Origin of the sequence: Botryobacter ruber (assembly GCF_003347595.2) — a bacterium.
Taxonomy (GTDB): Bacteria; Bacteroidota; Bacteroidia; order Cytophagales; family Hymenobacteraceae; genus Pontibacter; species Pontibacter ruber_A.
On sequence record NZ_QCZK02000053.1, the window covers coordinates 115,344 to 173,014 of the forward strand.

Annotated in this window: 52 protein-coding genes (2 of these 52 cut by a window edge); 22 read left to right on the forward strand and 30 right to left on the reverse strand. The window is 49.2% G+C overall.

From position 1 onward, the window contains the following. From DCW36_RS17790 to DCW36_RS17800, 3 genes are all read right to left on the reverse strand, one after another. Positions 1–1,126 carry the 5' portion of an MATE family efflux transporter gene (locus DCW36_RS17790; RefSeq protein WP_114781443.1) on the reverse strand. Its footprint begins 53 nt before the window's first position, so only the first 1,126 of its 1,179 coding nucleotides appear in the window; the start codon lies at positions 1,124–1,126; its stop codon lies off the left edge, out of view. Between the two features lie 155 nt (positions 1,127–1,281). Continuing rightward, entirely contained in the window at positions 1,282–2,400 is a 1,119-nt protein-coding gene (locus tag DCW36_RS17795; protein ID WP_114781444.1) for a DegT/DnrJ/EryC1/StrS family aminotransferase, read from the reverse strand. A gap of 9 nt (positions 2,401–2,409) precedes the next feature. After that, the gene (locus DCW36_RS17800; protein WP_114781445.1) at positions 2,410–2,820 is read right to left on the reverse strand and encodes a sugar 3,4-ketoisomerase; all 411 of its coding nucleotides are present in this window, start codon (positions 2,818–2,820) and stop codon (positions 2,410–2,412) included. 163 nt (positions 2,821–2,983) lie between these two features. Between DCW36_RS17800 and DCW36_RS17805 the strand changes: the two genes are divergently transcribed. Together DCW36_RS17805 and corA are read left to right on the forward strand one after the other, a co-directional pair. Then, positions 2,984–3,586 (forward strand): IMPACT family protein, encoded by a 603-nt coding sequence (locus DCW36_RS17805; protein WP_114781446.1) that lies wholly within the window; start codon positions 2,984–2,986, stop codon positions 3,584–3,586. Positions 3,587–3,627: 41 nt separating this feature from the next. Beyond that, positions 3,628–4,749, forward strand: a complete 1,122-nt coding sequence (gene corA / locus DCW36_RS17810) for a magnesium/cobalt transporter CorA (protein ID WP_114781447.1) — start codon at positions 3,628–3,630, stop codon at positions 4,747–4,749. A gap of 97 nt (positions 4,750–4,846) precedes the next feature. On the opposite strand, the gene DCW36_RS17815 is transcribed toward corA, so the two are convergent. Beyond that, positions 4,847–7,564 carry a hypothetical protein gene (locus tag DCW36_RS17815; protein ID WP_114781448.1) on the reverse strand — a complete coding sequence of 906 codons (2,718 nt, stop codon included), beginning with the start codon at positions 7,562–7,564 and terminating at the stop codon, positions 4,847–4,849. A gap of 189 nt (positions 7,565–7,753) precedes the next feature. On the opposite strand from DCW36_RS17815, the gene DCW36_RS17820 reads away from it, so the two are divergent. The 5 genes from DCW36_RS17820 (at position 7,754) to DCW36_RS17840 (ending at position 11,685) form a co-directional block, all read left to right on the forward strand. Next, positions 7,754–8,638, forward strand: a complete 885-nt coding sequence (locus DCW36_RS17820; RefSeq protein ID WP_114781449.1) for a universal stress protein — start codon at positions 7,754–7,756, stop codon at positions 8,636–8,638. Positions 8,639–9,054: 416 nt separating this feature from the next. Then, a complete protein-coding gene (locus DCW36_RS17825; RefSeq protein ID WP_114781450.1) occupies positions 9,055–9,702 on the forward strand; it encodes a hypothetical protein in 648 nt (215 codons plus the stop codon). A gap of 185 nt (positions 9,703–9,887) precedes the next feature. Next, the gene (gene dtd, locus DCW36_RS17830) at positions 9,888–10,340 is read left to right on the forward strand and encodes a D-aminoacyl-tRNA deacylase (RefSeq protein WP_114781451.1); all 453 of its coding nucleotides are present in this window, start codon (positions 9,888–9,890) and stop codon (positions 10,338–10,340) included. A gap of 149 nt (positions 10,341–10,489) precedes the next feature. Further along, complete coding sequence (locus tag DCW36_RS17835; protein ID WP_164891170.1) at positions 10,490–11,341, forward strand: TonB-dependent receptor; 852 nt, start codon at positions 10,490–10,492, stop codon at positions 11,339–11,341. Positions 11,342–11,358: 17 nt separating this feature from the next. After that, positions 11,359–11,685, forward strand: a complete 327-nt coding sequence (locus tag DCW36_RS17840; protein ID WP_114781453.1) for a nucleotide pyrophosphohydrolase — start codon at positions 11,359–11,361, stop codon at positions 11,683–11,685. 98 nt (positions 11,686–11,783) lie between these two features. Here DCW36_RS17840 and DCW36_RS17845 read toward each other — a convergent pair whose 3' ends face one another. Together DCW36_RS17845 and gcvT are read right to left on the reverse strand one after the other, a co-directional pair. Beyond that, on the reverse strand, positions 11,784–12,509 hold the full coding sequence (locus tag DCW36_RS17845) for a 2-phosphosulfolactate phosphatase (protein WP_114781454.1): 726 nt from the start codon (positions 12,507–12,509) through the stop codon (positions 11,784–11,786). 61 nt (positions 12,510–12,570) lie between these two features. Then, positions 12,571–13,659 (reverse strand): glycine cleavage system aminomethyltransferase GcvT, encoded by a 1,089-nt coding sequence (gcvT, locus tag DCW36_RS17850; protein WP_114781455.1) that lies wholly within the window; start codon positions 13,657–13,659, stop codon positions 12,571–12,573. 356 nt (positions 13,660–14,015) lie between these two features. On the opposite strand from gcvT, the gene DCW36_RS17855 reads away from it, so the two are divergent. Then, a complete protein-coding gene (locus DCW36_RS17855; RefSeq protein WP_114781456.1) occupies positions 14,016–15,479 on the forward strand; it encodes a sensor histidine kinase in 1,464 nt (487 codons plus the stop codon). Positions 15,480–15,528: 49 nt separating this feature from the next. After that, the gene (locus tag DCW36_RS17860; RefSeq protein WP_114781457.1) at positions 15,529–15,963 is read left to right on the forward strand and encodes a response regulator; all 435 of its coding nucleotides are present in this window, start codon (positions 15,529–15,531) and stop codon (positions 15,961–15,963) included. A gap of 40 nt (positions 15,964–16,003) precedes the next feature. Here the strand turns inward: DCW36_RS17860 and DCW36_RS17865 are convergent, their stop codons facing one another. The 9 genes from DCW36_RS17865 to DCW36_RS17905 all read right to left on the reverse strand — a co-directional run bounded on the left by DCW36_RS17865 (position 16,004) and on the right by DCW36_RS17905 (position 25,316). After that, the gene (locus tag DCW36_RS17865; protein ID WP_114781458.1) at positions 16,004–16,591 is read right to left on the reverse strand and encodes a ribonuclease HII; all 588 of its coding nucleotides are present in this window, start codon (positions 16,589–16,591) and stop codon (positions 16,004–16,006) included. A 186-nt stretch (positions 16,592–16,777) separates the two neighbouring features. Then, positions 16,778–17,858, reverse strand: a protein-coding gene (prfB, locus tag DCW36_RS17870; protein ID WP_114781459.1) for a peptide chain release factor 2 whose coding sequence is annotated in 2 segments (ribosomal slippage) — positions 16,778–17,797 and positions 17,799–17,858 — 1,080 coding nt in all. Because the reading frame shifts where the segments join, the coding sequence is not laid out codon by codon here. 91 nt (positions 17,859–17,949) lie between these two features. Beyond that, complete coding sequence (locus tag DCW36_RS17875; protein ID WP_114781460.1) at positions 17,950–19,023, reverse strand: branched-chain amino acid aminotransferase; 1,074 nt, start codon at positions 19,021–19,023, stop codon at positions 17,950–17,952. A 29-nt stretch (positions 19,024–19,052) separates the two neighbouring features. After that, entirely contained in the window at positions 19,053–19,601 is a 549-nt protein-coding gene (locus DCW36_RS17880; RefSeq protein ID WP_114781461.1) for a cob(I)yrinic acid a,c-diamide adenosyltransferase, read from the reverse strand. Beyond that, a complete protein-coding gene (locus tag DCW36_RS17885; RefSeq protein WP_114781462.1) occupies positions 19,576–20,328 on the reverse strand; it encodes an ABC transporter ATP-binding protein in 753 nt (250 codons plus the stop codon). Before DCW36_RS17885 ends, DCW36_RS17880 begins: the two co-directional genes overlap by 26 nt. A 7-nt stretch (positions 20,329–20,335) precedes the next feature. Further along, positions 20,336–23,377, reverse strand: a complete 3,042-nt coding sequence (locus DCW36_RS17890; RefSeq protein ID WP_114781463.1) for a tetratricopeptide repeat protein — start codon at positions 23,375–23,377, stop codon at positions 20,336–20,338. Positions 23,378–23,391: 14 nt separating this feature from the next. Further along, a complete protein-coding gene (gene gatC / locus DCW36_RS17895; RefSeq protein ID WP_114781464.1) occupies positions 23,392–23,679 on the reverse strand; it encodes an Asp-tRNA(Asn)/Glu-tRNA(Gln) amidotransferase subunit GatC in 288 nt (95 codons plus the stop codon). Then, complete coding sequence (locus tag DCW36_RS17900) at positions 23,621–24,430, reverse strand: lysophospholipid acyltransferase family protein (protein WP_240676230.1); 810 nt, start codon at positions 24,428–24,430, stop codon at positions 23,621–23,623. Before DCW36_RS17900 ends, gatC begins: the two co-directional genes overlap by 59 nt. A gap of 322 nt (positions 24,431–24,752) precedes the next feature. Continuing rightward, on the reverse strand, positions 24,753–25,316 hold the full coding sequence (locus DCW36_RS17905) for an NUDIX domain-containing protein (RefSeq protein WP_114781466.1): 564 nt from the start codon (positions 25,314–25,316) through the stop codon (positions 24,753–24,755). 430 nt (positions 25,317–25,746) lie between these two features. On the opposite strand from DCW36_RS17905, the gene DCW36_RS17910 reads away from it, so the two are divergent. The 4 genes from DCW36_RS17910 (at position 25,747) to meaB (ending at position 30,429) form a co-directional block, all read left to right on the forward strand. Then, positions 25,747–27,579, forward strand: a complete 1,833-nt coding sequence (locus DCW36_RS17910; protein WP_114781467.1) for a M61 family metallopeptidase — start codon at positions 25,747–25,749, stop codon at positions 27,577–27,579. 178 nt (positions 27,580–27,757) lie between these two features. Then, the gene (locus tag DCW36_RS17915) at positions 27,758–27,973 is read left to right on the forward strand and encodes a hypothetical protein (RefSeq protein ID WP_114781468.1); all 216 of its coding nucleotides are present in this window, start codon (positions 27,758–27,760) and stop codon (positions 27,971–27,973) included. Between the two features lie 147 nt (positions 27,974–28,120). Continuing rightward, positions 28,121–29,299, forward strand: coding sequence for a WD40 repeat domain-containing protein (locus tag DCW36_RS17920; RefSeq protein WP_114781469.1), 1,179 nt, complete (start codon positions 28,121–28,123; stop codon positions 29,297–29,299). 149 nt (positions 29,300–29,448) lie between these two features. Next, complete coding sequence (gene meaB, locus DCW36_RS17925) at positions 29,449–30,429, forward strand: methylmalonyl Co-A mutase-associated GTPase MeaB (RefSeq protein WP_114781496.1); 981 nt, start codon at positions 29,449–29,451, stop codon at positions 30,427–30,429. A gap of 185 nt (positions 30,430–30,614) precedes the next feature. On the opposite strand, the gene DCW36_RS17930 is transcribed toward meaB, so the two are convergent. From DCW36_RS17930 to pyrR, 3 genes are all read right to left on the reverse strand, one after another. Then, entirely contained in the window at positions 30,615–30,929 is a 315-nt protein-coding gene (locus tag DCW36_RS17930; RefSeq protein WP_114781470.1) for a hypothetical protein, read from the reverse strand. Positions 30,930–31,168: 239 nt separating this feature from the next. After that, positions 31,169–32,092 carry an aspartate carbamoyltransferase catalytic subunit gene (locus DCW36_RS17935; RefSeq protein WP_114781471.1) on the reverse strand — a complete coding sequence of 308 codons (924 nt, stop codon included), beginning with the start codon at positions 32,090–32,092 and terminating at the stop codon, positions 31,169–31,171. Between the two features lie 7 nt (positions 32,093–32,099). Next, positions 32,100–32,648, reverse strand: coding sequence for a bifunctional pyr operon transcriptional regulator/uracil phosphoribosyltransferase PyrR (pyrR, locus tag DCW36_RS17940; protein ID WP_114781472.1), 549 nt, complete (start codon positions 32,646–32,648; stop codon positions 32,100–32,102). A gap of 160 nt (positions 32,649–32,808) precedes the next feature. Between pyrR and DCW36_RS17945 the strand changes: the two genes are divergently transcribed. After that, on the forward strand, positions 32,809–33,150 hold the full coding sequence (locus tag DCW36_RS17945; protein ID WP_125185331.1) for a hypothetical protein: 342 nt from the start codon (positions 32,809–32,811) through the stop codon (positions 33,148–33,150). A 60-nt stretch (positions 33,151–33,210) separates the two neighbouring features. On the opposite strand, the gene DCW36_RS17950 is transcribed toward DCW36_RS17945, so the two are convergent. After that, the gene (locus tag DCW36_RS17950) at positions 33,211–33,495 is read right to left on the reverse strand and encodes a hypothetical protein (RefSeq protein ID WP_125185332.1); all 285 of its coding nucleotides are present in this window, start codon (positions 33,493–33,495) and stop codon (positions 33,211–33,213) included. A 166-nt stretch (positions 33,496–33,661) separates the two neighbouring features. Next, positions 33,662–35,173 carry a hypothetical protein gene (locus DCW36_RS17955; protein WP_125185333.1) on the reverse strand — a complete coding sequence of 504 codons (1,512 nt, stop codon included), beginning with the start codon at positions 35,171–35,173 and terminating at the stop codon, positions 33,662–33,664. A 335-nt stretch (positions 35,174–35,508) separates the two neighbouring features. Here DCW36_RS17955 and DCW36_RS17960 point away from each other — a divergent pair, with 335 nt between their 5' ends. Beyond that, positions 35,509–36,816, forward strand: a complete 1,308-nt coding sequence (locus tag DCW36_RS17960; protein WP_114781474.1) for a DUF4861 domain-containing protein — start codon at positions 35,509–35,511, stop codon at positions 36,814–36,816. Between the two features lie 269 nt (positions 36,817–37,085). On the opposite strand, the gene dnaG is transcribed toward DCW36_RS17960, so the two are convergent. Beyond that, complete coding sequence (gene dnaG / locus DCW36_RS17965; protein ID WP_114781475.1) at positions 37,086–39,005, reverse strand: DNA primase; 1,920 nt, start codon at positions 39,003–39,005, stop codon at positions 37,086–37,088. Positions 39,006–39,351: 346 nt separating this feature from the next. On the opposite strand from dnaG, the gene DCW36_RS17970 reads away from it, so the two are divergent. From DCW36_RS17970 to DCW36_RS17990, 5 genes are all read left to right on the forward strand, one after another. Beyond that, positions 39,352–40,455: an Mrp/NBP35 family ATP-binding protein gene (locus DCW36_RS17970; RefSeq protein ID WP_114781476.1), complete on the forward strand. Its 1,104-nt coding sequence runs from the start codon at positions 39,352–39,354 to the stop codon at positions 40,453–40,455. Positions 40,456–40,460: 5 nt separating this feature from the next. Beyond that, positions 40,461–40,727 carry a NifU family protein gene (locus tag DCW36_RS17975; protein ID WP_114781477.1) on the forward strand — a complete coding sequence of 89 codons (267 nt, stop codon included), beginning with the start codon at positions 40,461–40,463 and terminating at the stop codon, positions 40,725–40,727. Positions 40,728–41,008: 281 nt separating this feature from the next. Further along, complete coding sequence (gene fahA / locus DCW36_RS17980) at positions 41,009–42,292, forward strand: fumarylacetoacetase (protein WP_114781478.1); 1,284 nt, start codon at positions 41,009–41,011, stop codon at positions 42,290–42,292. 110 nt (positions 42,293–42,402) lie between these two features. Next, entirely contained in the window at positions 42,403–43,308 is a 906-nt protein-coding gene (locus tag DCW36_RS17985; protein WP_114781479.1) for a flavin reductase family protein, read from the forward strand. A 15-nt stretch (positions 43,309–43,323) separates the two neighbouring features. Then, positions 43,324–44,667: a DUF2254 domain-containing protein gene (locus tag DCW36_RS17990; protein WP_114781480.1), complete on the forward strand. Its 1,344-nt coding sequence runs from the start codon at positions 43,324–43,326 to the stop codon at positions 44,665–44,667. Between the two features lie 252 nt (positions 44,668–44,919). Here the strand turns inward: DCW36_RS17990 and DCW36_RS17995 are convergent, their stop codons facing one another. Continuing rightward, entirely contained in the window at positions 44,920–46,317 is a 1,398-nt protein-coding gene (locus tag DCW36_RS17995) for an undecaprenyl-phosphate glucose phosphotransferase (RefSeq protein WP_114781481.1), read from the reverse strand. A gap of 679 nt (positions 46,318–46,996) precedes the next feature. Next, positions 46,997–47,737, reverse strand: a complete 741-nt coding sequence (locus tag DCW36_RS18000) for a DUF4184 family protein (RefSeq protein ID WP_114781482.1) — start codon at positions 47,735–47,737, stop codon at positions 46,997–46,999. 477 nt (positions 47,738–48,214) lie between these two features. Between DCW36_RS18000 and gmd the strand changes: the two genes are divergently transcribed. Both gmd and fcl read left to right on the forward strand, forming a co-directional pair. Further along, positions 48,215–49,327, forward strand: a complete 1,113-nt coding sequence (gmd, locus tag DCW36_RS18005) for a GDP-mannose 4,6-dehydratase (protein WP_114781483.1) — start codon at positions 48,215–48,217, stop codon at positions 49,325–49,327. Positions 49,328–49,696: 369 nt separating this feature from the next. Further along, positions 49,697–50,623 (forward strand): GDP-L-fucose synthase, encoded by a 927-nt coding sequence (gene fcl / locus DCW36_RS18010; protein WP_114781484.1) that lies wholly within the window; start codon positions 49,697–49,699, stop codon positions 50,621–50,623. 365 nt (positions 50,624–50,988) lie between these two features. Here the strand turns inward: fcl and DCW36_RS18015 are convergent, their stop codons facing one another. The 7 genes from DCW36_RS18015 to DCW36_RS18045 form a co-directional block, all read right to left on the reverse strand. After that, a complete protein-coding gene (locus DCW36_RS18015) occupies positions 50,989–51,711 on the reverse strand; it encodes a porin family protein (RefSeq protein WP_114781485.1) in 723 nt (240 codons plus the stop codon). A gap of 172 nt (positions 51,712–51,883) precedes the next feature. Continuing rightward, positions 51,884–52,615, reverse strand: a complete 732-nt coding sequence (locus DCW36_RS18020) for a WecB/TagA/CpsF family glycosyltransferase (RefSeq protein WP_114781486.1) — start codon at positions 52,613–52,615, stop codon at positions 51,884–51,886. 105 nt (positions 52,616–52,720) lie between these two features. Beyond that, positions 52,721–53,890: a glycosyltransferase family 4 protein gene (locus DCW36_RS18025; RefSeq protein ID WP_114781487.1), complete on the reverse strand. Its 1,170-nt coding sequence runs from the start codon at positions 53,888–53,890 to the stop codon at positions 52,721–52,723. 61 nt (positions 53,891–53,951) lie between these two features. Then, positions 53,952–54,848, reverse strand: coding sequence for a glycosyltransferase (locus tag DCW36_RS18030; protein WP_114781488.1), 897 nt, complete (start codon positions 54,846–54,848; stop codon positions 53,952–53,954). Between the two features lie 6 nt (positions 54,849–54,854). Next, entirely contained in the window at positions 54,855–56,075 is a 1,221-nt protein-coding gene (locus DCW36_RS18035; RefSeq protein WP_114781489.1) for a glycosyltransferase family 4 protein, read from the reverse strand. Between the two features lies 1 nt (position 56,076). After that, positions 56,077–56,928, reverse strand: coding sequence for a glycosyltransferase family 2 protein (locus DCW36_RS18040; protein ID WP_114781490.1), 852 nt, complete (start codon positions 56,926–56,928; stop codon positions 56,077–56,079). A gap of 2 nt (positions 56,929–56,930) precedes the next feature. Beyond that, a protein-coding gene (locus DCW36_RS18045; protein WP_125185334.1) for a hypothetical protein crosses the window boundary here: on the reverse strand, positions 56,931–57,671 show its 3' portion. Its footprint extends 123 nt past the window's final position; 741 of the gene's 864 nt are visible here — the last part of the coding sequence; its start codon lies beyond the right edge, outside the window — the gene reads right to left on this strand; the stop codon is at positions 56,931–56,933.

Below are 57,671 nucleotides of genomic sequence, written 5' to 3' on the forward strand. Positions count from 1 at the left end.
CCGCATACCGCAGCGCATGTGCGATGGTGATGCCCTCCAGCCCGAACGGCTCTGTGAGCAGGAACACCAGCCCGATGTAAAAGACAGCAGACGTAATCTGCCAGCCAATGTAGAGCTTCACGTTCGCCTTCACCACGATCAGGTTGGTAAGCACAATGCTCCACATTCGGAAGAAATCGCCCAGCAGCTGGTAGTCGAACAGGTATTGCGCTACCACAAAGTCTTTGTTAAAAAGCAGCAGCAGCACCCACTCCCGCAGCAGGTACACCAGCAACAAAGCGACTGCCAGCCCGGGAAAAACGAGGTAAAACGTATTCCGGACGTACTTTTGCAGGCTCTCCTCTTCGTTTACGAGCGCCGCGATGCGGGGGAAGTAGAGCATCCCCAGAACGGCGTTGTACACCAGGCTGTAGTTTTCCGACACCTTTACAACGGCCTGCCACAAACCCGTGTCGTAGAGGCCGAAGCGGGAAATAATAAAGTCGCGGATAAAAAAGTTCGTCAGCTTCAGGCACACCACCGCACTTAAGGCCATCAGGATGTACTTGCCAATATCTTTATAGATTGCCCTGGGAATGGAAAGACTTTTAAAAGCAGGAATCATCCCCTGGTACAGGAGCACAGGCACCAGGAAGAAAAAAGCAAGCGACTGCCCTGCCAGCACAAACAGCAGCACCGCTCCTACCGACAGTTTTCCGCCCAGGAAAAAAACAGCAGCCAGACCACCCAGGCTGCTCACACCAGTGCCCGCCACATGCCACTTCAGCACCCGCCGCGAGAGCAGCACCGCCAGCAGGAAGAGTGTGTAGGTCAGCAACGTGCTTACCAGGGCAAAGCCCGCCACCCACCACCAGGTATTTCCTGCTCCAATGGTTTCGAAAAACACTTCCAGGTAATATCCCGGGAAACCCAGGATGATGCCTATGGCCACCAGGATGCACAGCAGGTTAAGCACCATGCCCGCCCAGAAATACTGCCTGTAAGCCAAAGCCCGGGGATCTTCGGTGGCCAGGAACCGGATCGTACCGATGTTGATGCCCCCATCGGGCACGGTGGTTATAATGGCAATCAGGTTCTGGAAATGAGAATAAAGCGTGATGCCGTTTGGCCCGTAAAAGGCCGCCATAAGTTTATTGACAGCCAGGCTGGACACAGCACGTACCGCAATGGAGCAGAAAGACCACAAAGAAGATTTTAGACGTCGGAGCATTCGCAAAGCGGAATCAGCCTGTAAAGTACAGAAAAAAGTACCGTTCGGCGCAAATCTGCCAGGGCTGTGCCTTAAATACTTTCAAAAAACTGCTTCACCGCCTGTACCACCCTGGCCTGCTCCTCCTCCCGCAGCCCCGGGAAGAGCGGCAGACTCAAACTGGTGGCGGCAAGCTCTTCGGCAACCGGAAAATCGCCCTGCCTGAAGTTTAGAAACCGGTAAGCTGCCTGCAGGTGTACCGGTACCGGGTAATGGATGGCCGTCTGCACCCCCTGCTCCGTTAACCACTGTTGCAACTGGTCGCGGTAACTTGTCCGGATGCAGAAGATGTGGTAACAGTGGCTGCAGTCTTTTGCCGTTACCGGAAGCAGCAAATCGCCGGTACCTTGCAGCTTCTGCAGGTATACGCCAGCCAACCGCTGCCTTTCGGCATTCAGCTGCTCCAGCCACCACAGCTTTACCCGCAGCACCGCTGCCTGCAGCTCATCCAGCCGTGAATTCACACCCACCACCTCGCTCTGGTACTTGTGCCGCTCGCCGTAGTTGCGGTACATCCGCACAAAAGCAGCCAGTTCTTCGTCAGCCGTCACGACCGCTCCCCCATCGCCCAGGGCGCCCAGGTTTTTGGTAGGATAAAAGCTGAAGGCGTTGCAATGGCCAAAGGTACCGGCTTGCTTTCCTTTGTACGCTGCGCCATGTGCCTGCGCGGCGTCTTCTATCACAAACAGCTGCTGCGCTTTTGCCAGGTCCAGCAGCGGCTCCATCTCGCAAGCCTGCCCGTACAGGTGCACCGGGAGCAGTGCTTTTGTGCTGGAAGTGATGACCTTTCGCGCGCCTTCTGCCGTCATGTTATAAGTTAACGCATCGGGTTCGGCCAGCACCGGCGTTGCCCCGGCCTGCAGCACGGCATTTACCGTAGCCCGGTAGCCATTGGAAGGCACAATCACTTCGTCGCCGGGGCCAATTCCCAGGGCTTTCAGGCAGATCACCAGCGCATCGTAGCCGTTACCCACTCCCATCACAGTTTCTGCACCTCCTAAAAACTGCCCGAACTCCTGCTCAAACTGCTGCACTTCCGGCCCGAGTATGTAATGGGCCTTACGGGCAGTCTCCACCAGGGTCTGCTCCACCTGCTGCTGCATCCCCGCCGGGAAATCGCGAAACTGAAAAAATGGTACTGGCTGGTTCATCTCCTTCTTCTATTGGCGGACTTCCTGCAGAAAAACGTCGTAGTCGCGGATATAATCTTCCTCTACATAATCCGTGGAAGCCAGGCTGAGCAAAACCGCCCCTTCAGAAATATGGATACGCGTCCAGTGCAGGGGGGGCAGGTACAGGCCTTTATCCGGAGCATCCAGTACAAACACAGCAGCCTCGCCCGCTCCCGACTCCACCTCTACCCGGATAGTGCCGTTCAGGGCTACCAGCACCTGCTCTGTCTGTTTATGGGCATGCCTCCCCCGCACCACGCCTGCCGGTGTATTATAAGTCCAGAAAACCCGTTTGACCTGGAAAGGTATCTTTTCAGCCTGCTGGGTGGTGGAAATGTAGCCTTCTTCGGGCAGGCCGATACTATCGAAATAAAGCAGGTGTGGTACGTTTTGCGGCATCTTTAGTAGTTGAACAGGGGCAGTACCGGCATCCGGATCAGCAGTAGCAGGTACTCCCGCAAGTTAAACAAGTTAAATTTATACAAACTGAATTCGGGCAAAACATTGCCCGGACCGGCTAAAATTACTAAACTTTGCAGCGAAAGCCGCTACTTTCTTTACCATGCACGACACCTACCGCACCATAGCCGCCCCCTCAGAAGGACTTTACAAGGAAAAAGGGAGCAAGTTTATCGCCTTAGCCTTCCCTGTTACGTCCGAAGAAGAGATAAAAGAAATTTATGCCGACCTCAAAAAAAAGTACTACGATGCCCGTCACCATTGCTACGCCTACACGCTGGGTGCCGACAAAAGCCGCTACCGCGCCAACGACGACGGCGAGCCCAACCACTCCGCCGGCGACCCGATACTGGGCCAGATACGGTCGGCGGATCTGAGTAATGTGCTGGTAGTGGTGGTGCGCTATTTTGGTGGCACAAAGCTGGGCGTGAGCGGCCTGATTACGGCCTATAAAACAGCCACAGCCGAAGCCCTGGCCAACGCCACGGTGGTAGAAAAACACGAAACAGCCCTCTTGGAAGTATACTTTGAATATCCGCAGATGAACGATGTGATGAGCCTGGTAAAAGAGTACGGGCTGGACGTGCGGGAGCAGCAGTTTGAACTGGACTGCCGCCTGACACTGGAGGTGCGCCGGATGCTGCAGGAGGAAGTTACCGCACGGCTAGGCGATATAACGGGTGTAACCGTTTCGGTAAAAGAGTAGTTAGCACATTAATTAACAATAAGCACAACCAAACCAATTCTATGTCCAAACGCAAGCACAGGCGGTCGAGGCACAAAATATTAGACCGGCAGGCAGGTAGCAAGCCAGGTTTGTTGTTTGTCCCGTCAGAAGCTATTACGCCACGTTTCTTCCTGATGTCTTTCAACGACAAGATGTTTGTGGAACAGGAACTGACTACTTACGAACAGCTGGTAAAACTGGTGCGGGAGCAACCCGAGGCCATGCACTGGATCGACATAAGAGGCTATGGCAACCTGAACCTGCTGGAGCAACTGGTGCAGGATTTCGATATACATCCGCTGCAGATGGAGGATGTGATAAACGATTACCAGCGCCCGAAGGTGGAGGAGTACCAGGATGGCCTGTTTATCATTACCCGCATGCTGCGCTGGTCAGAAACAGAACGTACGCTGGTAGATGTGCAGCTCTCGCTCTTTACCAACTCTAATTTTGTTATTACGCTGCAAAGCGATTACGAAGACTGCCTGGACCCGCTGCGGGAGCGCATCCGGGTGGGAAGGGGCATTATCCGGCAGCGCCCCCCGGTGTACATGGCTTATGCAATGATGGATGTGGTGCTGGATTACTACTTCCCGGTCATAGCCCAGATCGGCAACTACATCGATGAGCTGGAGCAGAAAGTACTCGAGGTATCGTCTAAACAAACCTTGCGGAACATCCTTCACCTGAAGAATGAGCTGATCAAAATGCGTCGCATTGCCTGGCCGGAGCGCGACAAACTGATGGAGCTCCTCCGGATGGAAGAGGTACCCGAAAACCTGAAAGCCTATTTCCGCGATGCCTACGACCACACCATCCAGCTGATTGACCTCATCGACAGCCACAAAGACATGACCACCAGCTTGGTAGACCTGTACATGTCTACAGTGAGCAACCGCATGAACGAGATCATGAAAGTACTCACCATTATCTCCAGCATTTTTATCCCGCTGAGTTTTATTGCCGGTTTGTACGGCATGAACTTCGCCCGCGAAAACCCGGAAACAGGCGAGGTGTATCGTTACAGCATGCCCGAGCTCTATCAGCCCTATGCCTATCCCATCCTGATGGGTCTGATGGCGGTGCTGATGGCTTTCCAGATCTACTTTTTTTACCGGAAAGGCTGGCTTAAGAACTTATAGAGGAGCAGCGGGAATGGTGGCAGCTGCAGTACGTTTTATGAATACTTTTTTGCTGAGGTGAGGCTGTGGTGGCAGGTGCAGCAAATAAAAACGAGCATCATCGCCCTGATTTAAAGCTTAGCTGCTTCAGCTCCCGCCTGTCTACCTTGTAAAGGGTGTAGCTGTTGGAGGCATCGTTGTAGTAGATGGTAACAGGCTGGCTACTCTCCAGGATGGTGTTGTGGATCAGGTTGGCGTTGGCGTTGTAGAGATAGGTTTTCTGAGGACCCGTTTCGGTGATGGCATATATTTTTTTGTCGCCGCCAAAATGGAAGTACTGCACCAGTTTAGCCGCCGACGTTACATAGCGCTTCTCAAACAGCTCGTTCAGGTCCTGGTCGAAGAGGGTAACACGCCCCTGGTCCTGCCGCACGATTACAAACGACTTCCCGTTCTGGTCGGGCACCAACTCAAAGAAAGCGCTTTTGCTGGGCCGCAGGAGCTGCTCGCGGCGCAGCACCCGCCCCTGCAGGTTAAATACCACCACATCGCCGTAACGGGTCACGGTTGTTATTTCCGTTTTTCGTAAGTCGGCCCCCGTCCGGGCGAAGGCACCGGAAGCTACCGGCACGCGCAGGCTGAACGGGAAACCGGGATAAGCCTCTCCCCGCCTGTTCAGGGCATAGATGTAGCCATTTTCCAGCACCACCAGGATCACATCGCGGTTCCCGATGCGCAGGTGCTGGGGCGGTGCCGCCAGCCTGTAGTCCATGCGGCGGGGTTGCCAGCCTTCAATGGCCTCGCCCCGGATGCTGTACATGTACAGGTTGCCCAGGTTATCGTCCACCAGCAAACGGTAGTTGCCGTCTTTCTCGTAATCAAACACCGACAGGCGTTGTATGTGCAGCGAATCGCTCAGGTTAAACGGAAAATTCTCGAGGCGCTTGCCCTGGTTATCAATGGCATGAATCCGGTTGGTGGTAGCAAAAATGTAACGCAGCTTGTTGTCCGGCCCAAACTCCAGCTGTTGCACCGGTCCCTGCACCGGGCTCCCAACCGAATCTACCCAGCCCCTGTTCCCGTTGGCCAGGATGTTATGCAGCACATGCGCCGAATCCTGTACCACTACCTCGCGGCTTCTGTCGATGGCGTTTTGCACCGGGAACGGCATGGTCGTAAGCCTGCTGTTAAAAGAAATAACGGCATCTTCGGTAAATTCTTCTTCCCCCAGCACATCAATGGTGGGCTCTTTACGGATGAGCAGGCTCGTGTAATACTGCTTTTCGGCTTTCGAGAATTGCAGGGTAATATGGTTGAAGCGCTTGATAAGCGAAGCCTGCTGCAGTAGCTTTTCCCGGCTTTCTTCGGTCATGTAACGGTTCAGGATGTACCAGGCATTTACAGTATTGATGAACAGGCTGAAGTTGCCCTCCTGCAGCGTCTCTTCCAGCAGCACCTTCTGCAAGGCCGATTTTCCCCACACGTTTTCAGCGGCCATATCGTCCAGCACGCCTCGCAAGGTAGACTGCTCGGCAGCAATCAGCAGGTACTCATCTACCTGCGCCACGTAGCATTGCTCAAAACCGACAAAAATTTTCCCGAAGAGTTGTGCCGGAAGGTCCGGGATCTTTACCTGCTCTATGGTGTAGCTGCCATATTTTTCGGTAAAGGAAGTCTGCTTTTTGGCTTTGTTTACCTGCTCGCTCAGCTTCTTCAGCAGGGCTGTGGTGGCGGCCATATTACCTGTATGCGCCAGGATGATTTTATCGGGACTGGCGTTGATGTTGTAGGATTCCAGGTAGGCCAGCGCCACCTCCTGGGTAAACGTATTGGCAAGGCTGTCGAGGGTGCCGGCATAAATGGAACCGGCTGCCCGGGGCTGCTCCCGGAGCCGTGCCACCTGTTCCGCCCCGAAGTGCAGCAGCACCGCCGTCCGGTTGGGCAGGTATTCCCGTACCTCCAGCGGCCTGGGCTTCTGGGGCCTTAAACGCATATGAAACGAATCTTTGAGCTCCTCCGGTTTTGAGAAACCATTCAGAAACAACCTGTTTTCTTCCAGCTTCAGCCCCAGCATCCCGTTCTGGCTGAAGCTGGCCAGGTGCCGCACTTCCGGCATGAGTTCTTCGCGCAGAAACAGGCCCAGCAATTGCGGCAGCGTCCTGTAATTGATAAAAACATTGGCATACACATCCGGCTGCCGCAGGTAATTGGAACTTTTAAAATCGGCCGCAACAGAAGTCAGGTTGCCGCTGTTTATCCGACGCACAATTCCTTCGATCAGCGTTGGCGAGGAGCTGAGGATGATGTGGTTGTGGTAGGAGAAAAAGGTAAAGCCGGTGCCGATGACTGTGTTTTTCACATCGGTCAGCGTTTGGCCCTGGTACTCCCGCAGGTCTTCCTGGAAAGTGCCGCTCCTGACAATGTTTTCGGTGAGCGTGCGCAGGAAGCGGTGTTCGCCAACAGAATTTACAGGCAGGTAAAACACAAACTGCACCTCCGACTTCCCCACCACATGCACCGAGGTCAGGATATCTTTTTTATCGAGGAAACGCTCCAGCCGCTGGTTTCCGGGGGAGATGCTGTCGAGCCAAGCCAGGTTTTCCTGCAGGCGCAGCGCAAAAGGCAGCACCGAAAAATTGTCCCACAGTTGGGTTTCTTTCAGGTGCTCCACCAGTTGGGCATGGTTGTTTGTTTCCAGCACAAACACCGCATCTTCAGGCACCAGCGTCCACAGATCAATCTTTTCCCTGGAGTCACGCCACAGGCTAAAGCTGTAGTATGCCAGCGAAACCAGCACAACAAAACCAATAAAATAGAAGATAATCCGTTTTGTCATTCCAAGCGTTTAGAGGTCACAAAATTAACCGAAAAAATGAAACATGCCGGGTGTGACTGCTTTGTTATAACGTTTATCCGAAATTTTATAAGGCAGGAAACACAACTGGAAAGGCGCGAGATAAATTCGGATTTTGAGCTACACAAATTAGCGCGGCTCCGTATACAAAGGCCAAAAAAGACTGGTGCTATGCTTAAAATTTTACTTCCTGTTGATTTCTCCGAATGTTCCGACGCCGCCGTTACGTATGCCCTTACGCTGGCGGCCGCAGAACCGGGTGCTCACCTTTTGCTGCTGCACTGTTTCCAGGACTACCTCACGGAGGGCAACTCTCTCGAACCCGAAACAAGCCTTTCGTCTACGGAAGTGGTAACCGAACAAGTGTTGCACCGCAACGAAACAGAGGCACAGCAGCAACTCGACGAACTTTACAACAGTATACTGCTCAAAACAAGGGCAGCCGGGCAAAAGCTGGTACTGGAGCGGGCCTTTATGTATGGCCTGCCCGAAGAAGTAATTCCGGCCCAGCTTAAAGGCTATAACCCCACACTGGTAGTGATGGGCACCAAAGGCGAACCCAACCTGGCCCGCTCCCTGTTCGGCACTATCGTTACCCATGTACTCAAAGAAATTACGGTTCCGGTTCTTACTGTTCCACGAATGTACCAGGGAGCCGCCTTCCGGAATGTGCTCTATGCAACCGACTTCGACAAAACAGACACCGAGGCAATAGAAACACTGGCAGAACTGCTGCAGCCTTTCAACGCGTCTATTATCTGCATCCACATCTCAGACGGCACCATTCCCGCCGACTCCGAAAAGCTTGCTGCCTTACGGAAAAAACTTCAGCACGCGGGCTATGCTTCCAACATCCAGTTCAGGCTACTGGAGGGGGACGATGTTGCCGAAGCCCTGCTGGAACTGGTGAACCGGGAAAACATCAACCTGGTGGCGCTAACAACCCGCGAACGCAACCTGCTGGACAGCATCCTGCACCCGAGTCTGGCCAACAAACTGGTGCTTGAAGCCAACGTGCCGCTGCTCATCTTTCACAGTAAACAAAAACCTGCCTAAGCTTTTCGGGAAAGAAGTAAGTTGATCGCAGAAAATTATTTTCCGTCAGGTTTCCGCTTCCGCAGCGGGCAGTGCTCCTTTTTCGTTCTGCTGCACCAGCCACCACAGCCGCTGCTGCCCGGCTTTTTTGCTCAACATGCTGAAAATGTTTTCTGCACCTGCCACCACAGCCTCAGTTGCTGCGCAGTCTTTCCGGCAGCGCTTCTTCGAACTGTTACCGGTACAGTTTCGGGAAACTTATAAGTTCTGTTTGCTATTTGTTGGAATTACATAATTGCTGATATTTGCGCCGCAGTTATACGTTTTCCTTCGCAGCTACTATAGGCGTGTTCCCCTAAAAAAGGCAACAACTTTTATAGGTATTGTTCTCGTATGTAAGAGGTATAATCTCGGCCTCATTCTCTAGCGTTGTTACCATGTTTTACTTTTTTTACAACAGCCTCCCTGGCAAGTACATGCTGCGTGTACGGCTTGTCGCGCTGTTGTTTTTTTTCAGCACCGTTTCCGGGGCCTGCAGTACCGGCACAACAGAACATGGCGACATCCCGGTAGAGGATGAAATGCGGAACAGCCGGCCCGATACAGCTGCCGCAAAACGCAAGGCGCTGGCACCCGCTAACCGAACCATCGACCTGCTGGGCAACCCCTTCCTGGCCGATTACAGGCAGAGCAGGAGCCTGAATGCCTATTTTGCACGCATCAACGCTGATTTTACCCTGGAGGCAGAGCCAATAGAAAATACTCACCGCGCCTCCGTTACCGATACGATTTATATTATCCGGTTCGGCGATTCGATGATCGAACTCTACGCCCCCACCCAGACCGGCGACCTGCTCCTGCAGGTGGCCGATATCCACAGCAACGGCATCGTGCTCCGCAACAACATGAAAGTGGGCATGAGCCAGCCTGAACTGATGAACAAGCTGAAAAACTTCGATGTGCGGATCATGCAAACCAATTCGGAAGTGGTCGCTACATCCATGGAAGGCGCCCCTGCCTCGCTGCGCTTTTACCTGAAAAACGGCAAAGTAAAGCGCATCCGCTACGAAGGCTACGTGGATTAATGTGCTGATTTTTTAATGTGTTAATGTGCTAATGGGTTAATGTAATAAGGCGTATGACTGCTCCTGCTAATAGCTGGTTTAGCAGCTAAAAATCATTTTTTCGCACATTCCTGTCACAGGCTTACTACATTTGCAGTTTAGCAAATTATCACATTAACACATTAAAAAATCAGCACATTAAACATATGCGCCTAGTCATCCAACGGGTAACCGAAGCTTCCGTAACGATTGAGAAAAAAGTAAAAGGAAAGATAGACCACGGGCTGCTGCTCCTGGCCGGCTTCACCCCCGACGATACCGACGAAGACTTGAAATGGATGGCAGCCAAAGCGGTGCAGCTCCGCATTTTTAACGACGAGGCTGGCAAAATGAACCTGAGCGTGCAGGATGTGCAGGGCGACCTGCTGGTCATCAGCCAGTTTACCTTGTTTGCCAGCACCAAAAAAGGAAACCGCCCCTCCTACACCGATGCAGCTCCGCCTGCTATTGCCGTTCCGCTCTACGAAAAGTTTGTCCTGTTACTGGAACAGGCGCTGGGCAAGCCCGTGCAAACCGGCGAGTTCGGAGCCGACATGCAGGTTTCGCTGCTCAACGACGGTCCTGTTACCATCGTGATCGACTCCAAAAACAAAGCGTAAGCAAGTGCAAAAATTTCAGAAGAAAAGGCCAAATAAATAGCAGCATTTCTATATCTTTAGCAGCAGGTTATCCTCTCCTTTTTTACTTTATGAAGCAAAAAACCAAGCGCTTACAGCTGTATTTTTTAGTCTGCTTTAGCATCTTTCTGATGGCTGCCCCCGGTAGCGCAGCGGCCCAAACCGATACCACCCAAACGCCGGGTGTACAAAGGCAGCGCTGGCTCGTAGAGACAAAAGACGGCTCCACGTTTCAGGGCCTTTTCCTGGGCCAGGACGAATCCGGTATTCGCCTGCTGACAGAAAGTGTTGGGGAAATAAAAATTCCGGCCAACAATGTAAAAAGCTTCCGGATCCTGGATAATTCTAACTTTAAAGGAGGTGTTTACTGGTTTGAGAACCCCAATGCCACGCGCTACCTTTTTTCGCCATCAGCCTACAGCCTGCGGAAAGGGGAAGCTTATTACCAGAACACCTACCTGGTGCTGAACTCCTTTAACTATGGCTTAACCGATAACTTCACGATAGGCGGCGGATTTGAGCTTATCTCTACTTTTTCAGGCGAACCGATTTTCTTTCTGACGCCAAAATACAGCTTTCCTGTGAGTGAAAAAGTTCGTGCAGGAGCTGGTATATTTTATGTAAACTCGACCATTTCGGATGACTTTGCTGGTTTTGGAATTGGCTACGGCGTTGTGACGTATGGCAGCCCGGATAATAACGCGACACTTGGGCTAGGCTATGGCTATGTAGATGGTTCTTTTTCTAAAAAGCCCGTACTCACGCTTAGCGGAATGGCGCGTGTGAGTCGTAAAGTGGGACTTGTAACCGAGAACTGGCTGGTGCCTGAAGATGATTATTACGGCATCTACTCCTATGGTCTCCGGTTTATGGGAGAAAAAATAACGGTAGACCTGGCCTTCCTGAACAACCCGGATATTGCCGACGAAGTTCTTTTTATCGGTGTGCCTTATGTAGATTTTGTAATTAAATTTGGCAAATAACGCTACCTTTCGCACGCATGACCATTGAAGAAGCACAGGCCATAGTAGACTCCTGGATAAAAGAAAACGGCGTCCGTTATTTTAACGAGCTCACCAACATGGCCATTTTAACGGAAGAAGTGGGCGAAGTGGCCCGTATTATCTCGCGGCAGTACGGCGAGCAATCGTTTAAGGAAAGCGACAAGGGCAAACAACTGGCCGATGAACTGGCCGATGTGCTTTTTGTTGTGATCTGCCTGGCCAACCAGACCGGCGTAAACCTGACGGAGGCGCTGCAAAAAAACCTGGACAAGAAAACCGCCCGCGACAGCAAGCGGCACAAACAAAACGAAAAGCTGCAGTAACAGGCTCAGCAATATAAAAAAGTCTGCTGCACTTGCACCACCCGCCCCTGCAAAGAGGAGCAGAAGCTGTGGTGGCAGGTGCAGCAGACTTTTTTACGTTATACCAGCGTCGGGTTTGCTTTCAGGTCTACCAGTTTATCCTTTTTCCAGACAGGCAACACCTCAAACACATCGTGCTGCAGGCAAAACTCGATGTCGCGCTGTATGCCGAGGCGCTGCAGGCGGCGTACGTGCGAAGACTGCTGCAGGTAAGTTACTAAGTCTGCTTTGGCGGTCTGGTATAAATGAAGGGCAGCCAATGTGGCATCATTTTCAAAGGTAAACTGCTCCTGCAGCCGCTCGGTCAGTGCGCCGGCATACAGGGTATCTTCCAGGTTAAACATGCCTTTCCAGCCGGCACATACCACGATCACATCCAGGCCAAGCTCCTGCAGGTGCTGCGCTACCGTCTCCAGGTTCAGGAAAGCACCTATCACAATCTCTTCTGCCGCTTCGGATAAGCGGATGGCGCGGGTGCCGTTGGTGGTGGTAATGGCAATGGTTCGTCCTTTGAGTTCGGGCACCATGTAGCTAAAAGGCGAATTCCCCAGGTCGAAACCTTCTGCTTTAATGCCGTCGCGCTCGGCTGCCGTCAGGCATCCTTTTTCTGAAAACGCCAGGCATTCGTCGAGTTGCATCACCGGGTAAATATCGGCTGCGCCATGTGCAAAAGCCGTCACCATGGTCGAAGTGGCCCGCAGTATGTCCACCGCCACAACAGCTTTTCCTTTCAGGTCATACAAACGTAACAGCTCCGGGCTGAAACAAACATCTATAGAAGGCATTTTCTGGAGTTAAGAGTTATGAGTTAAGAGTTATGAGTTATGAACGCTGTACAACCAATACCTATTGTTTTACAAACGGTGGCTTTACCACCTGTGCTTTCACGTCTTTGTTGCGCACGCGTACATAAATTTCGGTACCCGGTTTGCTGAATTCCTGCTTCACGTAACCCATCCCGATGCCCTTGCCTAACACCGGCGACATGGTACCGGAAGTTACTTCGCCTATCGCTTCACCGGCGGCATCTACCAGTTCGTAGTGCGCTCTTGGAATGGCCCGGTCTACCATCTCAAAGCCCACCAGCTTCCGGCTGACACCTGCTGCTTTCTGTGCTTTCAGGTTTTCGGAATTGGTAAACTCTTTGTCAAATTTGGTTATCCAGCCCAGGCCGGCTTCCAGGGGAGAGGTGGTGTCGTTGATGTCGTTGCCGTAGAGGCAGAAGCCCATTTCCAGGCGCAACGTATCGCGGGCTCCCAGGCCGATCGGCTTAATGCCAAAGGCTTTACCTGCTTCCATGATGGCTTCAAAAATAGGACGGGCATCCTCGTTCTTCACATAAATTTCGAAACCGCCGGCTCCGGTATAGCCTGTTGCAGAAATTATTACATGCTCCACACCGGCAAACGTACCTGTCTGAAAAGTATAATACGGCATGGCCGCCAGATCAACAGGTGTGAGAGATTGCAATGCTTCGGCTGCTTTGGGTCCCTGCACGGCAAAAAGCGAGGTCTGGTCGGAAATGTTTTCCAGCTCTACTCCTTTGGTGTTGTATTTATTTACCCACGCCCAGTCTTTGTCGATGTTAGAGGCATTGACCACCAGCATGTACTCCTCCTGATTGAAGCGGTACACCAGCAGGTCGTCTACGATGCCTCCCTCCTCGTTCGGGAAGCAGGAATACTGCACTTTGCCATCGGTCAGTTTGGAGGCATCGTTGGAGGTAATCCGCTGAATCAGGTCCAGCGCCTGCGGCCCCCGTAGCATAAACTCGCCCATGTGGGATACATCAAAAATGCCTACGCCGTTTCGCACCGCATTGTGTTCTTCTATATCGGATGAATACCGCACGGGCATGTTGTAGCCTGCAAAAGGCACCATTTTAGCGCCAAGTGCCTCGTGCACATCGTTTAACGCAATTTTCTTTAGTTCCATTGTTCAGTCGCCGGGTCAGGTGGCGGCGTGGCAAAATTAAGGAATTAAAACCGCTTCCGGAATTTTATTCCCAAAACCTGCTCGCCTGCCGTCCCTCCCCCAGCCTTCCTTCCGGCACCTTTCACAGCCGAAACGGAAAGCGACAACTTTTTTCCAACCAAAAAATCTCATTTGCGTATACGGTGGAGTTACGCTATATCCGGATAAAAATGACTTGTAGAACGATCGCTTTTCCCACACCAGATGTACCCGATTACAAAGCAAAAGCAGCCTTATACTGGCTTTTTTCAGGCTTTTCCTGTTTATTCGCTTAGAAACACTTTCAGCACCCTACACGCCCCAGGTACCTCTTATTAATGAAATTATCTGTTAAGCTATTTGCCGGGTTTGTTCTCATCTCGGTTCTTTTTACTGCTGTTGCGCTGGTTAACTTTAAACTCTCGGAAGATGTGATTGACAATACCAAGTGGGTATCGCAGTCGCAGGTAACGGTGCGGAGCTCGGCTTCGCTGCAGCGGAACATTATTGACATGGAGACCGGCTTACGCGGGTACCTGCTCAACCAGAACGAAACGTTCCTGGAGCCTTACAGAACCGCAAAAGAGCAGCTGCCCGGGCTGTTCAAGGAAATTAAGAGTTATGCCACCAATGTTCCGGAACAATCTAAAAAGCTGGATGCCATTGTACGGATGCAGCAGGACTGGCAGTACAAGTACGCCGAACCGCTTATTACGCTCCGCCGCCTCGACACGCTCGACAATGTACAAACCCAGTACGACCTGATGGTAGACAGCATGATTATGGGCGAAAAAATATTGATGGACTCGATCCGGGTGGCTTTCAGCGATTTCAATTCCTACGAATACAAACTGCGGGCAGAGCGGCACAACCGCCTGATCGAAAGTATAGACAATACGCGCCGTGTTTCCACCGTTCTTACTATCATCTCCGTCATTCTAGGCTTAGGCTGGGCCTATTACATCACGCGGCTTATCACCAACCGGATTGTAAAAATGGTATCGCTGGCCGACAGGATCTCGCGGGGGGAATACAAAACCCAGATCATCGATACCTCCCACGATGAACTTAGCCAGCTTTCGCGGTCGCTTAACCGGATGTCGGCCACCATCGACGAGACCTTTACGGAACTGGACAAGAAAAACAAGGAGCTCGACCAGTTTGCGTATGTGGTTTCGCACGACTTAAAGGCCCCGCTTCGCGGCATCGAAGTGGCTTCGCGCTGGGTAGAGGAAGACATGGGGAAAGAGCTGCCGCCAAACATACAGGAGTACCTGATGATGATGCGCGTGCGCGTGCACCGCATGGAAAACCTGATAAACGGTATTTTAGCCGTTGCCCGTATAGGCAGGACAGCCCAGATCGAGGAGCCTGTTGATGTAAACCAGCTGCTTTCCGAGATTTCGGATATGGTTGCCCCGCCTCCCGGATTTAAAATAGAAGTGCAGGACAACATGCCGGTTCTCAACACCGTTAAGGTAGAGCTGCAACAGGTTTTTTCAAACTTAATCAGCAATGCCATTAAGTACCATGACAAGAACGAGGGCCTGATTACCGTCACCCACCACGAAACAGAGCAATTTCATGTGTTCGCTGTTTCCGATGATGGTCCGGGCATTGATCCTGCTTATCATGAGCGCATTTTTGTTATCTTTCAGACGCTCCAGGAGCGTGATGCTGTAGAGAGTACAGGTGTGGGATTAGCCATCGTAAAAAAAATTATTGAGCGGCAGGGCGGCTCCATTTGGGTTAATTCCAAGCTAAACGAAGGTTCGACGTTTACCTTTACCTGGCCAAAATAATAGCATAAACGAATATTTTTCTTAATTTTGTCTAAACTGACTTTTTTATATGAGTAAAGATTTAGTTAATATCCTCCTTGTTGAGGATGACTATCTGGATATAATGAATGTGGAGCGGGAACTGAAGAAGATAGGCATTGCCTACCCTATTCATGTGGCCCGCAATGGTAGAGAAGCACTTAACATGTTACGGGGCGACGGGGTGCCCAAAATTTCGCCTGCACCCAGCGTCATTCTGCTGGATATCAACATGCCTAAAATGAACGGGCTGGAATTCCTGGCGGAGCTGCGGCATGAACCGGAGTTCAGTCATATTCCGGTGTTCATCATGACCACCTCCAACGAAGAAACCGATCGTTTTGAAGCACAGCGCCTGAATGTAGCCGGCTATATTGTAAAACCACTGTCATTCGACAGTTTTGAGAAAAGTCACTCTTCCCTCGATAGCTTCAGCCTTTTCCTTGATCTGATAAAACTAAAGTAGCACCTGCCCCTTCCCGAAGGGCCAGGTGCTGCAGGTACAGCTACTGCTCTTTGGGCAACAACGTGAACGAATGCCGGTGAAATTCCGAAGCACCGTGTACTGCAATGGCAGTGCGGTGCTGCTTAGTAGGATATCCTGCATTCTTCTCCCATCCATAATACCGGTACTGCTGCCCTAACCTGCACATCAGTTCGTCGCGGTGCGTCTTGGCCAGCACCGATGCCGCCGCAATCGTCAGGTACTTGCTGTCGCCTTTTACGATGCAGGCATGCGGCGTTTCCTTAAAGCTTTTAAACCGGTTCCCGTCGATTATCAGATATTCCGGTTGCAGCTGCAAGCCCTCCAGCGCCCGGTGCATGGCCAGAAAGGTTGCCTGCAGAATGTTTATCTCATCAATTTCCGCCGGACTCGCTTCGCCCACAGCCCAGGCCACGGCATCGCGGCAAATCTCCTCCCGCAACATCTCCCGCTGCTTTATGCTCAGCGCCTTCGAATCTGTTAAAACAGCGTGTTTGTAATCAGGCGGCAGAATGACAGCCGCAGCCACCACCGGACCAGCCAGGCATCCTCTGCCTGCTTCGTCCACACCGGCTTCCAGGAGGAGCCCGCTATAGTTTGGTAAAAGCATGATTATTCTGGTTGAATAGCTGAAAGTATAGCCATTGGAGCAGCAGTGGCTGTTGTGGCAGGAGCAGACAAATTGTCTGAATCACGGATTTACAGGATTTCACGGATTTCACGGATAATTTTTCAAAACCCTGAAAAAAATCTGTGAAATCCATTAATCCATTAAATCCGTGATTCAGACAAATTCCTACGCCTCCTGCATCAGGTAGGCTTTAATGTATTCATCCAGGTCGCCGTCGAGCACGCTTTGTACGTCGGTGCGTTCTACGCCGGTTCTTACGTCTTTGATGAGTTTGTAAGGGTGCAGCACGTAGTTGCGGATCTGGGAACCGAAGTCGATGCGCTTTTTGGTGCTTTCGATGCGGTCGCGTTCGGCGTTTCGTTTTTCTACTTCTATCTGGTAGAGCCTGGACTTGAGCATCCGGATGGCGTGCTCCTTGTTCATGAGCTGCGAACGTTCTATCTGGCACTCAATCACAATACCCGAAGGTTTGTGCTTCAGGCGCACCGCCGTCTCCACTTTGTTCACGTTCTGGCCACCGGCTCCTCCTGAGCGGAAAGTATCCCATTCGATGTCGCTTGGATTAACCTCGATATTGATGGTATCATCTACTACCGGGTAGGCAAAAATGGAGGCGAAGGAGGTATGGCGACGGCCACCGGAGTCGAAAGGCGAGATACGCACGAGGCGGTGCACACCAATTTCAGACTTGAGATAGCCGTAGGCAAAATCGCCGGTAATTTCGAGCGTGGCGGATTTAATACCCGCTCCATCGCCGGGCTGGTAGTTAAGCTGCTTTACACCAAAATTGTGCGACTCGGCCCACATGATGTACATGCGCATGAGGATTTCGGCCCAGTCCTGGCTCTCGGTACCGCCTGCACCCGGGTTTATCTCGATGATGGCGCTTAGCTGGTCTTCTTCGCCGCTCAGCATGCGCTTAAACTCCAGCTGCTCTACGGCCTCCTCTGCCTTCCTGTACTCTTCTTTGATATCCTCCTCGCTTACTTCACCCTCTTTGTAAAAATCGAATAATACCTCGAAGTCGGCCATGGCTTTGGCGGCTTCGTCGTAGGCATCGGTCCACATTTTTACGGACTGGATTTCCTTCAGCACTTTTTCAGCTGCTTTCGGGTCGTCCCAGAAGTCGGGAGCAGTGGTTTGTAGCTCGGTTTCTGTTACCTGTTGTTTCTTTGTATCGTAGTCAAAGGAACCTCCTCAAGGCTTCAACACGTGCCTTTAAATCTTTTACTTGTTCGGTTGTCATATTTCTTTTTTGTTGCTGATGCTTATAAAAAAGGCAAATGCTGAAGCATAAACACAGGCTTATACTTCAGCATTTGCGAATGTGTTATTTACTACAGCGTCAGCCTGTACACCCAGTTATGGGGATCAGGCGCCTGGGCCGTTCTGATTTTGTCGAGTTCTGCACCAATGGCATTGGAGATAGTACGCTCCTGTACAGGAGGCAGCTCCATATCTTCACCATTGTAGTGAATGAGTGCGATCTGCGAAATGATGGCAGCCGTACCGGTACCAAACGCTTCCTGCAGTTTGCCTGCCTTGTAGGCCTGCGCCACTTCTTCTACCGACACCTTGCGCTCCTCTACTTTGAAGCCCAGGTCACGGGCTACCTGCAGCACACTGTCGCGGGTAATGCCGTGCAGGATGCTGGTGCTCAGGCTTGGCGTCACCAGCACGTTGTCGATCACAAACATCACGTTCATGGTACCTGATTCCTCCACGTACTTGTGCTCTTTGGCATCGGTCCAGATAAGTTGGTCGTAGCCCTGCTGCTGCATGCGGCGGGTTGGATACAACGCAGCGGCATAGTTACCTGCCGCCTTGGCAAATCCGGCGCCACCTTCTGCCGAGCGCACATAGGTCGTCTCCACGGCTACTTTTACAGGCACATCGTAGTAGGCGCCTACCGGGCCCGTGATAATCAAAAATTTATAGGTTAAGGATGGTCTAACGCCGATAAAGTCGTCGGTGGCAAACATCAGCGGACGGATGTAGAGCGAACGTCCTTTGCCGATCGGCACCCAATCCGCATCCACGCGCAGCAGTTGCTCCAGGCCCTGCATAAACAGTTCCTCCGGCAGTTCCGGCATACACAGGCGCTCGGCCGAAGCATTCAGGCGGCGCAGGTTTGCCAGCGGACGGAACAGCAGAATATCGCCGCTTTCTTCGCGATACGCCTTCATGCCTTCGAAAATGGCCTGGCCGTAATGCAGCGACGAGGTAGCCGGGCTCAGCTCCATGGTACCATAAGGTACCACCTGCGGCTCCTGCCAGGCACCATCTTTATAATCGACCACAAACATGTGGTCAGAAAAAGTTTTCCCGAACTGAAGGTGATCAAAGTCTACCTCCGAAATACGTGATTGCGCAGCACGTGTAACTGGGATATTTAACATGTGTACTGACATGGTTACTCTATTATTGCTGTTTTGGGTGTTTACATTCTTGGCTTCCAGGCTACTTCCTCTGCCTGTAACTCATACGTCATTTTACGGCAAAGGGCAAACAGGTAGTCTGAGAGGCGGTTAAGGTACTTTATTATCAGCTCATCTACAAACGATTCTTCCTGAAGTCGTATCACGAGCCGCTCGGCACGGCGGCAAACACACCGCGCCACATGGCAAAACGACACCGACTGGTGCCCGCCCGGCAGCACAAAAGCCCGCAACGGAGGTACTTCTGCGGTCATTTTATCGATTTCCTGTTCCAGCAGCACCACATCCTCCTCGTGCAGATCCGGAATTTTCATTTTCGATTTTTCGGGATCAGACGCCAGCGAAGAGCCAATGGTAAACAGCCGGTCCTGTATCTCTTTCAGGAAATCCGCCCGCACCTTGTTTACCTCCTGGTCGCGCACCAGCCCTACATACGCGTTCAGCTCATCCACAGTACCATACGACTCAATCCGCAAATGAGATTTCGCAACGCGGGTGCCGCCAATCAGCGATGTAGTGCCTTTATCACCTGTTTTGGTGTATATCTTCATCCGTTTGATGTTCTGCCTTTAATTTTGCCGCTGTATTAATATCCTCGTTCAGCACGTCCGACTCTACCAGCCCATCGCGCAAACGCACGATGCGGTGCGCGTATTTGGCGATATCCTCTTCGTGCGTTACCATAATGATGGTATTTCCTTTGGCGTGCAGGTTCTCGAACAGCTCCATAATCTCGTAAGAGGTTTTGGTATCGAGGTTACCGGTAGGCTCATCGGCCAGGATAATGCTTGGGTTGTTGATGAGCGCACGGGCAATGGCTACCCGCTGCCGCTGCCCCCCCGACAGCTCGTTGGGCTTGTGCCTGCCGCGGTTTGCCAGCCCCACACTCTCCAGCGCCAGCTGCGCCTTTTCTTCCCGCACCGACTTTTTATAACCGGCATAAATCAGTGGCAGCGCCACATTTTCAAGCGAACTCTGCCGCGGCAACAGGTTGAAGGTCTGGAACACAAAGCCAATTTCCTTGTTTCGCACCTCCGCCAGCTCATTGTCGGTCATGTTGCTCACATCTTTCCCGTTCAGGATATAGGTGCCGCCCGAAGGCGTATCGAGGCAACCGATAATGTTCATGAGCGTGGATTTGCCCGAGCCGGATGGTCCCATAAATGCCACATACTCCCCCCTACTGATGGTGATGGACACCGACTTGAGCGCATGAATAGTCTCGCTACCCATGTGGTACACTCTGGAGATGTCGTGCATTTGGATGATGGTACCCATACTTTACTTATAAGTTCCAGGCTTCGTTACCGGACAGCAACTCCTCGCGGTGCTGCTCAAATTTCTCTTTAAATGTACTGTATTCTGCCGCAGGAAGCAAATCCTGTAGCTTCTCGAGTGCCAGGTCCGCATAACTGTCCAGTCCCTGATCTAAACTTTCGAGGGCATAGGCTTTGTGCAACGGCACAGAGAACGGGTTGTACGTGATGCCATCGAGCAGGATGTTGTAAGCCTCGAGCGAATCGGGGTGGTATTTTTTGAAAAAAGCTGCCGCAGCCGCTACCACTTCCTCGTCGTAGAGCAACATGGCCACCGCCTGCTTGTACCGCTCGGCAGCTTCCCGTTCACGTCCTTTTACCTCGGCTATCCTGGCCCGGAAGTACAGGTTCTGGCGCTTGTCGCGCGGCACCAGGTATACATTATCCATCCGGTTGAGCAACACGTCGTAATTCTTGGTATACAGCCACAGCTTCAGTTGCCGCAGGTTCAGTTCTGACCGGAGCTCGCTTTCCGGCTGTAACACCTGTACGGTTTCCTTGAGCGCTTCGTTTGTCTGACGCCATTTCTCCTGCTGCATCAGGTATTCGGTCCGGGCTACGAGGGCATTGCGCCGTAGTTCGCGTTCGCCTACAGCTCTTACCAGGGCGTTTACCTCCTCCAGTGTCAGCCGTGGCAGATAGGCCAGCAGGTATTGCACCTTGTCTGCATCGCTTGCCCGTGTAATTACGGTCTCCAGGTCCTGTTGCAGCAGGTTAGAAAATGACTCCGCTACAGTAATGGCAGACTCCAGCTCAGTAAAAGCCACTTCCTCCAAAGCCTTTTCTGCTGCTTCGGGCTGGTGAGCCAGGGCCAGCGCATAGCCTTCTGCCAGGAAAGCGGGTGTATAGCCCCGGTCTTTGGCCTGCTTGAAATACCAGGCTGCCGCCACATAATTCTTCTCCTCCAGCATCCAGATACCCAAGGCGTTGTAATAGTAGCCGCTCCGCTGTTCCGCCTGCAGAGCCAGGTTCTCGACCACGCTTCTTGCTTCTTTCGGCCTGCCGTTGTAATGGTGCACCAGCCCTTTCAGGTAAAGCAGGTCTTCAAAAAACACCCTGTTCTCCCGGTCCGCCAGGTAACGGTTGATGTGTTTCAGGCTGGAGGTGTCGGAACCGGCCAGGGTGCTGATGGCCGTGTTATAAAAGAACGTAAAATCTTCTACCTGCTCCAGCGAGTCGGGTGCTATGTCTTCCTTCCCTTCTGCCGGATACCCCAGCAACTGCCGCAGCACGGCGGCGTTGCTGCGCAGCGTTTTATATTTCCCTACCCGGCCTTCGTTCAATACTTCTTCTGCCATTTCGGGCATTGCCTGCAGGGTATAAAAAGCCAGCCTGTTGCTCCGGACAAACGCCTCGTCGGAGCTGTATTTCTGCGCCAGGTTAAAGTAGTATTCCACGCTGTCTGTTACACTGGTCTGGTTGTAGAGCAGGGCCATGTTGTTGTAGAGTTCACCACTTTCCGGGAAGGCCTCAATCCCCTGCCGCAACACGTACATTTTTTCAAAGAAATACTGCTTTTCGTCGTAGAGGTTCGCCAGTCGCACATAGAGCTTCGGGTGCGGGCGCTTTGCCACGGCATCTTTCATGCGCAGTACTTCGTTGTTCACCTGCTCGCTTTGCCTGTACAGGCCGGCCAGGCTGTAATTCGCCTTCACATTATTCACATCATACAGGTCGCTCTCCTTGTAAAAGCTTTCAGCCAGCAGGTCGTTTCCGGAAGCGCGGTACAGGTCGCCGACATAGTTGTAGTAGCCGGCGTAGGCATAAAAATAGGTCCTGTACTGCGTGCGCATCACCAGCACGGCCAGCAGCATGGCGCCCATCGTAAAAAGGGCATAAAGCGGCAGGCGCTTCGGCTCATACACTACCTTATACACCTGCAGCCGCTGATCAATCAAACGGCCGAAGTTGTACATTACGTAAATAAAGAAGATCACGCCGAAAGCCAGGTGCGTGTACACGATCAGGTCGTGGTAGAGCACGGTCAGAGAGTCGTTGGCGGTGGCAAAAGCGTAGCCGATGCTCAGAAAGGCGATGGTGGCAAACACCAGGTACAGGATAGCACCGGCAGGCTTAAAGGAAAAAGCTTTGCCATAAAACGCTTCCCGCTGGCGCATTCCCCAGAAACCGGCTACCGTAGAAAGCAGCAGGATGATATACCCGTTGATGAGGAGCAGATCCTGTTTAATATAGCCCACATGCCGCAGGTACATCAGCAACAGGTTCAGCAGGTACAGGATGCTGATGAGCATGAACTGCCACAGGCTGAATCTTTTTTCGGGCGTCCTGGCCTGTGTATTTATCCAGAGCAGCGCATTCACGTTTTCGTACGACACCCACAGCAGGAACAGGAAAGTAGCAACCAGTGTAGCCAGGGAGCTGTAGTTGACCAGGTGCAGCGCCGTGAGCTGCACCGGCAAATCGGAGCGCCAGAACACAATGCCGCCTACCAGTCCGAAAACCAGCAGCAGCACCAGCAGGCGCCACACCAGTTTTGTGCGCGGGTAAAAAGCCTGTAAAACATAGCTCGAAATGCCCAGTACCGCTACCGTCCCAATCACCGTCGTCTGCCCCATTTCCGTTCCGAAAATACCCAGCAGATCGAGGTTAAACGAAACCAGCAGCATCATTAACAACAGCAAGCCCACAAAAAAAGGCACCTGCTTCATGGTACTGATGGCGGCCGTGTAAAAAACCAGGCAGAGGGCCAGTAAAGTCAGGAACAGGAATGCGGCGGGCAGGTTGATGTTTGGGAGCGCCACGTCGTACTGTTCGGTAACAATATAGCCGTCGGCATAGAGCGTAAAGGGCTCCAGCATCCGGTTTACTTCCTGCACCGGCACCTGCACGACCTGCAACTGCGAGAGTTTATCCCAGGCAAACGTAAAGTCGTGCCCGGTTATGTAATGAAACACACCCAGCAGCAGGGCCACCACACCCACGCCCAGTAAAAAAAGATAGGGATACCTGATGTCGGTATCCCAGCTTTCCCAAAATTTTATGTTACGCATACGTTTCCTGCAGCCTATTCCAGCACTTTTGGTACCCTGAAATAGTCGGAGTCTTTTTTAGGAGCATTCTGTAAGCCCTGCTCATGGGAGATGGTGTTCCGGGACACATCTTCCCGCATCACGTTCACCTCTTCCGACATATGGATAAGCGGCTCTACATTCTTGGTGTCCAGCTCATTCAGCTTGTCCATCCAGTCCAGGATCTTGTTCATATCCTGGAGCATTTCCTCCGCTTTAGCCTCGTTAAATTCCAGCCTTGCTAAGTGTGCTATTTTCTGTATAGTCTGAATATCCGTTGACATATGTCTTGCTGTTATGTTTGGTTATTTCCTGTTGAATAATATGATATACTTTTTCTTTTAAGAGCGGCAGGTCCTGCAGCGTCATGCCCGCTGTTGGAATGGGCTCGTGCACTACGATCTTGAGCGGGTGCCAGCGTACAATGAATTTCCCGTCCACGTCGGGCAGGAAACGGTGGTTGTAAGGCATGGTTACCGGCACCACCGGAAGCTGCTTCTCAATAGCCAGTTTAAACGGTCCGTCCTTAAACGCAAGCAACTGCTCGCCTGCCGTGGGCGGAATGGTACCCTCCGGAAAAATGACCAGGTTACGGCCTTCTTCCAGCGACTTTACCGACTTTATATAGCTCTTGGCGCTGCTGACAGCACTCTTCCGATCAACGGAAATGTACAGTTTTTCGTATACCTTGCCCCAGAGCGGCACCTTGCACAGCGAGCTTTTGCCCACAAAGTTAAGATATCCCGGGATCGTGTGCAGCACCAGCGGAATATCCAGGTACGAGCTGTGGTTGGGTGTAAAGATATACTGTTCCTCTTTCGAAAACTGCATCCGCCACTCCACTTTAAGGGGTGCCAGGAACATGCGCAGCGCCGAACTGGACCAGAACCGGTTGATGCTGTGCACGTACCGGTACCATTCCTTTTTCCGGATGAAGAACAGCTGCAAGGGGTATGTAACCACAAAAGGCATCACAAACCAGGTAACGCACCAGGTGGTGTAAATGCGGTGAGATAAATATTTTATGGCTTTCATACGCTCAAATTTACTTAATAATACCGTAGTTAAAAATTATGGTCCCCGGAAGGAGACTTTCTGCCGCGCTTTTACCGGTTGACCTTACCAAACTGCCGTTCCGGCCAGACCTGTGCCTGGTTGTGTTTCTGTAACATTAAATGTTCCGGAAACCTGAATAGGTTCCCTCCAGGTCGGATAAGTAAAAAAATGTTTTTAGTTAAAATCAGATCGTTGTGAATGGTGGAAAGTAAAATGTAGCGATTGCGCATGCTGACAGTAGAGTGAACCTGTTGCCTCGTCAGCAGGGACCGATGCTGTGTACATGCTGGTAAATTAACCTTTACCGGTTTTCTTCCTGCTGCAGAAGCAGCGCTGCTTTCAGGATACCGGCCACGCTGATGGCGTCGGTTATCTCGTTGTTCATGGCCATGCGCACGGCTTCGGCAAAAGGGACCCGCTTGATCTGCAGATCTTCTGTTTCTTCAAAAGCCGTTTCGCCCGCAGTAAGTTCCTGCGCCAGGAATACGAATCCTTCTTCGTTGGTCACGGAGTTGGACGTGTGCAGGCGGGCAATGTTCCGCCAGCGGGCAGCTGTAAAGCCTGTCTCCTCCTGCAACTCCCGCTTCGCCGATTCCAGGATATCGTGTTCAATCAGTCCGCCGCCCATCGGAATTTCCCAGCAATATTCGTTTAAGGCATAGCGGTACTGGCCGATCAGGTAGGTGTAGCCTTCGTCGTCTATCGGGATTATGCCAATGGCTTTGTTTTTCATGCTGACAACACCATAGATGCCGTTGCCGCCTTTCGGGTTGAGTACCTGGTCTTCGCGCACGCTAATCCAGGGGTTTTCATAGATTTCCCGGCTGGAGAGGGTGGTCCAGGGGTTGTGGTTTTCGTCTATCATCGCTTTTCTTGTTTCTCGCGCAAATATCGGGGTTTGATTTAAATTGTTGGAAGGTTAACTTGTTAAATTGTTCAGGAGAGGCAGTGGTGACTGGTGCAGTAAGATTTGTCTGAACCTTTGATTAACGGTGATTATTTTGATTTACCTGATTTTTGGGTTATCAGGAGTAGAATAATCGACTTCGCCTGGAACTTCGTTTCTATTCTGTTGTACCTGTCACCACAGCCTCTGGTCGGGGTTTATGGAGTTGGAGCAGGCAAGCATCTTTCCAATCCTGAAAATTCTCTAATTCTGTAAATCCTGATTCAGACAGAAAATCACAAAAATCATTTAAATCACCGTTAATCAAAGGTTCAGACTTAGTAGCTGTTTGTGCGTGTAAACAGCAACCGCTATCTTAGCTACCAAAACCGCCCTTACCACACACATCATGCATCTAAAATTTTCCACCTTCCTCGGCTTCGTGCTGCTGTGGCTGGTGCAGCCGCTGCTGGCGCAGCAAAAGGTAAGTTACCAGCTCTCTTTTCCAAATGCGGTGCACCACGAGGCACAGGTGAGCGTTACCTTCTCGGGCATAAGTTCCGATACGCTGGCGGTGCTGATGAGCCGCAGTTCGCCGGGGCGCTACGCGCTGCACGAGTTTGCAAAAAACATTTACAGCGTCGGTGCCACCGACAGCCAGGGAAAGCAGCTCCAGGTAAGCCGGCCAAACCCGTACCAGTGGAATATAACAGGGCATACAGGAACTGTAACCGTTGCCTATACCCTCTTCGGCGACCATGCCGACGGCACGTATTCGGGCATCGACGAAACGCACGCGCACCTGAACATGCCCTCCACGCTGCTCTGGGCACGTGGCTTTGAGAAAGCACCTGCTTACGTGACTTTTGATGTTCCACAAGGAAGCAACTGGAAAGTGGCCACCCAGCTGAAGCATGAGACCGGCAACACATACTTCTCACCTGATTTCCAGTACCTGATGGACAGCCCGGCCGAACTGAGCAATTTCGACCTGGCCGAGTGGACTGTAAAGGAGAACGGAAAAAGCAAAACAATTCAGGCTGCGATCCACCACCAGGGGAGCCAAGCGGCTTTTAATGCGTATGTGGCAAAGGCCAAAAAGATTGTAGCCGAGCAGCGGGCTGTTTTCGGAGAGCTGCCCGACTTCGATTTTGACCGCTACACCTTTATCGGCTGCTATATGCCGCAGGCGGTTGGCGATGGCATGGAACACCGCAACTCCACCATCCTGACCAATACCAGCTCGTTGGCCAGCGCCATGGGCCGCCTGCTGAACACCTTATCACACGAGTTTTTTCACGCCTGGAATGTGGAACGTATTCGTCCTGCCAGCCTGGAGCCGTTTAACTTCATGGAAGCGAACATGTCGGAGGCGCTGTGGCTGGCGGAAGGGTTCACGAGTTACTACGGCGATCTGGCGATGCACCGCAGCGGCATCTTCAGCACGCAGCGCTACACCAACGACCTGGCCGGCGACCTGAACTACGTGCTCCTCTCGCCCGGCACCCGCTACCACAGCCCGGTGGAAATGAGCATGCAGGCACCTTTTGTAGACGCCGCCCGCTCCGTTGACCCCGACAACCGCCACAACACCTTTATCTCCTACTACACCTACGGCAGCATGATCGGCCTGGCGCTGGACCTGAGCCTCCGCCGCGACTACAAAACCACGCTCGATGCCTACATGCAGGCGCTCTGGCGCAACTACGGCAAACCCGAAAAACCCTACACCCTCGCAGACCTGGAACAAACGCTGGCGGAAACCTCCGGCAACAAAGCCTGGGCAGCCGCCTTCTTCCGGAAGTACATCCACGGCAGCGAACTTCCTGATTACGCCACCTTGCTGGCGCAGGCCGGCATGCAGCTCCGCAAGGCCAGTGCCGGCACGCCCACCCTCGGCAGTGCCTACCTCGACTTCAGCAGCGCAGGAGCCGAAATAGCGTCTGGCACACTGGTTACCTCTGCACTCTACAAAGCAGGGCTGGAACGCGGAGATTTAATTACGGAAGTGGACGGTGTAAAAGTCACAAGCGAGGTAGTCCTTGATAAGGTGCTTTCCAGGCACAAACCAGGCGATACCGTTCCGGTAACTTTTCAGCGGTTGGGAGAAACACGAACAACTAATCTGACGCTGGATGAGGTGCCTACGCTGGAACTGGTACTTTATGAGGCTATCGGGAAGCCGGTAACGCCGGCTATCAAAGCTTTCCGGCAGGCATGGCTGGGGTCGAAGGTGCAGTAAGGGTTGCAAAAAAGGTTACTGCTGCTGTCACCATTCCTGCTGCTCCTTATTTTCAACTACAAAAATTGAACAAGGGTGATTTTCAGCAGCACGTACTCCATGTTCAAAATTCCGTATAGAAGATTTTTCTGAAAAAGATTTAGAATATCAATTCTAAAAAACCAAAACGACAGCAACTATGAAAAATAAACGAAACTCCGTACTCGCTGCCTTATTCCTGGGCACATCGCTTTTCCTGGCTTCCTGCACCGGGGAGAATACGGAAATGCCACCGGAAAGTACCCACGGCAACACCCAGGAAACCGGCGTGGAAGGCACCGGCGACTTACCTGGAACTGGCGCTGAAGATACCACCATCACAGGAACTCAAGCCGGTACACCGGAAGAACAATAGCGATATCCTAAACAAAGACCAGGGCAGGCTTCGGCTTGCCTTTGTCTTTTTATCGAACAAATCTGTGCTGGCTGCATAAAAAGTCAGCCCTGTTGGCACTTGGCACCAGGTTTGCAACGTTCGCTAATAAATACATCTTTTTAGCGTATGAACAGGATACAGACCTTAGCACTTGCCGTTGTTGCCATCTTGGTTACCTTGCCAGCCCTGGCTCAGAAAGAAACAGCCAACTGGTTTTTCGGGAATAATGCCGCTGTCTCTTTTGCTTCCGATTCTGGTGTTGTGGTTACCAAAGCCCGCCTGACAACCGAAGAAGGCAGCGCCTCCCTTTCCGATAAAGACGGCAACCTGCTTTTCTATAACAACGGCATCACCGTCTGGAACCGCGACCACCGCGTGATGCCCAACGGCAACCGGCTGATGGGACACAAATCGTCTACACAGTCGGCACTCATACTTCCCAAACCCGGCAACGACAGCATTTATTATATTTTCACAACCGATGTGCAGGCGCAGTCCAATGGCCTGCGGTATTCCATCGTTAACCTGAACAAGCAGGGCGGCAAAGGCGATGTGGTTTCCAGGAACAACATCATGCTGATGCCCGCTACCGAAAAACTGACGGCCGTGCGCCACAGCAACAACCGCGACTACTGGGTAATTGCCCACCGCTGGAACAGCGACGCCTACCATGCCTACCTGGTATCTTCTGACGGGGTGAGTATTGAACCCATCATCAGCAATGTGGGAGCCGTGCATGGCGGAAGCAACAAAAAAGCAATTGGCTACCTGAAGCCTTCTCCCGATGGCACCCGACTGGCTGCCGCCCTCTGGAACGACACCAGCAGCGTGGAGCTCCTGAACTTTAACCGTGGCAGCGGACAACTATCCAATCCCATTGCCCTGGAAGGACTGGAAGAAGCCTACGGCGTAGCTTTCTCCCCTGATGGCAGCAAACTGTATGTCACTGCCAACGGCAAAGGCGGCGGTAACGCCCAGATTGTGCAGTATGATCTGCGGGCAGGCAGCGCAGCCGGCATTGCCGCATCTGCTACGGTTGTGGGTAGATCGGTAAGCCGAAAGCTGGGCGCTTTACAATTGGCCCCGGACGGAAAAATTTACGTAGCCCGGAAAAACGAATCTTACCTGGGCGTAATACAGGTGCCCAACCAGCGGGGCGAGGCTGCCGGTTACGTGGACAAGGGGCTGTACCTGGGCGGACAGAAAAGCGATATGGGTTTGCCTAATTTTCCGCAGGGCTTAGAGCACAGTTCCATCCAAAGCCCGCAGCGCTACCTGACAGGTCCTGCCTCTTCTGAAAAATAGAAGCTAAAAAATAAGCGAAAAGCCAGTCCCGCCAGACTGGCTTTTCTGTTTTTCAGTTTCTACACTCATATTTAATCTACTGCCGGGTAGGCAAAACGGGCAGAACGTTTAAATTTGTGAAAGTACTCTCATTAAAAAACGCGGCACCCTTGGCAAAACGATTAACTGTTGAAACGTATGTGGCAGGCATTTTGGCCGGTGACCGGGTGGTGCTGAGTCGTGCCATTACGTTGGTGGAAAGCAAACTGCCTGCTGACCAGGAACTGGCACAGGCGGTAATTGAACAGGTGCTGCCGCATGCCGGTAACTCTGTGCGAATAGGCATAACCGGTGTGCCTGGTGTGGGCAAAAGCACGTTTATCGAAGCGTTCGGACAGTACCTGCTGCAGGAACAGGGAAAGAAGCTGGCGGTACTGGCTATCGACCCAACCAGCCAGCGCTCGGGCGGCAGCATCCTGGGCGACAAAACGCGCATGGAAGCGCTTTCCATGCACCCGCAGGCTTTTATCCGGCCTTCGCCTGCCGGTAAATCGCTGGGAGGCGTTGCCCGTAGTACGCGCGAAACGATTATACTCTGCGAGGCAGCGGGTTTCGATACAATAATTGTAGAAACCGTAGGCGTAGGCCAGTCTGAAACGGCTGTGCATGCGATGGTTGATTTTTTCCTGCTCCTGATGCTGGCAGGCGCCGGCGACGAACTGCAGGGGATCAAACGGGGCATTATGGAAATGGCAGATGCGTTAGCCATCACCAAAGCCGACGGAACGAATCTGACCAGCGCCCAGGCTGCCCGTGCCGCCTACCAGCAGGCGCTGTACCTCTACCCTGCCCCAGCCTCAGGCTGGAAGCCTCCGGTTACCGTTTGCTCTGCCCTTGCTCCCACCGGTCTCGACACCATCTGGCAGCACATTTCCGATTACCTGCAGCTCACCCAACCCAGTGGCTATTTTCAGCAGAAGCGCCGCGACCAGAACCTGCAGTGGCTCTCCGAAACCATCCTGCAGGCGCTGGAAGAAAAGTTTTACGCACGGCAGGCCGTACAGCAGGCGCTTCCGGAACTAAGCCAGCAGGTAAAAGAAGGTAAAAAGTCTGCTTTTGCCGCCGCCGCCGAACTGCTCCGACTCGGGTAACGCTTATTTTGCTCTTCCATCATCTCCTACCATACTTGGCGACGAAGTTCCTGTATTGTACAGGAGCAGAGGGAGTGGTGACTGCAGCAGAAAAAGATAAAGCCCCCTCTGAAGCTACCCAAAATCAAAAGCCCGCCTTCCTGATGAAGCGGGCTTTTGATTTTTAGCTACAAGGGTGAAGTTTATTACTTGCTTTTGGTGTTTGCAGCAAGTTGTTGGTTGAATTTGGCGATCTGCTTGTCAGTAAGAATAGTGGCTAATTCTTCGCTGTATTTTTCCTGCACTTCCTTCGTGAGAGCGGTTTCTTTCTGATACTCGCGTGCCAGCTCGCGAAGCCGGATATACTGCATCTCGTTCAGCTCCAGTTGCTGGATTGTGTTGCGGTTAACTTCTTTCGAAAGTAACGAAGCAGCAATTGGGTTTGTGCCTGCTGCTGTTGCAAAACTGGTTTGAGCCCCTACTGACAAAACCAGGGCGATCATAAGTAAAGACTTTTTCATGATATTTTTCTTTTAGTTTCTATTCATGAAAAAGTGTTGCAACCAGAGTGCCAGTCAACAAAAACCGCGATTTTTATCTATAAATCAAGGTTTAATTATATTGCCATCTAAAAATATACTCTATTTGGGAATCAAGTTTACTATTTTGGGAAAAGTAATAAACTTACCGGAAATCATCCAGCAGCCAACACAATACTCCCCAAGCGCCCACGCTAATTATCTTAAACAGGTGCTTCTGCTTACGCTTTAGAAGCCAGCAGGTACAGCACGGCCATCCGGATGGCGACGCCGTTTTCTACCTGGTTCAGGATAATGGAATGCTGCGAATCGGCGGCATCGGAGGTAATTTCGACGCCACGGTTTATCGGGCCCGGGTGCATGATGGTGATTTCCTTGTTTAGGCTGTCGAGCAGTTTTTTGTCGATGCCGTAGTAGAGCGAGTACTCCCGCAGCGAAGGGAAATATTTCATTTGCTGGCGCTCCAGCTGTATGCGCAGCACGTTGGCCACATCGCACCACTCCAGCGCCTTCCGCACGTCCAGCTCCACCTTCACGCCCAGCGATTTAATATACTTGGGCAGCAGTGTGGCGGGTCCGCACACCATTACCTCCGCCCCCAGCTTCTGCAGCGCAAAAATGTTGGACAGGGCCACGCGCGAGTGCAGGATGTCGCCGATAATCACTACTTTCTTGCCGGCCACTTCACCGTATCTTTCACGGATGGAAAAAGTATCGAGCAGCGCCTGTGTGGGGTGCTCGTGGGTGCCGTCGCCGGCGTTTACGATGTTGGCTTTGATGTGGCGCGACAGGTAGTGCGGTGCTCCGGGACTGGAGTGGCGCATCACCACCATGTCCACTTTCATGGCCAGGATGTTGTTAACGGTGTCGAGCAGGGTTTCGCCTTTTTTAACGGAACTGCCGCTCGACGAGAAGTTGATCACATCGGCGGAAAGCCTTTTTTCGGCCAGCTCAAAGGAGAGACGCGTGCGGGTGGAGTTCTCGAAAAAAACGTTGGCGATAGTGATATCACGCAGCGAAGGCACTTTTTTAATGGGGCGGTTCAGAACATCCTTAAAATTATCAGCCGTCTCAAAAATGAGCTGAATATCTTGTGCGGTGATGTCTTTAATACCCAGCAGATGCCGGACGCTTAGCTCTTGCATGCGAATGTTATTCTTCGTTTTTGGTAATAAGCCAGATATTATCTTCCTGCGTTTCAGGGCCATGCCATTCCACAAGCACCCTTTGCGACTGCAGCGAGTTCACGCTGCGGCCCACGTAGGTAGGCTCGATGGGCAGGTGGCGGCTGTACAGGCGGTCTATAAGCACCAGCAGTTCCACGTTTGCCGGTCGTCCGTAGGCGATCATGGCATCGAGGGCAGCCCTTACGGAGCGTCCGGTATAGAGCACATCGTCCACCAGGATCACGCGTTTGCCTTCGACCAGGAAATCGATGCGCGTTTCGTTGGCGGTTAAGGGTGTTTCTCTTCTGCGGAAATCGTCGCGGTGAAAGGTGGTGTCGAGGTAACCGATTGGCACGGTTGTACCCAGTATGTCAGCCAGTTTGCTTTGGATACGCTGGGCAACAGGTCTGCCGCGTGGCTGTAAGCCGATGATGACAGAATCAGAAAAATCACCATGGTTCTCGATGAGCTGGTGGCAAAGGCGCATCACCATGATATCGAGCAACTGGTGGTTTACGATGAGTCGTTTCTGCATAGCTGGAAGTATAGCTGCAAATATAGAGACTTCAGCTAAAGAAGCGAAAAAAATTAGTTATTCGTTGGAGAGATTAGGAGTTAGAGAGTTTGGGAGTTTGGGAGTTTAAGAGGTAGAAAGGTAGAGAGGTAGAGAGGTAGAGAGGTAGAATTTGTAGGGGTTGAAAATCTTCAACCCTTTAACAGCAGCACAGAAAATTAGAGCATTGGGCATTGTGATCTGTAGAGACGCGATGGGCGCGTCTCCCGCACGAACCACAAAAAACCAATCCTGTTATTCCTTAAATCTTCTTAATCTTGTTCAGACAATTTGCTCAGACAACCCTAATCCTGAAAATCCTAAAATTCTGTTAATCCTGATTCAGACAAACTTCAAATCACAAAAATCATTTCATCCTATCATCAACGGTTCAGACAAAAGCAGCAGCGGAAATGGTGGCAGCCGCAGCAGAATTTTTGGGATGGAATATGGCGGATTGGTGGTGGGTAACGGACTTAACTAAAAATGCTTAAGGCTTTTTTAGGTGTGGATACCCACTGGTTTTCACTTGTTAAATTGGGACTTAAATTATAGATGCATTTTTGTAAGGAAAAAACAGAAAAGTTAAAAGAAGTAGTATTACTAATATTGAATAGTAAATAATATCTCTAACTTTATCCATTCCACTGATAGTCAACCAATAATAAACTCCACTTATCACAATTGAAACTCCAATATTTATAGGCACTGTTAGAACAAAAATTAAAGATGCTCCGCCCCCTTCAACGGGTAAAATATAACTCATGATCAATGTTAAAAATCCAACGAAGATCAAAACACCAATTTTAACTTTGTCTTTCTTAGTCATAAATAATGGCCACTCGCAGATAGCAGTAATAACTATCTAACATACACCTACCTGCGCTATGTACTAATCCAAACATACAATATATTGCCGTTTCCTACAAATAACCGTAGCGGCATTAGCAGCAATACCACGTATTGCTCCTGACAAACCGAAAGCTGTATAAAAATCAGAAAGTAATTCTGTTAATAAAGAAAGTGCTGCGGCTTTCGGCATAGCCTCGGCGAAGGCGCTGAAAACCGAACGCCAGAAAACTGCCCTGGTACCAGGGGATGATCCCCAACTGATCGGTTGAGGAAATTTTTTCTGTCTTGTCAGTAGTAAGCAACTCGAGCTCAACGCGCTCATCGTTGTACTTGTCCTTATCCATTACATGGTAAATGATGTTGTCTTCTTCAGGGTAGACGATCACCACATTTCCACCGGAGGTGTAGCTTGTTTCGATGCTCTTGGTGATGGTGGGCGTGATAATATCTTTCAGCACAAACAGGTTATCCCAGAGCAATACGCCGTTTTTATCGAAGCCCAAGGTTACGGCATGCGTGTGCTTGTATTCCTCCTGGTCGCGCGCGGCACTTAACGCCGGCGACAGGTAGGTATAGGGATTATGGCGCAGGGAGTTAAACGAACTGCCGGAGCCTCTCCGTTGCGTCACATAGGCTTCGGCGGTCAGGATGTAGCCTTCGGGCGTGGTAACCAGGTCGTGCAGCAGGAGTTTGTGGCGGTACGAAGGCTGCTTCCCGGACTGGATGCGCTCGGCTTCTCTTCGCCTGACACGTTCTTCGCGGCGTGGCGACATGTACTTGAACGAATTGCGGAGCTGCAGAAAGTTATAAAACTCACCGTTTGCCTCCTGGTGCGACACAACAGGCGCTGTAAAGAAGCCCTGCGAGAGCTGCAGGCTGCCAGCCCCGTAAACACCAATCAGCATGCGGGTGGTTGTATCGCCGGGCGTTACTTCGGCATTTAAGAGGTTCTTATCGTCGTGCTGCAAAATAAAATGATTGCTGATCAGGTTTCCGTCAGCATCAAAGCTTTTTACCTGCAGCCGCGAAATACGGTTGTTCGCCTCCGTCAGCACGACATCCACGCGCTGGTGGTCGGGGTTGGTGCGGATATCGGAAAAGGTAGACTCGTAGCCGTAGATGGCAGGCAGTGGTTTAGCTTCGCCGTTTTCGGGGTTCACAAACAGCAGCAGCGGATTCCGGTCGTTTTTAGCGACACCTACCAGGAAATACCTTCCCTGCAGCACATGAAACTCGGTAATTCCCCGGATAGCTTCCAGTTCGTGCGTTGTTATTGTTGTTTCGCCGGTGGCATTGTTAATGCGCATAAACTTATACTTCTGCGGATCGATGTTCCCGAAGGCCAGGTAAGTGGCGCCGCCATCCAGGTACGAATGCATAAAGAAATCCTGCGCTTCCAGGTCATAATCTTTGTGCCACACTTCTTCCAGCTTGCTGTTGTACTTCTGAACAGCAAAGTCGGCTTTATTTCCCCAGATATTAGACTTTTTGGTATAGAGCAGCAGGCTGCTGTCGGGCAGCGCAATTACTTCCACATCGGTTGTATTTATTTCGAGCGGGAGTTCGAGCCGGTAAGGTTGCTGCGGCTCCTGGGCCTGCACCAGCGTAACAGCCAGAGAAAATAAACAAAGCAAAAGAAAACGTAGATCAGCCATAATATTCATCCCACTAAAATAACAAAACGATTTGCCTGAAGAAGAAGTGCAAATAAATTTAATTTTCCCGGAATTAATTTCACTACAGACAAGCTATTATTTTTCTACGAATAAAATTTCATTAAGATAGAAAAAGCAACCAGCATTCCAAAAGATATTCCTGAAAATCAAGTGTTCCTCCCTCCCCGCCTGATGGCACCGCAACAGGAACTTCCGGAAATAAGGAGCTGCCGTATCGGATTACCTGCAGGGTTGGTACTGCTGCTATACAATAATTTTTCTATATTTCGGGTGAAAGTAAACGCATCTTATTTTTCTAAACATATTTTAGCAGCATGATAAAAAAAAGTATTTCTTTTCTTTCCCTGGCCTGTATAGGCGGTTCCCTCCTCTCCTGCCAGACCACCAAGGTTAAGCAGGAACCGGGCCAGGAACTCGTTCTGACAAACAAGGCAGCCATCGAACTGACCGACAAAGCCATTGCCGTAAAGCGCAGCTCCCTCTCCGGCATTCCGGATAGCGCTGCTTTCCCGCTTCTGCTCACGCAGGCAGGCGACACCGTGGCTTCGCAACTCGATGACCTGGACGGCGACAACCAGTGGGATGAGCTGTTTTTTGTAACCAACCTGCCGGCCAACGGGAATCAAACCCTGAAACTGACGTGGGTAACGACGCAGCCAGACTACACCAAACGCACCAGCGTTCGCTTCGGGAAGCGTGCCGGCAAAAAGCTGCCAGTACAACCCCAGACTAGCGAAACCATGCTAGCCAACCAGGTGCACCGCGCTTTGGGCTACCAGCCCTACCAGACCGACGGCCCTAGCTGGGAAAACGATAAAGTGGGCTTCCGGCACTACCTCGACGGCCGCAACGCCAAAGACCTGTTCGGCAAAAAAGTAGCGTATATGTCGCCTGACAGCGTGGGCATCAGCAAAACAGGCGCTGTGGAAGACAATTACCATGTCATGAAAGACTGGGGCCGCGATATTATGGCGGTGGGAAGTTCGGCAGGCATCGGCGGCATCGAAATGATGATTGACGGCAAATTTCCGCGCCTGGGCATCACCAACAACGACACCCTGAATAACGTTGAGAAAACCACCTTCCGGATTGTGACCGAAGGACCGGTGCGTTCTAAAATACAGATCGGCTACCACAACTGGAAACCCGCCGACACCAACCGCAGCTATACCCTGCAGGAAAGCCCCACCATCTGGCCCGGCATGTACGCTTACCAGAACAACGTAACCGTTACCGAAGGCCTGCGCGGCGACGAAACGCTGCTGGTGGGCATGAACAACCTCGACCCGACTTTTCCGCTGGAAGAAATGCCGGTAGACGATAACTGGATGGTAGTTTTCACGCACGACCGCGAAACCTACAACCAGGAATGGATGCTGCCCCTGGCCCTGATCGTGCCTAAAAGCGCCTACCAGGGCTATACCGAAGCGCCTAAAACCGGTCCGCTGGCACAGGCGTATTTTGCAAAGTTAAAAGTAGAGCAGAACAAGCCGGTTACCTACTATGCCGTAGGCACCTGGGAAGTCAGCGACGAACGTTTCAAAGATCTGAACTACTTTAAAGATTATGTGCGTAACCTGGCCCGCCAGCTTTCGGCAGAGGTAGAGGTGCAGGTGAAGTAGTTTTCTGATTAAAACCCAATTTGATTTGCCCCGTTTTCCTGCGCCAACCGCAGGAAAACGGGGCTTTTTGCTACAGCAGGTTCACACCGGTCGGAAAGCAGCAGCAGAGGCTGTGGTGGCAGGTGCAGCAGAAATTTTTTACTACTTATCGACTTGTGAGAAGATGAAAGCTGAAAGCTTTCATGATAAAAAGCTCCAAGTTAGAAACTTGAAGCAGTTTTTTTTCTGCTGCAGCTGCCACCACAGCCTCTGCTGCTGCATTTTTATCCTCAACGGCTCACCACAATACCCAGCAGCTCCGCTATCTGTACTTCAAACATTTTGAGGGTGCGGATGGTCGTCAGCTGGTTTATTTGCTCGTTCGGGTCGGTAACGAGGCGGAGTTTTTCCATTTCGTCTTTGATGAGCAGCTGCACGTTGCGCCACTTCAGGCGGAGTACGGCGCGCTCGGCACCGTAGGAAAGCAGATCCGTTTCGTGCGGTACAAAAATCTGGTGCGTGGCCCAGTTGTGGCTCAGCTCGTGCGGGTCGGAAAGCAGGTTGGTCGCTTCCGTCCGTATCTGCTGGTCCGGGTAGTTGATAAAATCGTCGGCCGAAGGAACGGTTCCGTCGCAAAGTTTCTCCTTTACCAGCTCTACCAGCCGGGAATAAAGCGGCGTCCGGAACTCTACATCCTCGAGTTGCTCCAGCATATACTGGCAGGTGGTCATGCCTTCGTCCAGCACCCGGTTGGGGTAGTTGAGCAGCATCCGCACGATTTCCCGCTCGTACCGCTTGAGCATATCGGCTTCCGAAACCTGCTCTTCCGGCTCCGGTTCGGTAGGCATGGGCGGCTCTGGCGGAAATGCGCTGCCGGTCTTGGGCTGCTGTTGTTGCTGACGGTCCTGCAGCTGCATTTTATTGTACTCCGAAATTAGCACCTGCTCATCTATGTCAAAAATCAGGCTGCAGCTCCGGAAGAATACAGTACGCTTGATGGAGTCCGGAATTTTGGCAATGGAGGTTACAATCTCACGAATAGCCTCAGCTTTGCGGACCGGGTTGTCTTTGGTTTCGGCGGCGTAGAGGCTGGCTTTGAACGAGATGAAATCCTGCGCGTGTTCTTTGATGTACGCCTTAAAAGCCGTGTCGCCCACTTTCCGGATGTAGGAATCGGGGTCGTCGCCTTCCGGAAACGTAACCACGCTTACATTCAGCCCATTCTCCAGGATCAGGTCGATGCCGCGCAACGAGGCTTTGATACCGGCCGCATCGCCGTCGTAGAGTACCGTGATGTTGTGGCTATAGCGGCCGATCAGCTTGATCTGCCCTTCGGTTAAAGACGTTCCTGAAGAAGCCACCACATTCTCTATCCCGCCCTGGTGCAGCGAAAGCACATCGAGGTAACCTTCCACGAGGTAGCACATTTCCTGCATCCGGATCGCCTGCTTGGCCTGGTACAGCCCGTACAGCACGTTGCTTTTGTGGTAGATCTCCGACTCGGGCGAGTTGAGGTATTTGGGGCTTTTCTTGTCGTTCGATTTTAGCGTACGGGCACCAAAACCCACCACCCTGCCCGACAGGTTATGAATCGGGAACATCACGCGGCCCCGGAAGCGGTCGTAGCGTTTATCTTCTTTTGAAATGGTGAGTCCGGTAGCTTCCAGGAAATGCTGCTGGTAACCGGCCTTCAGGGCGGCATCGGTCAGGTCGGACCAGGCATCGAGGCTGTAGCCCAGCTCAAACTTGCGGATAGTGGCGTTGTTTAGTCCCCGCTCTTTCAGGTAAGCCTGCCCGATGCTGCCCTGCTCGTGCTGATGAAGATTTCGCTGGAAATGCTTGCTGGCAAACTCCGAAACAATGTACTGGCTGTCGCGCTCGTTCTGCTCACGGCTGGCTTCCGGCGAGGCAGTCTCTTCGGGTATCTCAATGCTGTACTTTTTGGCCAGGTAGCGCAACGCCTCCGGAAAGCTGGTGCCTTCCACATCCATGATAAACTGCACCGAGTTACCAGCCTTGCCACAACCAAAGCACTTGTAGATACCCTTGGCAGGCGACACCGAAAAAGACGGCGACTTCTCGTGATGGAACGGACAACAAGCCCACATGTTCTGCCCCTTCTGCTTGAGCGACACAAAATCGCCCACCACCTCTACAATGTCGGCTCGTAGGATTATCTGGTCAACGGTTTCTTTTGGTATCAGGGACATGGGCAAAAAAGTTAAGCGGGGGTACAAAGATAAGGGTTAATGTGCTAATTTTTAAATGTGCTCCTGTGCTAATGGGGAAAGTCTCTGAATCACGGATTTTAAGGATTACACGGATTGCACGGATTTTCGGGAACAGAAGTACTTGTGGTAAGTCCTGTTAAACGCTTTGTAATGAGCTAAAGAATCCGCGTAATCCTTAAATCCGTTTAATCCGTGATTCAGACAATCACAAAAATCATTTCATCACTACCATCAACGGTTAAGATAATTCCCTCCATCAGCACATTCACCCACATTAGCACATTAGCACATTAACTCGTATCTTTGTACTACATTACTAGTTACTATGGCAATTACAAAAGAAGATATATTAAAAGCCCTCAGCTATGTAGAGGAGCCGGACCTGGGCAAAGACCTGGTGACGCTTAACATGATTGAGGATGTACAGGTGGATGGAAAAAAGGTGAGCTTCACCGTGATCCTGACCACACCGGCCTGCCCGCTGAAGGACCTGATCCGGAATGCCTGTGAACGCGCCATCCATACGATGGTAGACAAAGAGGCTGAAGTTACCGTGAACATGACCTCGCGTGTTACCTCCGCCCGTGCCGATAATTCCGATGTGGTGAACGGCGTGAAAAACATTATTGCCATTGCCTCCGGTAAAGGCGGCGTGGGCAAATCTACGGTTACGGCCAACCTGGCCATCGGGCTGGCACAGGCCGGCGCGAAAGTGGGCCTGATCGATGCCGACATTTACGGTCCTTCTATCCCAACCATGTTTGGCGTGGTAGAAGAGCGCCCGCATATGATACAGGGCGATCATGGTAAAAACTACATTGTGCCCGTGGAGAAATACGGCATCAAAATGATGTCGATCGGCTTCCTGACGCCTCCCGACAGTGCGGTTATCTGGCGTGGTCCGATGGCCAGTTCTGCCCTGAAACAGTTTATTTCGGATGTGGACTGGGGGGAACTCGACTACCTGCTCCTCGACCTGCCGCCAGGCACTTCGGACATTCACCTGACCATGGTGCAGGCGCTTCCGGTAACGGGGGCTGTTATTGTAACTACGCCGCAGCAGGTAGCCCTGGCCGATGCCACCAAAGGTTTGCAGATGTTCATGCAGCCGCAGATTAATGTACCGGTGTTGGGTATTGTAGAGAACATGGCTTATTTTACGCCTGCCGAACTGCCACAGAATAAATATTTTATTTTTGGAGAAGGCGGCGGACAAAAGCTGGCAGAAAAGTACCAGGTGCCCCTTTTAGGGCAGATTCCGATTGTGCAAAGCATCCGGGAAAGCGGCGACGAAGGAACTCCTGTCGTTTTACAGAACGATTCTCCTGCTTCCGGTGTTTTCAAAGAGCTGGCCCAGGCTGTTGCCCAACAGGTATCGGTGCGCAACGCCACAGTAGCCAAAACCAAGATTGTAGAAATTAAGAACTAAAGCAGATGACAGCCACGAACGTAGACAACGATTTTTTACTTCGCATAGAGGGAGCCCTCGATCAGATCAGACCGTACCTGGAAGCTGACGGCGGCAACGTGAAGGTGCTGGGGGTAACTGAAGATATGGTGCTGCAGCTCGAGCTGCTGGGCGCCTGTGGCTCCTGCCCCATGTCGGCCATGACGCTGAAGGCTGGTGTAGAGCAGTCTGTCATGAAAGCGGTTCCTGAAATTAAAGCCGTGGAGGCCGTAAACCTGACGCCCCTCGACTAAACATAACTTACTTTTCCTGTTTAAGCGGATGCTGTTGGACCTACCAATGGTGTCCGCTTTTGTTTTTCCACCTGCCACCACAGCTGCTGCACATCAGCCCGAAAGCAGCAGTGGCAATGGTGGCAGCTGCAGCAGATTTTATCAGGCATTTTGAATATTATCTGCCCGATTTCTTACCCATCACCCACCAATATAGCGTAGTATCAATACTAACAAAGCTCCCGGAGCTTTTACTATTATTCCAAAACAGCTAAATTGAGTAAAACTGTTTTCGCTGCGCCATGATTAAAGCAAACGACCCTACCCTGCACTCCTGGATACAGATTGCACCCGACAGTGATTTCCCCATCCAGAACCTGCCCTTCGGCATTTTCCAGACGGATATGAAAGACCCGCGTGTGGGCGTGGCCATCGGCGAATATGTGCTGGACCTGTGTGTGCTGGGGCGGTATGATATGTTTGTGCTGCTCGACATCGATCCTACCATTTTTCACCGCCCTTACCTGAACGATTTTATAGCGCTGGGCAAGCCTGTCTGGCGTGCCGTCCGCAACCGGGTATCGGAACTGCTGCGCAACACCAACGACGAGATCAGCGGCAACAGCGAACTGATGCACGAGTGCCTGATAAAACGCTCGGAAGTAGAGATGCTGATGCCCGTAAAAGTAGGCGATTATACCGACTTCTATTCCAGCCAGGCACATGCCAGCAACGTAGGCACCATGTTCCGGGACCCGGAGAATGCCCTACTACCCAACTGGAAACACATGCCGGTAGGCTACCATGGCCGTGCTTCTTCTATCGTGGTTTCGGGCACGCCCATCCACCGCCCCAACGGACAAACCAAGGCACCAGAGGCAGAACTCCCCACTTTCGGGCCAACGGCGCAGCTGGATTTTGAGCTCGAAATGGCGTTTATTGCCGGCAAAGACACGCCCCTTGGCACCAGTATCTCCCCCAGCCATGCCGAGGAATACATTTTCGGACTGGTGCTGTTCAACGACTGGTCGGCCCGCGACATCCAGGCCTGGGAGTACCAGCCGCTCGGACCGTTCCTGGGCAAAAGCTTTGCCTCTTCCATTTCGCCCTGGGTGGTTACGCTGGACGCGCTGGAGCCCTTCCGAGTGCATGGGCCGGAGCAGGTGCCAAGTCCTCTTCCCTACCTTAGTTCAGGCGGGCACCACAACTACGATATAAACCTGGAAGTGCTGCTGGAAACGGAGAAGGGTGTGGAGACGCGCATCTGTCGCACCAACTTCCGGCACATGTACTGGAACATGCAGCAGCAACTGGCGCACCAGACCAGCAACGGCTGCAACATCCGGGTGGGCGACATGTTTGCTTCTGGCACCATCAGCGGCTCCGAAAAAGGCACTTTCGGTTCTATGCTGGAACTCACGCGGGGCGGCACGCAACCCTTGCGTTTAGTCGACGGCACCGAGCGCAGCTTTATAAACGACAACGACACGGTAATTATGCGGGGCTATGGCGAGCACCACGGCATACGCATCGGCTTCGGCGAAGTCCGGACAAAAGTACTGCCAGCATTTCTACAGGAGAAGTAGCAGGTTACAACTGCGCATTTTTATCTGCAGCCACAGCCACCACACCCTCTGCACCAGCTGAAAGCAGGAAAGACAGCATTTTAGTTTGAAGTATAGCGTATGTCAGGCAAATGAAAACGATCAACCTCTCCGAAACCAAACCAGCAGAGGCCTATGGCTTGCTGGTAGGCGCTGTTGCGCCCCGGCCCATTGCTTTTGCCAGTACCACCAGTGCTGCCGGCCAGGTCAACTTGAGCCCTTTCAGCTTTTTCAACCTGTTCAGCGCCAATCCGCCCATCCTGGTTTTCTCGCCCCTGAGCCGCATGCGCGACAACACCAGCAAACATACCCTCGACAATGTACACGCTACCCGGGAAGTGGTCATCAACATTGCTAATTTTGCACTGGTAGAACAGATGTCGCTGGCCAGCACCGAATATGCGCAGGAGATAAATGAATTTGAAAAAGCAGGGCTGACACCGGAAGCATCGGTGCTGGTGCAACCGCCGCGGGTAAAGGAGGCACCGGTAGCGTTTGAGTGCCGTGTAAATGATGTTATAAAACTAGGCGAAGCAGGCGGGGCCGGTAACCTGGTGCTGTGCGAAGTGCTGATGCTGCATGTGCAGGAGGAGATCCTGGACGCATCCGGTAAAATAGACCCGCACAAACTCGACGCCGTTGCCCGCATGGGAGGCGACTACTACCTCAGAGCCAACGGCGACTGCCTCTTCCGGCTGCCCAAGCCCAGCCACCCGGAAGGGATCGGCGTTGACCAACTACCAGACTTTATCCGGAAAAACACCCTCTTCTCAGGCAGCCACCTGGCCCGCCTCGGCACCACCGACGCCCCTCCCACCCCGGAAGAAGTGGAGAGCATAAAAACCGAGCCCATTGTGGCATATACATTGAACAAGTACAAAAACAAACCGGTAAAACTACGGCAGGAACTGGAACTGCTGGCCAGAAAGCTGCTCGAAGACGATAATGTGCCGGAAGCCTGGCGGGTGCTGCTGTTGAGTAGGAATGTTGTACCGTAATCAGCAAGATCAGCTATGAATGCCAGGCTCCGTAAAGTTTGGGACTCTCTCCGCTCCAGTTACTGGTTTGTACCTGCTATCATGATGGTGTTTGTCCTTATCCTCTGGACCGGCACGCACCATCTCGACGAGCATCTTGCTGCGGCAGGAAAATTGCCCGTCAGGTGGCTGTATTCGGACGATGTGGAATCGATGCGCAAGTTGCTCCTGACTATTGCAGCCAGTATCATCGGTATAGTGGGTGTTGTATTCTCTATCCTGATGGTTCCGCTCACGATTGCAGCTACCCAGTTCGGGCCGCGACTGCTCCGCACCTTTTTACGCGACACCGGCACCCACCTCACCCTCGGCACCTTCACCAGCACTTTTATCTTCTGCATCCTGGTGCTCCTGCAGCTTCGCGACGATGCGACTTACCCAGTCCCACAGGTCTCCGCCACAACCGGACTACTATTCGGATTTATCTGTTTCGGGATGCTCATTTACTTCATTAATCACATAGCACGCTCTATTCAGGCCTCCGTGGTAATAGCCGAAGTAAGTGCAGAATTACAACTAGCCATTGACCATGAACTACCAGATCCGCTACCCGAAGGTCCTGTCCCGTCAAAAGCCGACGCTGCTGCCACCGAACCAGCAGGTCCTGCCCATCCGGTTATGGCCGTAAAAAGTGGCTACGTACTGGCACGCGCCGACGACGAACTGATGCAGCTTGCTGTGGAGCAGGACCTGGTGATACACCTCCTGAACAGGCCCGGCGATTTTATAGTAGCAGGCACACCACTTGCCCGTCTCTGGCCTGCCGCCAAGGCATCGGATAAGGTAAGTACTGCTGTAAACAAGGCATTTATCCTGGGGCCACAGCGCACACTGGTACAGGATGTAACCTTTGGAATCAATGAACTGGTGGAACTGGCAGTACGGGCGCTGTCGCCCGGCATTAACGATCCGTTCACAGCCATGAGCTGCCTCGACTGGCTCGGCACTGCCCTCTGCCGCACGACCTCCCGCGCCTTCCCCTCCCCTTGTCAATTCGACGAGCAGGGCAATTTTCGCCTGCTTTCCAAGCCCATCACCTTTACTTACCTGACAGATGCCGCCTTTAACCAGATACGCGACTACGCCCGGACCAGCCCCGCCGTCACCTTACGGCTCCTGGATACGATTGCCGTTATCGCACCATGTGCCCGCACAGAAGAACAGCGGAAAATTTTGCTGCACCATGCCACCCTTGTTGCACGCGGATGCCACATTGGCTTGCCTGAAAAAGCAGACCGGGAGGTGGTGGCTGCGCGTTATGAACAGGTGGTGGAGTTGCTGAAGCCGGGGAAGCAGGAGGAGGGAAGGCAGACTGTTTGATTGCCAGTAAACTTTCAAAAAAGATTTTTACTTTGCTGCTCCCGCCACCAAACCCACTGCTCCTCCCCTATAAGCAAAAAACCCGCCGAAGCGGGTTCTATACAAAAAAGAGGAATATGCGGACCTCTTGTTAATTTCTTCGTACGGCAATTACCAGCCCCGGTTCTTTTTTAGTCTGTATATTTATCCCTGACATGATCCGGAGGTCTTGCAGGTATTAAACAGTGATCCTATCCAAGAGCATCAGCAGAACTAGAAAGCTTTTTCATGCCCTTTTACTGATTGCCACATAGTCAGAATAATAATTTTTAAATCCAGCAGAAAGGTCCAGTTTTCCAGGTACCACAGGTCCGCCTCTACACGCTTCGACATGGCTGTGGTTTCCTTTGTTTCGCCCCTGAAGCCATTTACCTGCGCCCATCCTGTGATGCCCGGTGTGAGAAAATGCCGCACCATAAAGCTGTCAATCAGCACTGAATAGTCTTTTGTATGTTTCAGCATGTGGGGTCTTGGCCCCACTACCGACATTTCGCCCATCAGCACATTGATAAACTGGGGCAGTTCATCCAGGCTGGTTTTCCGGAGGAAGGCCCCCACCTTTGTAATACGGGCATCTCCTTTTGTAGCTTGTTTGCTGTCGGAGTCGTTGTTAACACTCATGCTCCTGAACTTAAGGCAGTAAAAAGGTTTGTTGTCTTTCCCGGATCTTAACTGCTTAAAGAACACCGGTCCCCTGGAATCAAGCTTAATGATAAGCCCGATAATCGGAACGAGCCAGCTTAAAATCAGAATGATTATTGACAACGAAAACGCAACATCAAAAATACGCTTCACAATTTCATTGGCTTTATTTTCCAAAGGTTCATTCCGGTGCGACAATACAGGCACATAGCCATATAAGTCCAGTACAAAGTTCCTGTTAAAGAAGCCGTCAATATCGGGCACCAGTTTGAATCGAATTAAACGATTGTCAGCTTCCTGCATCAGTCCCCGGATCTTCTCGACCTCATCTTTCGGAAGTGTACTATAGATCTCTGTTATTCCTTTGGAAATAATGTGGTTAAAAAATCCGGCAATATTATCTGCAAAAGACATGCCCTCTCCCGCTTTCTCGGTAAGATTATTGTCAAAAAAGCACTCCACCTGGTAACCAAAATGAGCGTTTTCAGAAATGTATTGATAGAGTTCTGTTCCGGTTTGTCCGTCTCCTACAATGGCCACCTTCTTCACATTAAGCCAGAATCTTCGTCTGTATTTTCTGATCAGCAGAAAGGAGAACTTCCAGCAGAACAACAGCACCCCGAAGGCAATACAGGAGGTAATAAAGAAGTCGCCCGGCAACTGTATTTCCGGCACAGCAAGAGCCAGCACATAGGGTGCAACGATAAACATCGCCAGCGTGCCTGCAGTTGCTTGCATGGTCGGATAGGCATCCCGGGTCAGGATATTATCATACAAGCCCATCACCCTGGAACTGAAAAACCAAAGCAGGTTCATAAACAGAAACTTAAGCCGGTATGTCGCTGGTATCTCGGCCCACATCAGGTTGGGGTCATAAATAATATACACAGCGTACAGGATCAGGTCCAGTAAAATGAAGTCCACAACAACATTGATCCACTTAAAACAGGTCTCGTATTTGTATGTCATTGTTAAATTTATTATTGATATACTTACATTTTTTCTGAGACAAGTATAAACATATTTTATTTACTATTCAAAATATTATTAGAAAAAAATTAAAAATAAATTATAGAATAATCATAAAAAAAAGATCAACCTAACACAGGATAGCTATAAAAAGCTCATTATTAGCTTTATACATATATTATTTTTTATTTTAGTTACACTTATTTATAAAATAGATTTATTAAATACCATGCAATATCGTTCGGCATATACAGGGTATTAGCTAATTTGAGACCACCTAATCTTACCACAACACCTGATGTTAGGCAACCTCTTCACAGGCAACAAAACTTCCGCTATTTATCATAGTGTCACAAAGCAGCAGCAATAAATAAGGTTCTGCCCGGTTCTCTTACGAATTACGGTAGTTGAGCGGAACAACCTGAGAAAAGCGCTACAGCAAAGGGAGCTAGTGCTGCTCCAAATTAATTTTTAAAGGAAATTCTCCCCTTGAGGATAACCTAAAGCAGGAGCTTTAGAGTTGCGAGCGAAGCTCTTAGAGGGGTGTTTACATCAGAAGGATTCCTTTGATGATATGCTTCTGCCAATTCTCAAGCCTTTAACACCCCTATGGTCCCCTCAAGGGGACAGTTTAGCAGTCAGAATCTTTTTCTGGTCAAGCACTTGTAGGCTAATTACTTTAGGCCGTAACGCTATATTTTATTAGGAAAGAGGCCACGACCAGTCCGATTAATAAAGCAGAAATAGACGTTATCAGAAGATCCCAAAACTGGCCGGCACCGGATGCATCTGGCATAAACCTGAAGACGACAACCAGGAAACCTGTCACAACTACAAATGACCAATACATCCACACACCCTTCACACTTCTTTTTTCAACTTTACCAACCGGCAGTTTCAGGAACTCCCAGAACAGCAAAAACAGCCCCAAAAGAGTACTCAGGTGGTCCAGCAGACCAAAGGTTGAAACTTGTAAACCAGCCAAAGCTATCGTTTCTGACAGACCTGGAAATACCTGTATGAGATGCCCTTCTTTGTGGGTAAAACTGTCCCAGATAAGGTGCGACAGCGCTCCCACGAGTACGGAAGCAACTACAACAGGTATATTCTTCCTGAAATAACCGATCCAGCGAAAGCTTTTGAAACGGTTCAGGCGCTTCCTGAAAAAGCCAGGAAGATGATCGACCAAAGGATTCCGGACAAGCTGATGAAAAACAAGACAGAGCAGGAGGCCCAAAGGCAGGTTAAACCAAAGTAGCCCGGTCCAGGTGTGACTGATGGTATTGCCGGGCTCCATCTTAATAAACTTCTCAAAATCGGGTACCACACTCCCCACTACCAGGCCGGTTAACGATACCCACTTCTTAGGCAGTAGCCTGAGCGGAAGCACAATAGCCGGATGTGAAAAAGTAAAAGGCATTTGTAAACAAGAATTTATGTCCGCAACTTTTGCTCCACCACGTTTATTCCTGAGGGTAACGAAGTATATTTCTTCTTCGAAGCATAAGCATTATCTTCACCTAGTGCCGGCAAAACCTGCTCCTACAGAAACAATACTAACTCCTAAAAACGACTTGTACCCATTACAGAGTCAACATGAGAAATACAAACTTACAGAGTTAAAGCATCATCAACTATATGGACTGACCAGAAATGTGTACAAACAAATTTGTTCATATATAAAAATGTTATTTATCATAAAATTAATTGTATGTTTATAGATTAATTATATAAATTTGAGGCACTTATTTTAACAGTTGCACAGAAATATTGCCTTTTGTTACTTTATCGCATATAGCTTATCTGAGGAATTTGAAACTGTTTGTTTAGCAATGCAATCACCTTTACGCATTCTGTATAACCTCCGTTAGCATCACCATTACCCCAATTATCTAAAATGAAGAAAGCTCTTATTACCGGTATCACCGGTCAGGATGGCGCCTACCTGGCAGATCTGTTGTTGGAGAAAGGCTATGAAGTGCATGGCATCAAGCGCCGAAGCTCCCTGTTCAACACCGACCGCATCGACCATCTGTACCAGGACCCACACGAAGAAGATGTAAAGTTCCACCTTCATTACGGCGACCTGAGCGACTCCACCAATATCATCCGGATTATACAGCAGGTACAGCCCGATGAGATCTATAACCTGGGCGCCATGAGCCATGTAAAAGTGAGCTTCGATACCCCGGAATACACGGCCAACGCAGACGGCATCGGTACACTACGCATACTCGAAGCAGTCCGTTTACTCGGCTTAACCGAAAAAACAAGGATCTACCAGGCCTCTACTTCCGAGTTGTATGGCTTGGTACAGGCCGTGCCGCAATCCGAAACCACTCCTTTTTATCCGCGCTCTCCTTACGCCGTGGCCAAACTTTATGCTTACTGGATTACCGTAAACTACCGAGAAGCTTACAACATGTATGCCTGCAACGGCATCCTGTTCAACCACGAAAGCCCGCTGCGTGGCGAAACGTTCGTAACCCGTAAGATAACCAGGGGTGCCGCTAAAATAGCCATGGGCTTGCAGGACAAGCTCTACCTGGGTAACCTGGACGCCCAACGCGACTGGGGCCATGCCAAGGATTATGTTGAAGCGATGTGGCTGATCCTGCAGCAGGACACACCTGAAGATTTTGTAATTGCCACCGGTATTACCACCACCGTCCGCGATTTCGTGAAAATGTCTTTCGCTGAGACTGGTATTGAGCTGGAATTTACAGGGGAAGGGGTTAATGAAAAGGGAATCGTGAAATCCTGTTCCAACCCGGATTACCAACTGGAACCCGGAACAGAAGTGGTCGCCATAGATCCGCGTTATTTCCGTCCTACCGAAGTAGAGTTGCTCATCGGCGACCCGACCAAATCAAAAACCAAACTTGGCTGGGAGCCAAAATATGACCTGCCAGCCCTGGTAAAAGATATGATGGAAGCAGACCTGGAGTTTTTCCATATGGAGAAAATGCTGCAGGAAAAAGGCTACCGTGTAAAGAACCAGTTTGAATAAAAAACTTTAAACAATTTATTTTTGTCCCCCTTTGAAGGCAGGGCTGTTTCATTGTCCGAGACTATCCCCTTGAGGGGATTATAGGGGTGTTAATTTCGGAGGTAAAAAGTCTGAAATTAAGGTCTCAGGTTTTTTTCGCAGGTGTAAACACCCCTCCCGCTCCCCTCAAGGGGAGAGTCCGCTAGAATGAAACGGCCCTACCTTTGAGGGGGTTGGGGGATGATTTACACCTGTGAATAAGTATCTCAGAAGTCATTCATGAACTGCTTGTAAACTCTAAATTTTTCTGCAGTCCGTGCATCATCCCCCTTACCCCCTTGAAAGGGGGACTTTTCGGCTATAGTAATTTTGCGTAACATTACTGAATACATGCAAGTAAACGATAAAATATATGTGGCCGGCCATAGAGGTATGGTCGGTTCTGCTATTGTCCGGAGACTGGAGAAAGCAGGTTATACCAATATCATTGTCCGCACCTCGAAAGAGCTGGACCTGCGTAACCAGCAGCAGGTAAACGATTTTTTCGCAGTTGAAAAACCGGCCTATGTTTTCCTGGCAGCTGCAAAAGTAGGCGGTATCGTGGCAAACAACACCTACCGCGCTGATTTCCTCTACGATAACCTGATGATAGAAAGCAACGTGATCCATGCTGCCTATGTGAATAAGGTAGAAAAACTCATGTTCCTGGGCTCGTCCTGCATCTATCCAAAACTGGCGCCACAGCCCTTAAAGGAAGAGTACCTGCTGACCGGGCCGCTGGAGCCTACCAACGAACCCTATGCCATCGCCAAAATTGCCGGTATCAAACTTTGCGACGCCTATCGCGACCAGTATGGCTGCAACTTTATTTCCGTAATGCCGACCAACCTCTACGGGCTTAACGACAATTACGATCTGCAGAACTCGCACGTACTGCCGGCCCTGATCCGGAAGATGCACGAGGCAAAAGTAAAGGGAGAACAGCAGGTAAGCATCTGGGGAACAGGCTCACCAAAGCGGGAATTTTTACATGCCGACGACCTGGCCGATGCCTGCTTTTACCTGATGCAGCACTACAACGAGCCGGGCCTGGTAAACATAGGCGTAGGCGACGACATCAGTATCAAAAACCTGGCTTACTTGGTAAAAGATATCGTAGGTTTTGAAGGAGAGTTGGTGTTTGATACCTCCAAACCCGATGGTACTCCCCGCAAGCTGATGGATGTAAGCAAGCTCCATTCCTTGGGCTGGAAAGCTTCTATTCCTTTGCAAGAGGGGATTGAGGGTGTGTATGCTGAAAAGAAGGAATCGTTTTAAACAAGAGGCGTATACTTGTGTACGACCAATTTGATTCTTATAGAAAACTCTCCCCTTGAGGATAGGGCTGTTTCATTCAAATAAACCTGGCGCGAACGTCTTCGTTCGGGTCTACTACTCGCGGCCTCTGGCCGGAGTGAACCATGCTACAATCAATTTACTGCGGCCAGAGGCCGCGAGTAGCCAGCACGAGGGGAACCCTCGCGCTATAAAAATCAGAATGAAACGGTTCTGCCCTTATGGGCAGTTTCACAGTTATATTTATTCAAAACAAATTGCTTGTGCCTTTGGCAAACGCCTTTGTACCTGCCACCACAGCCACTGCCTTGTTTAAGTAACATTTTCAGATTGCGGGGGTACAACATTTATAACCTAAAATCTGCCGTCAATTGCGCTACTTCATACTTAAACTCTTTCCTGACGGATCTTTGCCTGATACCTATGTGGTTAAAACCGTGCATAAATCGTACGTTCAGACTAAGATGCTGTGACACCAGGAACTCAACCCCTCCATTAAAACCAACGCTTCGTTCTTCAGTATCGTAAGTTGTAACTGCCTGTACTCCTTTTATATTTTCTTCAGCCTTAATTAGCAGGTCAAACTGAACGCCAGCAGTAAGTCTAACCTTAGGAATAGGTTTATATTTAAGCATCACCGGTAACGAAGCATACCTATGCTTATAGGCTGTTTCCAAACTTTTATCTTCCCCGCCTACCTGTGAAAACAAGTATTCCTGCTGTAACGAAAACTTGTCATGCACATGCACTTCTACAAGCAGGCCCGCTAAAAAACCTGGTTTCCAAGATGATTCTACAGGTATAGACGGTTTTGGAAAGCCTTTATTAAAATTCGCGTTAGCGTAATTAATTCCGAATTTCAAGCCAAAATCTACAGGCAATTTTCTTGCTGACTGGATCTGATTTTTTAAGGTAGGATTTCTCTGATGAGCAACTGGCATAACAGCTGTTTCAGCATCTAGCCGATTACTGAATGGTGAAATACCAGATTTATTTTGTGCGCTTCCTAAAACAGGAAAAAAAAACAGGCAAGTAACAAGTACCACCAAACAGAATTTACTTACTTTCATAAAGTTATTCTTCCTTCTGTCATCCCGAAGGGATCTTGTGGGCCAGCAGCACTTAGGCCAGCGACCAGAAATTCTGAAATGGAAGCAACTATTGCTGCTTAGGGGTATTGACCGAATAACATTTTCCACAGGGCGGGTACAAAAGAAAGATCGTTTCTGAAAATAAAGCAGGCTAAAAAGCTTGCTTTATTTTTTCTTTTGCTAAGATAAAACCAAACACTGGCCCGTAATACAAATACCTTTTCCACATCCGTTTAGGTTCCTTCACCAATCTTCCCAGCCATTCCAAGCCCAGGTTTATCCAAAGCTGGTGGGGTCGACTGACAGTGCCGGCATAAAAATCAAACACAGCACCAATAGAACAAATTACGTTTGCATCTAAGTTGTCTTTGTGTGCATAGGCCCACTTTTCCTGTTTCGGGGCGGTCATCCCAACAAACAATACATCCGGTTTGAAAGAATTTACAGTTTCTACCATCAGGGCATTATCCGCTTCTGAAAATGCTGGTTTATAAGGGGGAGAATAGAAGGCAAGCCTTACTGCAGGATATTCAGCAGAGAGTCGTTCCTTAATTTTTGTTAAAGTCTTTTCAGATGAACCTAAATACATGCAGCTGCCACCGCTTTTATTTAGCTCCTCCAACAGGTATTGATGAATATCAGCTCCAGCAATTTTTTTTATTGTCTTTCCTGTTAAAAGTTTAGATGCAGCTACTATTCCAACACCGTCAGGCAATAGTATATCAGAATTACACAAGGCTTTTTTAAATTCCTGATCCTTTTCTGCAACAATATAGGAATACTGATTGATCGTGTTGATCAATAATTTAGAATGAAGCTTTAACTCCTGCATGTCAGAGGAGAATACCTCATAGCCTAATAATTTTGTATTCTTGATAATCATCTTATTATTTAACAGAAAGGTAATTTATACCAAAATTTGTTTTTTATTAGCACATCTCAAAACAAGATACTAAAGGCTTCTTTTAAGCTAAAGTTAGTAATGCCTTTAGGAAGCTCTTTCGATAGTAAGTTTATTATAAATAGACGTCAGTAATTCTAAATTCTTTTCGGGAGTATAGTTATTTTCATAACTCGATCTTGCGTTTTTAGAGAACAATATTTTTTCGCCAGAACTCAACTTCACCCATTCATGTAGCTTTATTTGAAGATCCTTTGCACTACCAGCTCTAAAATGTATACCGTTTTTACCATCTATTACCATTTCTTGTGATGAACCCATATTAGAGGCAATAACCGGTGCTCCGGAAGCAAAAGCTTCTATCAGAGTTAGTCCGAATGGTTCATACCAGTTAGAAGGGAAAATAAGAGCAGTACATTTCAGTAACTCTTCCTGTATTGTTGCTCTACTCTGAAAACCGAGTACAGAAACATTTGAATGAAGGGCAGCAAAGTCTTCAACCTCTGACATTAATGGGCCATCTCCTATCACTTTCAGTTTATATTTCTTATCAGAAAAAGCTTTTAACAGAACTCTAATTCCTTTTTCTTCAGATAGTCTTCCAATATAAAGGAAGGTATCTTCTCTATCGTAGAAGTTATAATGACAATCAGCAATAAAATTAGGTTTAACTACAAACTTCTCTGAAGGAAAATTTGTGGTTGCATCCATAAACAGGTGCTTCATGGAGGAGGTTAATGTTATGTATTGCAAAGGTATTTGCCAGGTACCAATCCAATAATGAAATTGAACAATGAAGGATAACCAAAAAGTTTGCAGATAAGAATTTCGATAAACCTTCTTTCGAATAGCACTAAAAGGAAATCCTTCTTGCAAACTATCTGTAAAAATTTTACCATCATTAAACAAGGTTGCTGACGGACATAGTATCCTGTAATTATGTAATGTAAAAATTACAGGGATGTCTTTTATCCTTGCTGCCCAAAATATAGATGCTGATGAAGCAAAATGCCAGTTATGCACATGAATTACATCCGGCCTCTCTGTTTCAATCCATTTAAGGGCTTTAACCCAAGCGATAATATTAAACAAGGAAATAATAAACAGAAATAATTGAGCCACTTTGGATTTCGGATTTTGAAAGGTTAACATTGTTACTTCCACTCCATTTTCTTCTAATAACTGGTATTCCTGCGGAACAACTATGTCTTCTCCCCCCTTCTGCCCATAAAAGGTATGTATGATACCTACTTTCATTTAGTATAAGTCAGTAATATTTAAGTTCATCCTAAATCATTAGCATACTATAGCATACTAGTCAAACTCTAAGCAATTTTCTTAACTTATAATAAATCCTGGTCTTGATGCTATAGCGGTCAACAAATTGCCTGATTATTTCATGATCCAGAAATGGTTCGGATGGGAAATTATACTCTTTATTTGTTGAGGTATCCAATACTGTTGCAAATCTAGATTTATTAACTCCAGAAGTATGTGTTGCATTTACACCAAAACCTTCGTTAGTTACTTTAGATATTATTGGATGTACAGAAAATAAATTATGAGTATATTGAAAATAAGTCCACCTAACTGCCCAGGAATTTATTTTACCCTCCATCTGTTGCTTTAGCATACCTGTGAGGTCAGACCCCATTTTATTAAATTCTTGCTGACATTTTTTATCCTTCAGAAATTTCTGATAATCCTCAACCTCCCAGTCAACGTTACTCCACTTGTCTCTCCAGGTTCCCCAGCCCCATGACGAAGAGCGTTTTGTAAAATAAACGTCATAGTTGTTTGTATTCTTTATAGGAGTAGTATATCCGCAAACGGATGCAATATTTTTGTTATCTTCATAAAAGGAAAGAGCCGCATTCATGTATTCTAAAAAATTTGGTGATACAATCAGATCATCCTCCAGAACGATTACTTTGTCATGGTTCTCCAGTACTTCCGTAACTCCGGCAATTATGGAATTGGCTAAACCTTTATTGGTAGGAGCTTCTTTTAACTTTTTATTTTTAAAACCAGTAATTGTTTTTAAATATGCCCTTACCTGGTTAACCTGCTCTTCATCTTTTTCACTCTTAGCACCATCTGAAAAAATAAAAAGTTCAGATTCACTCGCAATCACATTCTTTTGTAATGCAAGAATAGTTTGTTTTAATGGTTCTAACCTTTTATATGTAAAGAGGAGAATGGGTGCATTAGTCATATTGATTTAACTATAATAAGATTGTATGATGTGCTTTACCTTTACATCCCAAGTATTGATTTTTGCAAAATTATATGCTGCATGTCCTAATTTGCGTCTAAGTTCAGTATTTAATGTAAGTTCTTTAATTGCAGTAGCAATCATTTCAATAGTTTTATCTGGATTATCAACAGGTACTTTTAAACCAGCATTATCAGGAACAACTAGTTTTGAGCCATGTAAATTCAATGTAATTACTGGCAAGCCAAATGCCATCGCTTCAAGATGTTGTGCAGGACATGAGTCCCTTAAACTACAAAAAATGAAGACATCAACACTTTCATACATGCTTTTAACTACATTGTAAGGTAATAAACCATGAAGCGTGATTGTGTCATTTAATTTTTTTTGTAAAATTAATTGCCTTAATTCAGCCATGAATGGACCGTCCCCAACAACATTTAAATGAATCTGATTTTTAACTTCAGCATCTAATAATTCCAATGCATCTAATATTAATCCCATTCCTTTAAATGCGTACATTCTTCCCACCCATAGAAACTGAATTATAGTATTAGATTTATTATTTATCGTATTAGGTAAATAATCAGGTGGCAATGCTGAATCAACGATCAATTTGGCATTTTTAGCTCCGTTCCTTTTCGCATAATCAAAGGTTTCCTGATTTGCTACTAATACTATATCTGAATTTATCAGTGTTTTTTTGGTTAATGGATTAATAAACGATATTAACTCTCCTGCAAAATTCCTAAACCTTTCCTTATTCCATTCTTTATAGAAATACTTTTTGAAAGCTTTTGGCGCTTTATGCCCTCCACCAGCAGGTCCATAAATAAACTTAGTATTCTTTAATCTATATAAGGAGGAACCTACTTTTATGCTCCCCCAAGTTACATGATGCACCACATCAAATGGATCAGAAGTATGTAATATCTTAGCAAGCTTTAATATTTTATTCTGCCATAACCAATAAGCTGTATACATAAATATAAAATTCCAATAGTAAGCCTTACTCCAGAAATAGGAGTGATCTACATAATGAACATGAATATTTTTTATACTTTCATTAGTAATTATTTGATCAATTTCTTTTCTTCCCTTGCTAGTAGTAATAAGATGTACTTCATGTCCCTCTTTAGAAAGAAAATATGCCCAATTCCATCCGTTACCGGGTTCTGAACCTCTTCCAGGAATACAGGCATATGCTGAGAGTAAAACCTTTTTCATATCAATTTTTTAACCAATATCCAGTAATTCTTCTAATTGTACCTAATAATAAGAAGGAAGGAAGAGCATAAACAGGACAATGCCTCAGAGCATATTTATAAAATAGGGGTAAATTTGCGCCTCCTTTCATACCAAATAAATGATGGTAGTAATTTTTTATATTCTTTTTATTTTTTAATTGATTAGCACCACTAGCTTCAGGATAAACTCCAAGTAAAGCATTATAGGCACAAAATATTTTAAACCCTGCTTTTCGAGCTCTTAATGTAAATTCATAGTCACTCATATAGTGAGGAAAATTTACTTCATCAAATAAACCAATCTTTTTAAAGACTAACATAGGTATTAATAACCCACGGCCAGGATAATGAGTGAGTTCAATCAAACCAAATTGTGGAGTATAATTTTTATTTACTACATTTTGTGATGTTTCGGTAAACCAGTTAAAAGCATTCAATATTTCCCCTCTAAAAACTACGGATTTTGTGGTAGAATTAATAGCTGAAGATCCTATTAATGAGTCTTTTGGTGCTTGATACACTGCTTCTAATAAATTTTCAAGATAATTGGCTTCTGCAACTGTATCATTATTTAATGTTAAAATAAATTTTGCATCATTATTTAGAGCGTATTTAATACCTAAATTTGTTGCAGCAGCCCACCACATATTAGCATCACCATTAAGTAAAATAGTATCTGGATAATATTTTTTAATATGTGCACTTGTTCCATCACTGGATCCATGGTCCACTACAACTACCTTAAATTGCTTATTCGTTTGTTTTTGCAAACTTTCTAGGCAAGCCTTTGTGTAGATCAAACGATTAAACACAGGAATCACAATATAAATCATAACTAAACTTTTTTTATATTAAGATCATAAAAATAAGATGCTTTCCTAATGCGTTCGTTGAAGATACCAAGCACCCATATTTTCATATCAGCATTATTCATCTCTCTAAATGATTTTGAAAAACACATACCGATCATTACCCAAAGAAAAAAGTAAGATAAATCAAAACGACTAAAATCTTCTACCCATGCGTAGGTCCATCTAAAGGAAATATACAGGCCTATAATTTTAATCATTGTATTATTTGATCTAAAAATAGCCAAATAAGAGGCCTTAGAAAAAACAAGAAAGTAAAGAATAACACCCAACAATCCAGTCCATGTAAAAACATTCAATATTGATACTTCATTAGAAAATCTTTCCATTTTGCCTGTTTTTAATTCTTCCAATGCGTATAGACCAAAGGACGGTGATTCATTACCTCGAGCAGGAGAACGCCCTAAAATGATATAATCATATTTGAAGGCAGATGATATTACTTCTTCGTATAAAAAGGTTCTAGTATCAACAGTCAGGCTTTCTTCTATAACTTCACCATTATTAGTTGCTGTAGTTGAGTAATTTCCACTAATATACTCATCCATCTTGAATATATTAAAAACTCCTGCTGCCCCTATCGAAAATAAAATGAATGGTGCAAACAGAAATAATATCCTAAATACTTTTAAGATTCTACTGAGTAAATATCCTCTGAAATAATATGTAAAGCCTAAAATAAATGATAAAGTATATTTAATAACATT

Excerpts from the sequence above, each read along its gene's own strand:
- DCW36_RS17795 (WP_114781444.1), bottom strand. The coding sequence starts at position 2,400 with ATGAACCAGCCAGTACCATTTTTTCAGTTTCGCGATTTCCCGGCGGGG.
- DCW36_RS17800 (WP_114781445.1), bottom strand. The coding sequence starts at position 2,820 with ATGCCGCAAAACGTACCACACCTGCTTTATTTCGATAGTATCGGCCTG.
- DCW36_RS17805 (WP_114781446.1), top strand. The coding sequence starts at position 2,984 with ATGCACGACACCTACCGCACCATAGCCGCCCCCTCAGAAGGACTTTAC.
- corA (WP_114781447.1), top strand. The coding sequence starts at position 3,628 with ATGTCCAAACGCAAGCACAGGCGGTCGAGGCACAAAATATTAGACCGG.
- DCW36_RS17815 (WP_114781448.1), bottom strand. The coding sequence starts at position 7,564 with ATGACAAAACGGATTATCTTCTATTTTATTGGTTTTGTTGTGCTGGTT.
- DCW36_RS17820 (WP_114781449.1), top strand. The coding sequence starts at position 7,754 with ATGCTTAAAATTTTACTTCCTGTTGATTTCTCCGAATGTTCCGACGCC.
- DCW36_RS17825 (WP_114781450.1), top strand. The coding sequence starts at position 9,055 with ATGTTTTACTTTTTTTACAACAGCCTCCCTGGCAAGTACATGCTGCGT.
- dtd (WP_114781451.1), top strand. The coding sequence starts at position 9,888 with ATGCGCCTAGTCATCCAACGGGTAACCGAAGCTTCCGTAACGATTGAG.
- DCW36_RS17835 (WP_164891170.1), top strand. The coding sequence starts at position 10,490 with ATGGCTGCCCCCGGTAGCGCAGCGGCCCAAACCGATACCACCCAAACG.
- DCW36_RS17840 (WP_114781453.1), top strand. The coding sequence starts at position 11,359 with ATGACCATTGAAGAAGCACAGGCCATAGTAGACTCCTGGATAAAAGAA.
- DCW36_RS17845 (WP_114781454.1), bottom strand. The coding sequence starts at position 12,509 with ATGCCTTCTATAGATGTTTGTTTCAGCCCGGAGCTGTTACGTTTGTAT.
- gcvT (WP_114781455.1), bottom strand. The coding sequence starts at position 13,659 with ATGGAACTAAAGAAAATTGCGTTAAACGATGTGCACGAGGCACTTGGC.
- DCW36_RS17855 (WP_114781456.1), top strand. The coding sequence starts at position 14,016 with ATGAAATTATCTGTTAAGCTATTTGCCGGGTTTGTTCTCATCTCGGTT.
- DCW36_RS17860 (WP_114781457.1), top strand. The coding sequence starts at position 15,529 with ATGAGTAAAGATTTAGTTAATATCCTCCTTGTTGAGGATGACTATCTG.
- DCW36_RS17865 (WP_114781458.1), bottom strand. The coding sequence starts at position 16,591 with ATGCTTTTACCAAACTATAGCGGGCTCCTCCTGGAAGCCGGTGTGGAC.
- DCW36_RS17875 (WP_114781460.1), bottom strand. The coding sequence starts at position 19,023 with ATGTCAGTACACATGTTAAATATCCCAGTTACACGTGCTGCGCAATCA.
- DCW36_RS17880 (WP_114781461.1), bottom strand. The coding sequence starts at position 19,601 with ATGAAGATATACACCAAAACAGGTGATAAAGGCACTACATCGCTGATT.
- DCW36_RS17885 (WP_114781462.1), bottom strand. The coding sequence starts at position 20,328 with ATGGGTACCATCATCCAAATGCACGACATCTCCAGAGTGTACCACATG.
- DCW36_RS17890 (WP_114781463.1), bottom strand. The coding sequence starts at position 23,377 with ATGCGTAACATAAAATTTTGGGAAAGCTGGGATACCGACATCAGGTAT.
- gatC (WP_114781464.1), bottom strand. The coding sequence starts at position 23,679 with ATGTCAACGGATATTCAGACTATACAGAAAATAGCACACTTAGCAAGG.
- DCW36_RS17900 (WP_240676230.1), bottom strand. The coding sequence starts at position 24,430 with ATGAAAGCCATAAAATATTTATCTCACCGCATTTACACCACCTGGTGC.
- DCW36_RS17905 (WP_114781466.1), bottom strand. The coding sequence starts at position 25,316 with ATGATAGACGAAAACCACAACCCCTGGACCACCCTCTCCAGCCGGGAA.
- DCW36_RS17910 (WP_114781467.1), top strand. The coding sequence starts at position 25,747 with ATGCATCTAAAATTTTCCACCTTCCTCGGCTTCGTGCTGCTGTGGCTG.
- DCW36_RS17915 (WP_114781468.1), top strand. The coding sequence starts at position 27,758 with ATGAAAAATAAACGAAACTCCGTACTCGCTGCCTTATTCCTGGGCACA.
- DCW36_RS17920 (WP_114781469.1), top strand. The coding sequence starts at position 28,121 with ATGAACAGGATACAGACCTTAGCACTTGCCGTTGTTGCCATCTTGGTT.
- DCW36_RS17930 (WP_114781470.1), bottom strand. The coding sequence starts at position 30,929 with ATGAAAAAGTCTTTACTTATGATCGCCCTGGTTTTGTCAGTAGGGGCT.
- DCW36_RS17935 (WP_114781471.1), bottom strand. The coding sequence starts at position 32,092 with ATGCAAGAGCTAAGCGTCCGGCATCTGCTGGGTATTAAAGACATCACC.
- pyrR (WP_114781472.1), bottom strand. The coding sequence starts at position 32,648 with ATGCAGAAACGACTCATCGTAAACCACCAGTTGCTCGATATCATGGTG.
- DCW36_RS17950 (WP_125185332.1), bottom strand. The coding sequence starts at position 33,495 with ATGACTAAGAAAGACAAAGTTAAAATTGGTGTTTTGATCTTCGTTGGA.
- DCW36_RS17955 (WP_125185333.1), bottom strand. The coding sequence starts at position 35,173 with ATGGCTGATCTACGTTTTCTTTTGCTTTGTTTATTTTCTCTGGCTGTT.
- DCW36_RS17960 (WP_114781474.1), top strand. The coding sequence starts at position 35,509 with ATGATAAAAAAAAGTATTTCTTTTCTTTCCCTGGCCTGTATAGGCGGT.
- dnaG (WP_114781475.1), bottom strand. The coding sequence starts at position 39,005 with ATGTCCCTGATACCAAAAGAAACCGTTGACCAGATAATCCTACGAGCC.
- DCW36_RS17970 (WP_114781476.1), top strand. The coding sequence starts at position 39,352 with ATGGCAATTACAAAAGAAGATATATTAAAAGCCCTCAGCTATGTAGAG.
- DCW36_RS17975 (WP_114781477.1), top strand. The coding sequence starts at position 40,461 with ATGACAGCCACGAACGTAGACAACGATTTTTTACTTCGCATAGAGGGA.
- fahA (WP_114781478.1), top strand. The coding sequence starts at position 41,009 with ATGATTAAAGCAAACGACCCTACCCTGCACTCCTGGATACAGATTGCA.
- DCW36_RS17985 (WP_114781479.1), top strand. The coding sequence starts at position 42,403 with ATGAAAACGATCAACCTCTCCGAAACCAAACCAGCAGAGGCCTATGGC.
- DCW36_RS17990 (WP_114781480.1), top strand. The coding sequence starts at position 43,324 with ATGAATGCCAGGCTCCGTAAAGTTTGGGACTCTCTCCGCTCCAGTTAC.
- DCW36_RS17995 (WP_114781481.1), bottom strand. The coding sequence starts at position 46,317 with ATGACATACAAATACGAGACCTGTTTTAAGTGGATCAATGTTGTTGTG.
- DCW36_RS18000 (WP_114781482.1), bottom strand. The coding sequence starts at position 47,737 with ATGCCTTTTACTTTTTCACATCCGGCTATTGTGCTTCCGCTCAGGCTA.
- gmd (WP_114781483.1), top strand. The coding sequence starts at position 48,215 with ATGAAGAAAGCTCTTATTACCGGTATCACCGGTCAGGATGGCGCCTAC.
- fcl (WP_114781484.1), top strand. The coding sequence starts at position 49,697 with ATGCAAGTAAACGATAAAATATATGTGGCCGGCCATAGAGGTATGGTC.
- DCW36_RS18015 (WP_114781485.1), bottom strand. The coding sequence starts at position 51,711 with ATGAAAGTAAGTAAATTCTGTTTGGTGGTACTTGTTACTTGCCTGTTT.
- DCW36_RS18020 (WP_114781486.1), bottom strand. The coding sequence starts at position 52,615 with ATGATTATCAAGAATACAAAATTATTAGGCTATGAGGTATTCTCCTCT.
- DCW36_RS18025 (WP_114781487.1), bottom strand. The coding sequence starts at position 53,890 with ATGAAAGTAGGTATCATACATACCTTTTATGGGCAGAAGGGGGGAGAA.
- DCW36_RS18030 (WP_114781488.1), bottom strand. The coding sequence starts at position 54,848 with ATGACTAATGCACCCATTCTCCTCTTTACATATAAAAGGTTAGAACCA.
- DCW36_RS18035 (WP_114781489.1), bottom strand. The coding sequence starts at position 56,075 with ATGAAAAAGGTTTTACTCTCAGCATATGCCTGTATTCCTGGAAGAGGT.
- DCW36_RS18040 (WP_114781490.1), bottom strand. The coding sequence starts at position 56,928 with ATGATTTATATTGTGATTCCTGTGTTTAATCGTTTGATCTACACAAAG.